Origin of the sequence: Cognatilysobacter xinjiangensis, from assembly GCF_014651995.1 — a bacterium.
GTDB lineage: Bacteria > Pseudomonadota > Gammaproteobacteria > Xanthomonadales > Xanthomonadaceae > Cognatilysobacter > Cognatilysobacter xinjiangensis.
Genome location: NZ_BMXY01000001.1, coordinates 508,964 through 564,186, shown reverse-complemented (window position 1 = coordinate 564,186; position 55,223 = coordinate 508,964). Strand labels below are relative to the sequence as shown.

Genomic DNA, 55,223 nt, shown 5'->3' with positions numbered 1-55,223 from the left:
GAAATCACCACGATGCCGAAGTTCCGCCGCTTCGGAGGCGAGACCGCGTTCGCGGAAGGCTGGGGCCTGTACGCCGAGTCGCTGGGCAAGGACCTCGGCGTCTACCAGGACCCGTACAGCTACTTCGGCTACCTCCAGAACGAGCTGTGGCGCGCGATCCGCCTGGTCACCGACACCGGCCTGCACAGCAAGGGCTGGAGCCGCGAGCAGGTCATCAAGTACATGCTCGACAACTCGGCCGAAAGCGAGACGCAGGCCACGGCCGAGGCCGAGCGCTACATCGCGTGGCCCGCGCAGGCGCTGGCCTACAAGTCGGGCGAGCTGAAGATCAAGGAGCTGCGTCGCCGCGCCGAGCAGGCCCTGGGTGCAAAGTTCGACGTGCGCGAGTTCCACGCCGAAGTGCTGAAGGACGGCGCGGTACCGCTGGATGTGCTCGACGCGAAAATCGACCGCTGGATCGCGGCGCGCAAGGCCGGCTGAGCCTTTCGCACGCACGAAAAAAACGGGCCGCTTTCGCGGCCCGTTTTCTTTACGTCGGTATCGGACGGCCGCACAGGCCGTCATTCACGCATCAGCGCGAAGACGAGCGCCGCTGCGCCGGACGCGCACCCTGACGCTGCTTCGGCGCCTGCGCATGACCGGTGCGTGCAGCCGGCTTGCCGTGCGGACGCGCGGCCGGTCGACCGGAACGCTTGCTCACCGCCGGCTTGGCGTCCATGCGCAGCGCCTGCGACGGCTCGAAGCCCTCGACGATCACCTGGCGCACGTTCTTGCCCAGCAGCTTCTGCACCTGCGACAGCAGGCCGCCCTCGTCGATCGCGACCAGCGAGATGGCCTCGCCGGTGGCGCCGTTGCGGCCGGTGCGGCCGATGCGGTGCACGTAGTCCTCGGCCACCATCGGCAGGTCGTAGTTGATGACCAGCGGCAGCTCCGGAATGTCGAGCCCGCGCGCGGCCACGTCGGTGGCCACCAGCACGCGGCACTTGCCGGTCTTGAACTCGTTCAGCGCCTTCTGGCGCTGGCCCTGGCTCTTGTTGCCGTGGATCGCCGACGCCTTGATGCCGGACTCCTCCAGTTGCTCGGCGAGGCGGTTGCAGCCGTGCTTGGTTTTGCCGAACACCAGCACGCGCTCCTGGAAACGCGTGGCCAGCAGGTGCGTCAGCAGCTCGCGCTTGCGCGAGTTGTCGACCGGATGCGCGATGTGCTCGATGGTCGACGCGACGGTGTTGCGCGCGGCGACTTCGACCTCGGCCGGATTGCGCAGGAACTCCATCGCGAGGCCACGGATGCGCGGCTCGAACGTCGCCGAGAACAGCAGCGTCTGGCGCTTGGCCGGCACCTTCGCGACGATGCGCTTGATCGCCGGCAGGAAGCCCATGTCGAGCATGCGGTCGGCCTCGTCGAGCACGAGGATCTCGATCGCGTCGAGCTTCACCGAGCCGCGCTCGAGGTGGTCGATCAGGCGGCCCGGCGTGGCGACCAGGATGTCGACGCCGCGACGCAGCAGGTCAACCTGCGGGCCCATGCCCACGCCGCCGAAGATCATGCCGGTGTGCATGCGCAGGTGGCGGCCGTAGCCGCGCAGGCTCTCGTTGACCTGCACCGCGAGCTCGCGCGTCGGCACCAGCACCAGCGCGCGCGGCTTGCGCGGGCCGGACGGCGGCGTGGCGCCGGCGAGACGGCCGAGCAGCGGAAGGCCGAAGGCGGCAGTCTTGCCGGTGCCCGTCTGGGCGCCGCCGAGCACGTCGCGGCCGGCCAGCACGAGCGGGATCGCCTGCTGCTGGATCGGGGTCGGGTTGGTGTAGTTCTTCTCGGCGAGCGCGCGAAGAATGGCGGGCGGCAGGCCGAGGGCCTGGAAGGCCTGGGATTCGTTCGTCATGAAAACTCCAAGTGCATGCATGCCGCGGACACGGGGTCCGCGGGTCGACTCGAAGCTTTCCTGACCGCGCTGCGAGCAATGGTTGACGCGCCGGAGGAATCCGGTGCGTTGTCGGCGCCGAGAAATGCGTGCGGATGACGTCGCGATGCCGCCTGGGCGGCGCGGCCCTTCGGGCCTGCGAGAAACCTGGAAAACGAAGCCCGAGGGCGATGCCAGGCGCTGAACAGGGCACATGCTACGTGAAAACCCTGTCGCGCGCCTGTCCGGCTCGGCGCACGGTTCAGCCGGCATGACCTTCGACACCCTCGGCTGCGCCGGCCAGTCGCTAATGTCGCGCCAGCATGGCCCTCCGCCTGCCCCTGCCGCCCGCGTGGCGTGCCTGTCCGACTGTCCCGGCCCCGGAGCCCGACGTGACCCTGAAGAAGACCCAACTCCTCCTGCCCCTCGCCATCGCCGCCGTGCTCACCGGCTGCCCGAAGGACGAGACGGCCAAGACCGACGAGAACCCGACCGCCGCCGCGTCCACCGACGCCGCACTCAAGCTCGACGAGAGCAAGCTGCCGCCGGTCAACCGCTTCTCCGTCTCCGACCTCGACACCAGCAAGGACGCGTGCACCGATTTCGGGGGCTACGTCAACGGCAAGTGGCTCGCCGCCAACGAGATCCCGGGCGATCGCACCTCCTGGGGCGCGTTCGAGATGCTCGACGAGCGCAGCAACGCCGTGCAGCGCCAGATCGCCGAGAAGATCGCCGAGAACACCTCGGCCGTCGGCGTCGAAAAGATCGTCGGCGACTTCTGGGCCACCGGCATGGACGAGGCCAAGGTGAATGCCCAAGGCATCAAGCCGCTCGAGGGCCGCCTGAAGGAGATCGCTACGCTCGGCGACAAGGCGGCGATCGCCGACTACATCCGCACGAGCGCCGCCAAGGGCGAGAACGTGCTGTTCGGCTTCGGCTCGACGCCGGACTTCAAGGACTCGTCGGTGAACATCGGTGTCGCGTTCCAGGGCGGCCTGGGCCTTCCCGACACCACGTACTACACCGACGCGAAGAAGAAGGACATGCTCGGCAAGTACCAGGCGCACGTCGCCAAGGTGCTGGAGCTGTCCGGAGTTGCCGCCGCCGACGCCGCGAAGCAGGCCGCCGACATCGTCGCCTTCGAAACGCGCCTGGCGAAGGCCTCGAAGTCGCGCGAGGAGCTGTCGCGCGACGCCGAGCTGTTCTACAACCCGGTGAAGATGGCCGACGCCGACAAGCTGACGCCGAACTTCCCGTGGTCGACGTTCTTCAAGTCGCAGGGCATCGAAGCGCCGGAGATGTTCTCGCTGGCCATTCCCGCCTTCCACCAGGAAGTGAACAAGATGCTGGCCGACGTGCCGGCGGCGACGTGGCAGGCCTACCTGCGCTTCCACACCGTCGACTCGGCCGCGCCGTACCTGTCCGAGGAATTCGTCAACGAGAACTTCGCGTTCTACAACCAGACGATGCGCGGCCAGAAGCAGATCAAGGAGCGCGCCAAGCGCGTGCTGGAGACGCTCAACGGCGCTGCCGGCGAGGCGATGGGCCAGCTGTATGTCAAGACGGCATTCTCGGCCGACTCGAAGGCGCGGATGGAAACGCTCGTGCAGAACCTGCGCGAGTCGCTGAAGGGCCGCATCGAGAACCTCGACTGGATGAGCGCCGACACCAAGAAGAAGGCGCTGGAGAAGTGGGCCGCGTTCACGCCGAAGATCGGCTATCCGGACAAGTGGCGTGACTGGACGGGCCTGAACACCTCGCGCGACAGTTTCATCGGTAACGTGCTCGCCGCGAACGAGTTCAACTACAAGTGGGACATCGGCAAGATCGGCAAGCCGGTGGACAAGACCGAATGGGGCATGAGCCCGCAGACGGTCAACGCCTACTACAACCCGTCGATGAACGAGATCGTGTTCCCGGCCGCCATCCTGCAGCCGCCGTTCTTCGATCCGAACGCGCCGGACGAGGCCAACTACGGCGGCATCGGCGCCGTGATCGGCCACGAGATGATCCACGGCTACGACGACCAGGGCAGCCGCTTCGGGCCGACCGGCAACTTCGAGAACTGGTGGACGGAGGCCGACGCGAAGGGCTTCTCGGGCCGCACCGACAAGCTCATCGCGCAGTTCAACGGCTACGAAGCCGCGCCGGGGCTCATGGTCAACGGTCGCCACACCCTCGGCGAGAACATCGCCGACCTCGGCGGCCTCAACACGGCCTACGACGCGATGAAGAAGGCCACCGCGGGCAAGCCGGATCCGAAGACCGACGGCATCACCCGCGACCAGCGCTTCTTCATGAACTTCGCCACCGTGTGGCGTCGCAACTTCACGCCGGACGAGCTGAAGCTGCGCATCACCACCGACGAGCACGCCCCGGCCACGTTCCGCGCGATCGGCGCGCCCTCGAACATGCCGGCCTTCGCGGCGGCGTTCCAGTGCAAGCCGGGCCAGCCGATGGTGCGCACCGGCGACCAGCAGGTCGTGATCTGGTAACGCGTCGCATCGCTGCGTGACACCCGCAGGCCCGGAGCGATCCGGGCCTTCGTTTTTTCCGTTTCCGCGGCATGGATCGTGATGGAAGCGTTCGAAGCGCGTGCGCCTGCGTTGCTAGACTCCCGCCGGTTTCCCCCAAGGACGCTCCAGATGACTGCACGCCCGCTCGCCGCCGCCCTCGCCGTCGCCCTGCTCGCCACGCTGGCCTCGCCCGCCGATGCCGCGACGAAGAAGAAGGCCGCGACGCCGAAGGCGCCGGCCGCGCCCACCGCGTGCACCGACTTCTACGGCTACGCGAACGCCGACTGGCTGAAGGCGAATCCGCCGACGCCCGGCGTCGCCTCGATCTCCGCGCTCGACCAGCTGCGCCAGCGCGCGCACCAGCAGCAGATCGACCTGCTCAACGCCGCGATGGCGTCGCCGTCGAACGACGTGCAGAAGCTGCTCGGCGACTTCTGGGCGAGCGGCCTCGACGAGGCTGCGGTGGAACGCGACGGCGCCAATCCGATCGCGCCGCTGCTGGGTCGCATCAACGCGATCAAGCGCGCCAAGGACATTCCGCCGGCGATCGCCGCACTGCATCAGGTCGGCATCCCGGTCGCGTTCAATTTCAGCGCCGACGTCGACCTCGCCGATACCTCGCGCCACGTCGGCTACTTCACCGAAGGCGGCATCGGCCTGCCCGACCCGGCCTTCTACACCCGTACCGACGCCGAGACGCGCGAGGTCATGGACCGCTACCGCGCCTACGTGCGCCGCATCCTGCTGCTGACCGGCACGCCGGAAGCGCAGCTCGACGCGCAGGTGCGGCAGGTCATCGACCTCGAGACGCGCATCGCGCAGGCCGGGCGTCCGCTCGCCGCGCTGCGCGATCCGCGCGCCAACTACGCCGCCACGCCCACGGCCAACCTCGCCAAGCAGTACAAGCGCCTGCAGCTGGGCGATTTCCTGAAGGCGCAGGGCGTCACCGACGACCAGGTGTCGATGGCGAACGCGGGCCTGTTCACCGCGCTGGACGGCTACGTGGCCTCGCTGCCGGCCGAGCAGTGGAAGGCCTTCCTGCGCTGGCGCGTCGGCGACGCGATGGCGCCGTACCTCGCCAAGTCCTGGCGCGATGCCAGCTTCGACTTCCGCGATCGCGTCCTGGGCGCGCAGGTCTCGCCGAAGCCGCGCAAGGAGGCGGTGCTGGATGCGATCAACCTCGCGGCCGGCCCGATGCTCGGCCGCGAGTACGTGGCGCGCTACCTGCCCGCCGCGTCGCGCACGCAGGCCGAAACCATGGCCGCGCAGGTGCGCGACGCGCTGTCGGCGATGGTCGAGCGCGATGCCCGCCTCGGCGCAGCAGCGAAGTCGGAAGCGCGCGCGAAGCTCGCCGCGCTCAAGATCGAAGTCGGCGCGCCCAGGCGCGACCTCGACTACACCGTGCAGCCGATGGGCCGCGGCAGCTTCGGCAGCAACATGCTGATCGCGTCAACCTGGCGCCATCGCGAGGAGATGCGCCGCATCGGCCGCGGCAATGCCGACCGCCGCTGGGACGTGCTGCCACAGCAGCCGGCGCTCACCTACGACGTGCCGCAGAACCGCCTCATCGTCACCGCCGCGATGCTTCAGCCGCCGGTGTTCGACCCGACGCAGCCGGCCGCCGCGCTGTATGGCTCGTACGGCGCGCTCGTCGGGCACGAACTGAGCCACGCGTTCGACACGCGCGGCCGCCTGATCGACTCGAAAGGCGAAGCGCGCGACTGGTGGACGCCGGCCGAGCAGGCCGCCTGGGCCGCCACGACCGGCCGCATCGCCACGCAGGCGGGCGCCAAGGCGTATCCGCAGCTCACCGGCGTCAAGGTCAACGGCATGCTGGTCGCTGATGCGCTGGTGGCCGACCAGTCCGGCCTCGAAGCCGCGCAGGCGGCGTTGCAGGCCGCCCAGCCAGGCGCCTCGAAGGAAACCACGCAGGCCTTCTACAGCGCTTGGGCGCGGCTGTGGCCGGAGCAGGCGTCGGTGGACGCGGCAACCGCACGCGCCGCCGGCAGCGCCTACCCGCCGGGCATGTGGCGCGCCAACCTGCCGTTGATGAACCAGCCGGCGTTCGGCACCGCCTTCGCCTGCAAGGCCGGCACCGCGATGCAGCCCAAGGCCGACCAGCAGGTCCGGCTCTGGCCATAAGCGGTCGGACGACAGCGCTCCACGGCCGGGCCGTGGAGCGACGCATCAGCTGACGATGCGCATGCGCGGTCGTGGCCCGCGGCCGCCGCGCGTGGGCGGGCGACGGCGCCAGTGGCGGATGAGCAGCCAGCCGAACAGCATGCCGCCGAGGTGTGCGAAGTGCGCCACGCCGGGCATGGTGCCGGTGATCCCCATGAACAGCTCGACCACGCCGTAGACGATCACCAGCGTGCGCGCCTTCATCGGCACCGGTGGGATCAGCAGCATCACGCGCTGGTGCGGGAACAGCATGCCGTAGGCCAGCAGCAGGCCGAAGATGCCACCGGATGCGCCGACGGTGGGATAGGCCTCGCCGCCCATGGCCATGGTCACGTAGCCGACGGCCAACTGGCAGATCGCCGCGCCGATCACGCAGGTGAAATAGTACGTGGCGTAGCGGCGCTGCCCCCACTGGTGCTCGACCTGCGAGCCGAACATCACCAGCGCCAGCATGTTGAAGAACAGATGGCCGAACGTGCCGTGCATGAAGCCGTAGGTCACCAGCTGCCACGGCCAGAACGACGGCGCGCCGTACTCGTCGCCCGACGACAGCGGCCACAGTTGCATCGATTCGAGCGCAACGCCCAGCGCCGATTCGCCCGCCACCCACTGCAGCAGGAACACGACGGCATTGGCGATCAGCAGGGCCCGCGTGACGGGCGGCAGTTTGGCGAACATCGCGGCTCCTCGGGAGGCGCAATGGTAGCTGCTGCACTGCAGTAACGCGTGTTCGACCGCCGCTTGGCGTGGATCGCGGCGTTCCGCCGGGCCTCAGGCAGGTGGGCCCCAGAGCGCCTCGTCGAGCGTTGCCGCACGCGCGCGTCGGCCGACCACGCGCCCGCCCACGACCGTCGCGCCCTCTCTGCGCAGGCGCGCGCACTGCTCGTCGAATCCGTGCGAGCCCTGCGGAAACGCGATGCGCCCGTCCGAGCGGCAGACGCGATGCCAGGGCAGCCCCGGCTCCAACGACGTGCTCAGCAGGCGTGCAACCAGGCGTGCGCGCCCCGGAAGGCCGGCGCGGCGCGCCACTTCGCCATAACCGGCCACCTCGCCCACCGGGATCGCACGGATCGCGGCGAAGATGCGTTGAGCGGCGTCGGTCGAACCGGAGGCGTCCATGCGGCTAGCATAGCGATCGACAAGGAGCTTCCCATGCGCGATTTCAACGACCTCCGCGATTACCTCGACGGCGCCGGCCACGAGGTCACCCTGCACGACGACGACATGCTCGCCGTCGAACTGTCGCTCGACCAGGGCAGCCGGCATCAGGCGATCTTCCTCACCCGCATCGCCGACGAGGACTCGCGCGACTACCTGCGCGTGAGCACGGTCGTCGCGCCGATGACGGGCGTCGACGCGCGCCGCGCGCTCGCCTTCAACTGGGAAAGCCAGGTCGGCCATCTGGCGATCGGCGAGCTCGACGGCGTGCCGCACCTGCAGCTATGCGAGAACCGTCCGCTCGACGGACTCGACCTCGCCGAAGTGCATCGGCTGGTGCTGGAGATCGGGGGCCTGGGCGACCGCATGGAACGCACGCTGTCCGCGGGCGGCGACCTGTTCTGACACCCTCCGTGGTCACGAAGCATTGACGCCTGCCTAACCGCGCCCCGCGGATGCTTGGTGTCGCGGCGCTGACCCCGCCGCGCACTCTCCGAAGCGAGTGCGTCTCCCGCTCGGGAGGAGGAACCCCGGTGGTAGGAGCCCCACCGGGGTTCTTTTTGCGTCAGGCCCAGCCGGCGTAGAGCATGACCTCGTAGGCGAGCCATGCGATCCCGCCGGCGGCCGGGATCGTCAGGATCCACGCCCAGACCATGCGCTCGACCACCGTCCAGCGGATCGCGTTGGACCGCTTGGCCGTTCCGACGCCCATGATCGTCGCGGAGATGTTGTGCGTGGTCGACACCGGGATGCCCAGCGCGGACGCGGTGAGAATCACCGCCGACGCACTCGACTCCGCCGCGAAGCCGTTGATCGGCTGCAGCTTCACCAGCTTGTGGCCGAGCGTCTTGATGATGCGCCAGCCGCCGGCTGCCGTGCCGGCTGCCATCACCAGCGCGCAGGCGACCTTGATCCACGTGTCGATGTCCTTCGTCGCCAGCGCGTGCTCGGTAGGGTGCAGGAACGCGAGCCAGCCCGGCAGGTTGTCGAGAGTACCGGCGGCCTGCGCGCCCAGCAGCGTGATCGCGATGATGCCCATGGTCTTTTGTGCATCGTTCGAGCCGTGCGCGAAGCCCATCGCGCCGGCGCTGACCATCTGCGCGACCTTGAAGAAACGGTTGACGTGGCGCGGCTTGGCGGCGCGGCGGAACAGCCCGCCGCTCGCGGTCATGCCGGAGATGATCGCGTAGAGCAAGCCCATGATCAGGAAGCCGACGATGAAGCCGAGCAGCGGCGACGTGACCATCGGCACGATCACCTTCCACAGCACGCCGCCGCTCTTGAACCAGGGGTCGGCGGGGGCGGACCACATGATCGCCTCCCAATTGCCGCGCGCGGCCGCCAGCGCGGCGCCGCAAAGGCCGCCGATCAGCGCATGCGAGGACGAGGAAGGCAGGCCGGCGGCCCAGGTGATCAGGTTCCACGCGATGCCGCCAATCAGTGCGCACAGCACGAGCTGCGACGTCACTTCGATCACGTGCGTGTCGACGATGCCCGAGGTGATCGTCTTGGCGACCGCGGTGCCCCAGAGGGCACCGACCAGATTCGTGGCAGCCGCCAGCATCACAGCCTGCATGGGCGAGAGGGTCTTCGTCGCAACCACGGTCGCGATCGAGTTGGCGGTGTCGTGGAAGCCGTTGATGTACTCGAAGACGAGCGCGGCGATCACCACCACAATCACGAGGGTGAGCATCAGGGGTCGCCTCAGGAGTTCTTCAGAACGATTTCATAGGCGACGACACCGGCTTCCTGGCAGCGGTCGATGGCCTTCTCGAGGATCTCGAAGAACTCCTTGAGCAGGAACATCTGCAGCGGGTCGAGGCGGCCCGAGTAGATGTCGCGGTACAACTCCAGCATCAGGCGGTCGGCCTCGTTCTCGATCGAGCGCAGACGGTCGCTGAGCGCCTTCATCGGCTCGAGCTTCAGCGCCGGCAGCGCGCGGACCATCTCGACGACGACGCCTGCGGCCTTCTCCAGCATTGCCGCGCGCGGCGCGAAGTCGATGTCCTGCAGGTGGGTCAGCGCCAGCGAGTAGCGGTCAGCGAACTTCTCGACCTGCTTGGGGATCTTGTACAGCGCCGAGCCCAGAGCCTCGATGTCCTCGCGCTCGATTGGCGTGATGAAGCTGTTGACCAGCTCCTGGCGGATCTTCTCGGAGGCCGCGCGCTCGCGCTGGCGGGCCAACTTGAAGGCGTCTAGCGCCGGCTGGTCTGCCGATTCCCGCAGCATCGCGTGCAGCGCCTGGGTGCTGTCGTGGGCGGCGACTGCGGCCTCCTCGAGCAGCGCGTAGAACTGCTTGCCTTGGCCGAAGATCGTCTGCAGGGAAAACATGCGGGAAGCCCCGAATAAGTGGATGACGGAATTATGACGGCGGATTGTTACGGTTTTCTTGCATTTTCATCAGGCCTTCACGAAAACGGCGTCTCATCGCCAGCTGCTACCATCCCTTTCCCCCGCCTACCCTGCCCCGATGGACGACGACCCTGAACCCCGAGCCGACCGTGCCCGCCTGCGATGCATGACGGGAGGCGCGGATGCTTGAGTTGCTGATCGTCGCGCTGCTGGTGCTGCTCAACGGCTTCTTCGCGATGTCGGAGATGTCGGTGGTCACCTCGCGCAAGATGCGCCTGAAGCAGATGGCGGAAACCAGCCGCGGTGCGCAGCGCGCGCTGCAGCTGGCCGAGCATCCCGACAGCCTGCTGTCGACGGTGCAGATCTGCATCACCCTGATCGGCGTGCTCGCCGGTCTGTTCGGTGGCCAGTCGCTCGGCCTGATGGTCGGGGACGCGCTGTCGCACGCGGGCGTCGAGCCCGACCTCGCGCGCCGCATCGGCATCGCGATCGCGGTCAGCCTGATCACCGCGGCATCGGTGATCTTCGGCGAGCTCGTGCCCAAGCGCATGGCGCTCACCAATCCCGAGCGCATCGCGTCGGCGGTCGCCATCCCGCTGGCGGCGCTGTCGCGCGTGATGTATCCGGTTGTGCGCGCGCTCGGCGCGATCAATCGCGGGGTGCTGCGCATGCTGGGCGTCCGCGACGACACGCGTTCGGGCGTCAGCGAAGAAGAGATCCGGATGCTGGTGAGCGAAAGCCACGAGCAGGGCGTGATCGATGCCGACGAGCGCAAGATGATGAACCGCGTGCTCAGCCTCGGCGACCGCTCGACCGAAAGCCTGATGACACCGCGCATGCGCATCGTCTGGCTCGATGCCGCCGCGGAAGCGGTCGAGAACCTGGAGACGCTGCACGCCGCGCCGTTTTCGCGCTTCCCGGTCTACCGCGGCAGCGACCAGGACGTGCTGGGCGTGCTGGAGGCGAAGACGCTGCTGCGTCGCATGGGCCGCGGCGATCCGGTCGATCTTTTCGCCGAGCTACGCGAGCCGCTGTTCGTGTCCGAGTCGACGCCCGCGCTGAAGCTGCTGGAGATCTTCCGCGAGGAGCAGCAGTCGCTCGCGCTGGTGGTCGACGAGTACGGCGACGTGTCCGGCCTGGTCACCGTCAACGACCTGATGGGCGCGGTGATCGGTCGCATCCAGACCGATGGCGACGAGAGCCCGGCCAACGTGGTGACACGCGAGGACGGCTCGCTGCTGGTGGACGGGTCGCTGGCCGCCGAGGAGCTCCGCGAACTGCTGGGCACCAGTGCGCTGCCGGGCGAGGACGAGCACGACTTCCACACCGCCGCGGGCATGGTGATCGCTCAGTTCGGTCGGATCCCGCACGCTGGCGAGTACTTCGAATGGAGTGGCTGGCGGATCGAAGTTCTCGATCTCGATGGCCCGCGCGTGGACAAGCTGATGCTGCAGCGCGTGGAACCCACGGACAGCGACGATGTCCGGGCCGGCTGAGCCGGGCCGTCCGCCCGATACGCGCTCGCTGCTGGACGGGTTCGCGGACGGCGATCCCGACGCGATCCTGCCACTGCGCGGCCTGTTCGAGCACCTTGGCGATCGTGCGTTCGGCATGCTGCTGGTCGCCGCCGCGGCACCCGCCTTCATCCCCATTCCGGGCCTCGCCGGCGGCCTGAGCGGGCCGCTGGTGATGCTGGTCGGCCTGCAACTGCTGCTGCGGCTGCGACGGCCGTGGCTGCCCGGCTTCATCGGCCGGCGCGGCCCGCGCAGGCGGACGCTTGCGCGCCTGCGCGATCGGCTCTCGCCCTGGCTCGCGCGCCTTGAGCGCGTGGTGCGCCCACGTGCGACGGTCATGCTGGATCACTGGTTGCCGGGCATGATCACCGGCCTGCTGGTGCTGGTCGTCGGCCTTCTGCTGTCGCTGCCGATCCCGTTCACCAACTACCTGCTCGGCCTGCTGGTGCTGCTGTTCGCCCTCGCCTTCCTCGAGCGCGACGGCCTGCTGATGGCGGCGGCATGGGTGGGCGGGATCGCGTCGGTGACGGTGTTCGGGCTGCTCTCGGGCAGCCTGGCGCGCTGGGCCGCGCAGTACGTCTGACTCAGGCCGGCGCGACCGCCGGCTCCGACGCCAGGGCGGCGAACTCGTCGAATTCCATCGGATGGCCCAGCCAGAAACCCTGTGCGAGATCGCAGCGGCGCTCGCGCAGCAGCGCGTACTGGCCTTCCTTCTCGACGCCTTCGGCCACCACGGTGATACCCAGCGAATGCGCCATCGCGATGATCGCAGTGGTGAGCGCGAGGTCGTCAGGGTCGCGCAGCACGTCGGCGACGAAACTGCGGTCGATCTTCACTCCGTCGACCGGCACGCGGCGCAGGTGGCTGAGCCCCGAAAAGCCGGTGCCGAAGTCGTCCAGCCACACCTTGACGCCCAGCGAGCGCAGGCGGGTAAGCAGACTGCTCGCGTGCGCCTCGTCGCTGATCACGGCGGTCTCCGTCAGCTCGATATGCAACTGCTCGGGCGCGAGGCCGGCGTCGCGCAGGCTGGCCTCGACCATGCGTGCGAGGTCGCCACTGCGCAGCTGCCGCGGGGACACGTTGACCGACACGAACAGCGGCTCGTCGTCCGGTCCCCGCACGTGCCTCCAGCGCGCGGCGTCGCCGCAGGCCGCCCGCATGACCTGAGGGCCGATGACGTCGATCAGGCCGCTCTGCTCGGCCACGTCGATGAAGACGGCGGGCGCGATCACACCCTGTTCGTGGTGCCTCCAGCGCAGCAGCGCCTCGGCACCGACAAGGCGCTGGTCGCTCAGCCGGTACACGGGCTGGTAAACCAGGCGCAGCTCGCCGCGCTCCCAGGCGCCGCGCAGCTCGTTCTCCAGGTGCACCCGGCGCTCGACCGCCTCGTTCATCGCACGGCTGTAGAAACGGTAAGTGTTCTTGCCGGCGACCTTCGCCTGGTACATCGCGATGTCGCCGTTCTTCAGTAGGGCGGTGGCGCCGTCCGCATCGCCGGGGAACAGCGTCACGCCGACCGATGTGCCGAGGAATACGCGGCGGCCCTGCACCACCAGCGGCTCGGCCAGCACCTCCACCAGACGCTCCGCCAGGCGGCTGGCCAGCGCGCGCGCGTCCTCGGCTTCGACCAGGATGACGAACTCGTCGCCACCGAAGCGCGCGACGCGCGCCTCCGGCCCGCCGACCTCCTCCACGGTGTCCGAGATGCGGTGGGCGAACTGCAGCAGCACCTCGTCGCCGGCGTCGTGACCGAGGGTGTCGTTGATGCGCTTGAAGTCGTCGGCGTCAGCAAACAGCAGCGCCAGCTCGCGGCCGGCGCCAGTGAGCTGCATGAGCCGGGCGTCCAGCATCTCGCGGAACGCGAGGCGGTTGGCGAGGCCCGTCAGCGCGTCGGTGTACGCCATGCGGCGGATCTCGCGATCATGCCGCGCCACGCTCTGGCTCATGCGGCCGAAGGCACGCACCAGGTCGCCGAGCTCGTCGCGGCGGGTGCTCACGGGCATCGTGATGTCGAAATGCCCGGCTTCGATCGCGCGCGCCGAATCAGCCAGCTGGCCGATGGGCCGCACCATCGTGCGCTGGATCACCGCCAGCACCACGCCGCCGAGCGCCAGCAGCGCCGCGCTCAGCAGCAGGATCGCCAGCAACTGCCGCTGGCCGAGGTCGCGCACCTGCTGGCGCAGCGCGACCAGCGCCTTGTGCTGCAGGTCGCGTCCGTCGCCGCGGTTGAAGCCGACGCGCACGCCGCCGAGGCGTGAGCCGCCGATCATGATCGGCGCGGCGACGTCGAGCACACCGCCCTGGAACTGGGTCAGCACGCCGCGCGTGGCGATCGCCTCGAAGGCCAGGTCGTCGTTCATGCGCAGGCCATAACTCGGTATGTCCGCGGTGCCGTCGTGGAGAATGTTGCCCTCGGCATCGAACACCAGGACGTACTTCACGCCCGGCTGCCCCTGCATGCTCTTGGCCAGCCCCCCTACGGCGTCGAGGTCGAAGAAATACAGCGGGTTGACGAGCTCCTTGGCGAGCTGTTCGGTCGCGCCCTCGGCGCGCCGGCTGAGGTTGGCATCCAGCACCTGGTCGGTGGCCTGCCGCGAGAGCTGCTCGACGGTGCCCTGCACCTCCTGCTGCCGCATCCAGAACAGCACCATCAGCGCGCTTGCAGCGAGCACTGCGAAGCCCACCATCGCGAAGAACTGCGCCTGCAGGCCGATGCGGAGCTTCATTCGACGTCGGCCTTGATCCGCGCGACGCCACGGGCGATGCCGGCCAGCGACTGTTCCGCCGAGGCGTCCAGGGGCAGGAAGCGCGTGGTGCCGAAGAAGGCGAGCAGCGCTTCGCGGCCGGCCGGATCGTTCGAGGCCTCGAGCAGCACCTCGCGCAGCCGCGCCGCGATGCGGGGATCGAGGTCGCCGCGCACTACCTCGACCGCGCGCGGATAGTCTTCGGTTCGGCCGACAATCGCGAGATCGCGGCGGAATGCGGGCGGCACCCGCTCCGGGTTGTTCCAGTCGACGTTGCTCATGACGCCCGCGTCGACCAGCCCCTTGTGCACCCAGGTCGCGATGTTGAGCTCGGAGCGCGCGAACAGGTAGCCGACGGCGCCCGCGCCGGGCTGGTCGTCGGGCGACAGCAGGATTTCCAGGCGCATGCCGCGGTCGAGCAGCGTGGCGGCAGGCACGAAGTAGGCGCTGGTAGACGAGGCGCGCTGGAACGCGATGCGGTGGCCGCGGAGGTCGTCGAGCCGGGCGATGCCGCGGTCGCGACGGGCGAAGAACACGCTGTGGTAGCGGCTCACGCCGTCGCGCTCGGTCAGCAGGATCGGGCGGGCGGCCGCACGCTGGCCGAGCAGCATCGCGGTCCCGGCCGTCTCGGTCACCCAGTCCACGCGCCCGCGACGCATGTAGCTGGACATCTGCTGCGCGTCCCGCGCCATCAGGATGCGGCCCTCGCGGATGCCGACGCCGGCCATGCGCGGCACCACGTAGTCGAGCAGCGGCTTGAGCTGGTCGTAATGCGCGCCCGGGTCGTCGCTCAGGCGGCCGAGCACGAGCACGCCGGACGGCGCGTCGCCGGCCGCGGTCGACGGGGAGGCGACGGCCAAGGCCAGAAGCAGGCAGGCGAAACGAAAGACGCGCTGGATCAAGGCGAACGACCGGAAGGCTCCCCGTGCGGAGCCTAATCGAAAAAGGCCCGGGTTGGGACAGCCGTCGCGTTCCGCCACGCCGCCTTCACGGCCGGCCAGCGTTGGTTCAGGTCGAGGCGTCCTCGCCTCCGCTGCCCGCCGCCAGACGCGCCATGCGCTGCGCGTCGGCCAGCACGCCACGCAGCAGGCGGACGTCCCGCTCGTCCAGCGCCGAGCGGTTGAAGATGCGGCGCAGCTTGCGCATGGCGCTGTCGGGCGCGCGGCCCTTGTGGAAGTCGATCGCCTCCAGCGTCTCGGCCAGCTGGCCGTAGAAGCCCTCCAGCTGCTCGTGCGAGGCCGGCGGATCGCGCGGCTCGGCCATGCCCTGCTCGACCTGCTCGAGCAGCGCCATCCGCGTCTCGTAGGCCAGCACCTGCACCGCCGCGGCGAGGTTCAGCGAGCTGTAGCCGGGATTGGCCGGGATGTGCACCGCCTGATGGCAGAGGTGCAGCTCCTCGTTGGTCAGCCCGGTGCGCTCACGCCCGAATACCAGCGCGACCTCCCCTGCGGCCGCGCCGGCGGCCAGCTCAACGGCGGCCACGCGCGGCGGCAGCTCGGGCAGCGCCACGCGGCGGCTGCGGGCCGTGCAGCCCATCACGCGGTGGCAGCCGGCGAGCGCCGAGGCGAGATCGGGATGGGTCTCGGCGGCCTCCAGCACGTCATCCGCGCCCGCGGCCAGCGCGAAGGACTCGGCGTTCGGCGCCTTCTCGGGGGCGACCAGCAGCAGGCGGTGAAGGCCCATGGTCTTCATCGCACGTGCGGCGGAGCCGATGTTGCCGGGGTGCTGCGTGCCCACCAGCACGATGCGGATGCGGCTCGCGGCCAGCGTCATGAAATCGGGATCCATGCCTGCAATGGTAAGCTTCGCGCCCCGCCGCCGATGGCGGAATCGCTCTTTTCCACGGCCAGCGCGCCCGGACACCCCATGCAGAAACCCGCCATCACCTTGATGATCAAGGCCGCGCGCGCCGCCGGCAATGTTCTCCTCCGCCACATGCACAAGCTCGACGCGCTCAACGTCGTCGAGAAGGGCCGTATGGACTTCGCGAGCGAAGTCGACAGCCTGGCCGAGAAGGAGATCATCAAGGAGTTCCGCCGCGCCACGCCCGACTACGCCATCCTCGGCGAGGAAAGCGGCCCTCTGAACTCCGGCCCGCGCGCCCGCTACACCTGGGTCATCGATCCGCTCGACGGCACCAGCAACTATCTCCGCGGCATCCCGCACTTCTGCGTGTCGATCGCACTGGTGGAGAACGGCGAGCCGATCCACGGCCTGGTCTTCGACCCTCTGCGCAACGAGATCTTCCACGCCAGCCGCGGCGCCGGCGCGGTGCTCAACGACAAGCGCATCCGCGTGGCCGATCGCAAGGACCTGGAAGGCGCGATGCTGATCACCGGCTTCCCGCCGCGCGAGCGCGAGACCGCCAGCGCGCAGCTCAAGTGCGTCGACGGCCTGCTCCGCCACGCCGAGGACATCCGCCGCACCGGCTCGGCCGCGCTCGACCTCGCGTACGTGGCCTGCGGTCGCGTCGACGGCTACTTCGAGGCCGGCCTGAAGCCCTGGGACATCGCAGCCGGCGCGTTGCTGGTGCGCGAGGCCGGCGGCAAGGTCGTCGACTTCCGCGGTCGCCCGACCGGGCCGATGGACAACCGCGGCCTCGCCGGCCGTCCGCTGGTCGCCGGCAACCTCAAGGTCTGCGACGAGTTGCAGAAGCGCATTGTCGACACCGGGTACGCGGCGGCGTTCGACGCCGCCTGACCCCTAGCTTCAGGAAAAAAGAAGGTCGCAGCGATGCGGCCTTCTTCGTATCTGTTGCTTGCGATCGGAAGAGCCGGCGCCCCTTCGTCCTCGACTTCGGCGTCCACCATTCCCAGCAGATGAAAAAGGCCGCATCGCTGCGGCCATTTTCGTATCCGTCGCCGGGAATCAGGGGCGCCGCGCGAGCGCCGCCTCGTCCCTGGCCTTCGGCATCAGGTCCTGCTTGGTCACGCCCAGCCACATCAGCAGCGGGCAGGCGACGAAGATCGACGAGATGGTGCCGAGGATGATGCCGATGATCTGCGCCTCGGCCATGCCGCGCAGCGATCCGCCGCCGTAGATGTACAGCGCGACCACGGTCAGCAACGCCACGAACGACGTGATCACCGTTCGCGACAGCGTCTGGTTGACCGAGGCATTGAGAATGGCCGCGGGGTCGGCGCGCATCGAGCGGAAGTTCTCGCGCACGCGGTCGAAAACCACGATGGTGTCGTTGATCGAGAAGCCCATTACCGCCAGCACGCCGGCGAGCACGGTGAGGTCGAACTCGTGCCCGGTCAGCGAGAACCAGCCCAGTACCACGATCACGTCGTGCAGCGTGGTCAGGATCGCCGCCACCGCGAACTTCCATTCGAAGCGCATCGCGATGTAAATCAGGAAGCCGAGGATCACGAAGGTCAGCGCGAGCGCGGCGTTCGATGCCAGTTCGTTACCGACCTGCTTGCCCATGGCGTCGCTGCGCACCACGCGGGCCGCGTTACCCGGCATCTGCACCGCCTGCACGATGCGTTCGGCCAGTTGCCCGACGGCCTCGTCGCCGGTGCCCTCGGTTTCGGCCTTCTGGCGCACCAGCAGCTCGGTCTCCGAGCCCAGCGACTGCACCTGCGCGTTCGGGAAGCCGGCATCGGCGAGCTTCTCGCGGACCAGTTCGGTGTCGACCGGCTTTTCGAAGCGCAGTTCGACCAGTGCGCCGCCGAAGAAGTCGAGCGCGTAGTTGAAGGTGCGCGAGCCGTCGAAACGGCCGTTCGGGAAGCTGTTGAAGACCATCGAGCCGATGGCCAGGAGCATCAGGGCCAGCGCCAGGATCGTCGAGACCCAGCGCAGACGCATGAAGTTGATCTTGCTGTCGTACGGAAAGACGTTGAACGGCTTCATGGCGCGGCCTTAGATGGAGATCGACTTGGGCTTGCGGCGGCCGCCGTACATCAGCGTCGCCATCGCGCGCGAAACCGTGACCGCCGTGAATACCGAGGTCAGGATGCCGACGATGAGGGTGAGCGCGAAGCCCTTGAGCGGGCCGGTGCCGAACGCGAGCAGCGCGATGCCGGCGAGCATCGCGGTCATGTTCGCGTCGAAGATCGTGCCCGAGGCGCGGTCGTAGCCGATCGCGATCGCCGACTGCGGTGGCACGCCCAGTCGCAACTCTTCGCGTATGCGCTCGTTGATGAGCACGTTCGCATCGACCGACATGCCCACGGTGAGCGCGAGGCCGGCGAAGCCGGGCAGCGACATCGTGGCACCGATGAAGGGCAGCGACAGGATCGCGATCACCATCAGAAGGTTCAGCAGCAGCGCGAGGCAGGTGATCACGCCGAACATGCGGTAGTAGACGAGGAAGAAGGCGAGCGCGAACACGAACGAGTACAGCACCGCGCGCGTGCCGCGCTCGACGTTGTCGGCGCCAAGGCTCGGACCGATCACGCGCTCCTCGACAAACTGCATCGGCGCGGCCAGCGCGCCCGATTTGAGCTGCTTGGCGAGGCTGTCGGCCTCTTCCTGCGACAGGCCCGTGGTCTGGAAGTTCTTGCCGAATACGCCCTGGATCGTGGGCGCGCTGATCACGCGCTCCTCGGTGCGGAAGCTCTTGACCTCCTTGCCGTCGACCATCTGCGTGATCGGCACCTGCTCCACGTAGACCGTGGCCATGCGCTTGCCGACGTTCTCCGCGGTGTGGTCGAACATGCGCTTGCCGCCGGCGCTGTTGAGCACGATGCTCACGCTCGGCTGGCCGGTGGTCTGGTCGATTTCCGGACGCGCGTCGACCAGCTGGTCGCCCGAGACGAGCACGCGGCGCGACAGCAGCAGGGGCTGCTTGTTCTGCGTGTAGTAGATCTTCGCGCCTGCCGGCACGGAGCGGTCGCGCACCGCAGCCGCGGCCTCGTTCTCGTCGCCGACCACCGCGCGGAACTCGAGCGTCGCGGCCGCGCCGATGCGGCGCTTGGCCTCGGCCGTGTCCTGCAGGCCGGGCAGTTCGATGACGATGCGGTCGGTGCCCTGGCGCTGCACCACGGGCTCGGCCACGCCGAGCGAGTTGACGCGGTTGCGCAGCGTGGTCAGGTTCTGCTCGACCGCTTCCTGCGCGAAGCGGTTCAGCTCCGCCTGCGGGATCGCCAGGGTCAGCTGCTGTCCCTCGCGCTGCTGCACGAAAGAAGGATAGGCCTGCTGCAGCAACTTGCCGGCGCGGCCGGCGTCGTTGGCCGACTGCAGCGTCACACGCAGATTGTTGGACGCGTCGCGCTCGACACTGCCGAACGGCACGCCGCCGTCGCGCAGCTGGGCGCGGATGTCCTCGACGTAGGCATCGAGGCGCTTGTTGAGCGCCGCGCGCTGGTCAATCTGCATGGCGAAGTGAACGCCGCCCTGCAGGTCAAGGCCGAGCGGCATCGGCTTGGCGCCGATCGCGTCGAGCCAGTCCGGCACGGTGGAGGCGAGGCTCAACGCCACCTGGTAACCGTCGGCCTCGAGCGGGCGCAGCAGGTCGGCGGCGCGGGTCTGCACCTGCGGGTCGTTCAACCGCACCAGCAGGCTCTTGTCTTCGCGCTCGATCGCACGAGGCGTGATGCGCGCCGACTGCAGCGTCTGCTGCACGCGGCCACGCAGGGCATCGTCGACGACGGCATCGCCGGTGCCGGTGATCTGCACCGACGGGTCCTTCTGGTACAGGTTGGGCAACGCGTAGAGCGCGCTCAGCACCAGTACGGCGAGGATGACGAAGTACTTCCAGCGTGGAAAGGTCAGCATCGAGGTCCAGGCGGCTCCCCGCCGCATGCAAGGCGTGTAGGGGCGGCCTGAGCCGCCTTCAAGTGCTCGCGGCTCAGGCCGCCTTCAAGGTGCCCTTCGGCAGCACGTTGCCGATCGCGGCCTTCTGCACGCGAACGCGCACGCTGTCGGCGATCTCGATGGTCACGAAGTTCTCGCCGATGTCGGTCACGACACCCGCGAGGCCGCCCGCGGCCAGCACTTCGTCGCCGCGCGCCAGCTTCTCGAGCATCCCGCGATGCTCCTTCGCGCGCTTCATCTGCGGACGGATCATCAGGAAGTACATCACGCCGATGACCACGAGGATCGGCAGGAAGCCGAGCGCACCGCCGGCACCCGGAGCGGGGGCGGCAGCCTGGGCATGGGCGGCGGGAATGAGGAAATCGAGCAGGGACATGGTCGGGTCCGACGAAAACGACCCGGGATTATGCCACGTGCTTCACGACCCACCCGCTAGGGCCGCGTGGCGGCCCGCGCCGTTCAGCCGCCGGCCCCGTCGCGGCGCGCCGCATAGAAGGCGTCGCGGAAGGCCTGGAAGCGCCCCTCTGCGATCGCCTCGCGCATGCCGGCCATCAGGCGCTGGTAGTAACGGAGGTTGTGCAGCGTGCCGAGCATCGGCCCCAGCATCTCGTTGCAGCGGTCGAGGTGGCGCAGGTAGCTGCGGGTGTAACCGTTGCGGCAGGCGTAACAGTCGCAGCCCTCCTCGATCGGACGCATGTCGCGCTCGTACTTCGAATTGCGCACGCGCACGGTACCGCCCGCGGTGAAGTAATGACCGTTGCGGGCGTTTCGGGTCGGCATCACACAGTCGAACATGTCGACGCCGCGCGCCACCGCCTCGACCAGGTCTTCCGGGCGGCCGACGCCCATCAGGTAGCGGGGCCGATCCGTCGGCAGCTGCGGCGCGGTGTGCTCGAGCATCGCGTTGCGCTCGGCCTCCGTTTCGCCCACCGCGAGGCCGCCGATGGCGTAGCCGTCGAAGCCGATCGCCTTGAGGCCGTCGGCCGAGCGCGTGCGCAGGTCGTGGTGCACGCCACCCTGCACGATGCCGAACAACGCCGCGTCATTGCCCTCGTGCGCACGCTTGCTGCGCTCGGCCCAGCGCAGGGACAGCTCCATCGAACGGCGCACGACGTCCGGCGACACCGGCACGCCGTCCTTATGCACCGGCGGGCACTCGTCGAAGATCATCACAATGTCCGAATCGAGCACCTTCTGGATGCGCATGCTTTCCTCGGGGCCGAGGAAGACCTTGGCGCCGTCGGTCGGCGAGGCGAAGGTGACGCCTTCCTCGGTGATCTTGCGGCGATGGGCGAGCGAGAACACCTGGAAGCCGCCGGAGTCGGTGAGGATCGGCCCGTTCCAGCGGGTGAAGCCGTGCAGGCCGCCGTGGTCGCCGATGACGTCCAGGCCCGGTCGCAGGTACAGGTGGAAGGTGTTGCCGAGGATGATCTCGGCGCCCAGCTCCCGCACCTGGTCCGGCGTGACGCCCTTGACCGAGCCGTAGGTGCCGACCGGCATGAAGGCAGGCGTCTCCACCGTGCCGCGCGGAAACGTCAGCCGCCCGCGGCGCGCTGCGCCGTCGGTGCCGAGGAGCTGGAAGGACATGCGGCTCATGGATCTCTCGATACGCGGTAATGGTTGAGGGGCTGTGGAGCCCGCGCCGTACGGATGACGCCATCGCACGTCGCGCGCCGACGAGGGCCCGGAGCGCGTGAATGGCGCGGGCCGAGGCCGGCACGCGGGTTCAGCCGGCGCGTGGCGACGTGTTCGTCATTCCGGTGCGCGGGGCTCGGCCTTGCGCGGGAACAGCAGCATCGCGTCGCCATAGGAGAAGAAGCGGTAGCGCGCGCGGATGGCGTGGGCGTAGGCCTCGAACACGCGCTCGCGGCCGGCGAAGGCCGACACCATCATCAGCAACGTGCTCTGCGGCAGGTGGAAGTTGGTGACCAGCGCATCGATGCTGCTGATGCGATAACCCGGCAGGATGAAGAGCTGCGTCTCGCCGGCGAAAGGCGCGAGCACGGGCTCCCCGTCCGCGCCGCGACGCGTCGCGCTTTCCAGCGCGCGCACCACCGTCGTGCCGACCGCGATCACCCGCCCGCCCGCCTCGCGCGTGCGGCGGATCTGCTCGACCAGCGCCGCCCCGACATTGATCCACTCGCTGTGCATCACGTGCTGGCTGAGGTCGTCGACGCGCACCGGCTGGAACGTGCCTGCGCCGACGTGCAGCGTGACGTGGCCGAACTGCACGCCCATCACGCGCAGGCTGTCGAGCAGCGCTTCGTCGAAGTGCAGGCCCGCGGTGGGCGCGGCGACGGCGCCGACCTCCTTCGCGAAGACGGTCTGGTAGCGCTCGGCGTCGTCCGCACCCGGCTCGCGCTGGATGTAGGGCGGCAACGGCAGCCGGCCGGCATGCAGCAGCCAGGCTTCCAACGGCTCGCCGACCTCGAACTGCAGGTCGTAGAAGCCGCCCTCGCGTCCGAGCACACGCGCGATGCCGCCGGCGTCGAGCTCGATCACCGCGCCGTCCTTCGGCGTCTTGCTGACGCCGAGTTGCGCGCGTGCGCGATCGCCGCTGAGCAGGCGCTCGATCATGATCTCGACGCGGCCGCCCGTCGCCTTGCGGCCGAACAGGCGCGCGGGGATCACGCGGGTGTCGTTGAACACCAGCAGGTCGCCGGCGCGCAGCAGCGACGGCAGGTCGCGGAACACGCGGTCCTGCAGCGAATCGCTATCGCCGGGCACCACCAGCAGGCGGCTCGCCGAGCGCTCGGGCAGCGGCGCCTGCGCGATCAGCTCGGGCGGAAGCGCATAGTCGAAATCGGATTTCTTCAAGGCGGAAGGAACCATCGCGGTGCAGCGGGCGCGGCGCGCACGGCCGCACAGTGTAGCGGCGCGGCGGGGGTTATCGGCGCAAAACCCGCGTGATAGCATGCCTGCAACCTTTTGAATGGAAACGGAAAACGCCTTCGCGCGCGCTTCCGCGCCCGCTGTTTCGCCGCGTTTTCCCGCCCGTTCCCTCCCTGCACCTCAGGAGCCCGCCATGTCGAATACCACCGCGAACGCCGTCGCCCTCCTCGCGCCCCTACGCGCCCGCGGCGGCCAGCGTCGAACGAGCGGGCTGGACGATGCGACGATCGAGCGCTTCGCCGCCTCGCACCCCGAGCTGCGCGAGGCCATCGAGGCCGCCGCCCGCGAGTTCGCGGCGATCGAAGGCGAGGTCGCCGAGTTGCTCGACCTCGACGAGAACGCGCAGATCGCTGCCGTGCAGGCGGGCTTCGTCAATTTCTATGCCGACGACGCGGTGAACCCGTACGTCGCCCTGGTCGCGCGCGGCCCGTGGGTGGTCACGCTCAAGGGCGCGGTGCTGCACGACTCGGGCGGCTACGGGATGCTCGGCTTCGGCCATGCGCCGGCCAAGGTCATCGAGGCGATGGCCAAGCCGCAGGTGATGGCGAACATCATGACGCCCTCGCTCTCGCAGCTGCGTTTCGACCGCGCGCTGCGCGCCGCCATCGGCACGACCCGCGGCGGCTGTCCGTACGAGCGCTTCTTGTGCCTGAACTCGGGCTCCGAATCGGTCTCACTGGCCTCGCGCATCGCCGATGCCAACGCGAAGCTGATGACGGACCCGGGCGCGCGCCACGCCGGCCGCACGATCAAGCGCCTCGTGGTCAAGGGCAGCTTCCACGGCCGCACCGAGCGCCCGGCGCTGTATTCGGATTCCTCGCGGAAGACCTACATGCAGCACCTCGCGAGCTTCCGCGGCGAGGACTCGGTCATCACCGTCGAGCCCTACGACGTCGAGGCGCTGCGCCGCGCGTTCGCCGATGCCGACGCGAACGGCTGGTTCATCGAGGCGATGTTCCTCGAGCCGGTGATGGGCGAAGGCGACCCCGGCCGCGGCGTGCCGCGCGCGTTCTACGACACCGCCCGCGAGCTCACGCACGCGCATGGCGGCCTGCTGCTGGTGGATTCGATCCAGGCCGGCCTGCGCGCGACCGGCGCGCTGTCGATCGTCGACTACCCCGGTTTCGAGAACGCCGACGCGCCGGACATGGAGACCTATTCGAAGGCGCTCAACGCCGGCCAGTACCCGCTGTCGGTGCTGGCGGTGAACGCGCGCGCCGCGGCGCTGTACCGCAAGGGCCTGTACGGCAACACGATGACCACGAATCCGCGCGCGCTCGACGTCGCGCTGGCGGTACTTCAACAGGTCACGCCCGACGTGCGCGAAAACATCCGCGCGCGCGGCGTCGAAGCGCTGGAGCGGCTCGAAGCGCTGCGCGCCGAGCTGGGCGGGCTCATCACCAAGGTGCAGGGCACCGGCCTGCTGTTCTCCTGCGAGCTGGCCCCGCAGTTCAAGTGCTACGGCGCCGGCTCGACCGAGGAGTGGCTGCGAGAGCGCGGCATCGGCGTGATCCACGGCGGCGTCAATTCGCTGCGCTTCACGCCCACGTTCACCATCACCAGCGAGGAGCTGGACATGGTGGTGGCGATGGTCGGCCGCGCGCTGCGCGAAGGCCCTCGTGCCACGCAGGCCGCCGCCGCCTGAGGCCAGCGGTCACGGAGTCGAAAGGCCGGCGCATGCGCCGGCCTTTTCGTTTGCGGTCAGCGTGCGAGCAGCGCCTTGCGCTCGGCGGTGTAGTCCCACCACGGTAGCGACGGTCCGCCGTCGACGAAGCACGTGATCGACATGAAGACGTCGAGTACGCACGGATCGTGGCGTATGCCGGTGACCTCGCAGAGCCGCTCGTACAGCGCGAGCGGCGACTGTCCGGCAAGCTGCGCCGGTGTCTCGACGCCGATGCGTCGGAGATCGCCGGCGATGGACGGCCCGACGTTCGGCAGGTCGGTCAGCACGCGCAGCCGTGCGCGGTCTACGCGCGCGGGATGCATGGCTCAGCCCAGCGAAAGGCCGGCGACGCCGCGCGTGATCGCGAGCGCGGCCGACGCGAGGATCACGAGGAACGTCAGCACCGTGCCCGTGAAGCGCCCGAACGAGTAACCGGGCGAACGCCACAGCCCGACCGCGTGCAGCACGCGCGCCATCAGCAGGACGCCGCCCAGCAGCGCCACGGCCTCGCGCCGCAACCCGGTGATTTCCAGCAGCGCGATCAGGATCAGCGCAAGCGGCACGTATTCGACGAAGTTGCCGTGCGCGCGGATGCGCTGCAGCAACTGGATGTCGCCGCCATGGCCGAGGCCGACCTTGCGGCCGCGACGCAGCAGCACGATCGGCACCAGCAGCATCAGCAGGAGCAGGCCGTGCAGGCCGGCGACGAGAAGCGTGACCACGGGCGACGCAACGGGCATCAGAACTTGCCTCCGGTGATGGCACGGATGAGGAACCACAGCGCTGCGAGCGCGGCGATGGCGATCGCGATGAGCCAGGGCCGCAGTCGCAGCGCCGGGCTGCGCGCGGCGGCCGCGATGTCGACGGCCGGGCGCGCCACCGCGGGCGCCGCGGCGGCCTTCGCGCTCAGGCGCCACTCGCCCTCGTGCAGCTCGACCTTTCCGGCGAGCGGCGGCAGCACGAATTCGTGCCAGGTGATGCGCACGTCGCCGATCTCGGGCGCGAGGGGGTTGTAGCTGCTCGCCAGCCCGTCGCCCTCGGGCTGGTAGCGCTCGGCGAACTTGCCCGGCAATCGCGAGAAATTCGGCTTGGCCGCCTGCCACTGGCCGAGCAGCCGGATTACCGCGAGCGGAAGCGGCTTACCGTCCAGCGTCGCCGACTCGACCCACCACTGGCGATTGCGCACCGGCAGGCGCGACGGGTTGCGGTGAGGCGCATCGAACGACGAGGAATCGATCGGCGCGGCATTCCAGACCGTCGAATACCCGCCTTCGTCGTCGCGACGCCACTGGTACATCTCGACACGCCGCTCCAGCCCGAACTGGCTGGACACAACGCCGAAGTCGGCGTCCTCCAGCGTATTGGACGCGACGGGGTCGCCCTCCACGGTCGCGTCGGCGCGCACCGCGCCGGCCACCATCATCAGCGCCAGCAATGTGCCGGCGGCAAGACCCCGTCTCATGCGGCGAGCGGCCGCGCCTGCAGCAGCGGAACCTCGTTGACCGTGCCGAAGCGCCCCTCGGCCGAACGCGTCACCCGCGCGAGCGCGCAGTCGGGGTCGTGGGTGAAATACAGATGGACGTCTCGGGCCAGCATGTCGTCGAGGAAGCTGCGCTTCTCGTCGATGAGCAGTTCGGCGTTGCGGTCGTAGCCCATCGTGATCGGCACGTGCACCCACGGACGGCCGGGGATGAGGTCGGCGCAGAACACGACGCCCCCGTGCGGGCGGCCCTGCGCGTCCGGCGGGCCGACGATCTCGGCCAGCATCAACCCCGGCGTGTGGCCGTCGCTGAAATGGAAGCGCACCGCGTCGCCCAGCGCCTGCGAATGTCCGCCGTCGACCAGTTCCAGCCGGCCGGTGGCCTTCAGCAGCCCGGGCAGCGCAGGAATGAAGCTCGCGCGGTCGCGATCATGCGGATCGATCGCACGCTCGAAATGCCGGCGGCCCACGATGTAGGTGGCATTCGGAAAGACGAGGGACGGCTCCGCGCCTTCCTGCCAGGCCGTGAGCAGGCCGCCCGCGTGGTCGAAATGCAGGTGCGAGAGCACGACGACGTCGATGTCCTCCGGCGCGAAGCCCGCCTGCGCCAGCGACTCGAGCAGCACGTGGCGATCCTCCGCAACGCCGAAACGCTCGCGCAGCTTCGGCTCGAAGAACGCGCCGATGCCGGCCTCGAACAGCACCGTCCTGCCGGCCAGCGGCGTCGCCAGCAGTGCGCGGCAGGCCAGGTCGATGCGGCCCTGCTCGTCGGGCGCGGCCCAGCGCGACCACAGCGCGCGCGGCGCGTTGCCGAACATCGCGCCGCCGTCGAGCTTCTGGCGATTGCCGTCAATGGACCAGAGCTTCATGGCGACCTCCGTTTTGCGAAGGACATTCGACCGCCTGCGGCGCATGCGGTCAAGGCGACGGCGCAAAAGAAAAAGCCCGCAACGGGTGCGGGCTTCTCCATCGAATCGTGGTGGCCGGGGAGGGAATCGAACCCCCGACACGGGGATTTTCAATCCCCTGCTCTACCAACTGAGCTACCCGGCCACGACCACGGCCGGGCCGTGGGAGGCGGCATGTTACGGAGAGGTGGAGACATTGGCAAGCCGCCCGCGTGCTGAACAGGCACGACGCCCATGCATCGGCCTTCCCCGCACGGGTGCATCATCCATTCCATCCGCCCAGGAGACGGTCATGCGCATCGCCTTTCCCGCCCTTCTTGCCGTGGCCGCGCTCGCCGGCTGCGCGACCCATTCGGCCGAACGTGCCGCGGACCAGCTCGCGCTCTATCGGGCGCACGCGGGCGAGCCGGTTTCCAGCTTTCCCTACATGCGCTCGTTCACCCAGTGGACGCCGCTCGGCGAACAGGCGCTGGCGGTATGGATCTCGCCGACCCGCGCCTACCTGCTCGACGTGGCCAACTGCCCCGACCTCGAGTGGGCGCAGGGCATCCAGCTCACCGAGAACACCGGCCAGGTGTCCGCGCGCTTCGATCGCGTGTATCCGCTCGGCCCGGGCATCCGGCCGGTGCCGTGTCGCATCGAGCAGATCCGGCCGCTGGACGTGCGCGCCGTGCGCGAGGCGGAGCGACTGGCCCGCAGCGAGCGTCGCCCCTGAAGCGGCACGGGCGCTGACGGAGAATCCGCACCACGGACGCGACGGGTCGATGCCACGTCGCGAGCCGAGGCGGTGCCTGCGCATGCCACCGCCGGCGCCGCCTTCGTCGGCCGGCCGCATCTTTTCTCCGCAGGCCCGTTCCAGCCGCTAGGATGGGCCGATGCAGGCACGTCTCATCGCATACGTCCCCGAGGGCGCGGCCATCGCGCGCATCGTCGCTCCCGGTGAGCGCCTTCGCATCGGGCGCGCGGTCGGCTCCGACCTTCAGCTGCCGCAGGCGTCGGTGTCGCGGCGGCATGCGGAACTCGAGCAACAGGCCGACGGTAGCTGGCGGCTGGTCGATCTCGACAGCAAGAACGGCACCTTCGTCGACGGCGCGCGCATCACCGATACCGTGCTCGCCCGCAGCGCCTGGCTGCGCTTCGGCGACCTGCACTGCGAATTCGGCGTGCTCGACGCGCAGGCCGCCGCGGAGCAGCTGCGCCGCTGGCAGGAACGGCGCGACGAAGCCGCGCGCATGATCGAACGCATCGAGGGCTCGGCCGCGGCGCAGGTCGGTGCGCGCGCCACCAGGCGATTCCTCGAGCAGGGCCTGCGCGCGGTACTCGAGCTCGCGCAGTGCACGCGCGGCTTCGTGCTGACGGTCGAGGACGGCCGCTACCGCGTCGCGACGTCGATGGCGCTCGATGCCTCGCTCGCCACCGGCCCCGAATTCACCGGCAGCCTGGGCGCGATCGCGCAGGCGCTGCGTTCGCGCACGCCGGTGGTGTTCAACGACATCGGCCAGCCCGCATGGATGACCGGCCGCGAGCCCGCGCGTGCGGGCCTGCGCACGCTGGTCGCGCTTCCGCTGTTCGATGGCGAGCGCAGCCTCGGCGCGATCTACGTCGACCGCCGCGACGCCGGCCCGCCGCTGACCACGCTCGACCTCGAACTCCTGCAGGCGTTCGCGCAGCGCTGCGCGCTGTGGCTCGCCGTGCGTAGCGAGGCCCACGACGGCCCCGCGCCACCGACTTCCGGCGACTGGTCGCAATTGCTGGCCGACCACGCGACGACGCGATAGCGCGCCCGCGGCCGACGCATGCCTCGGCGATTGCGAGGTCCGCAAAGCGCGGTTCCATCGGATCGCCCCGCGTCCACCGTGCGGGACGGTATGCTCGTCGGCTGACCGACCGGAGATGCTCGATGCCGACGCCACCCCCCGTGCGCACCAGCCTGCTTCTCGTCGCGACGACCGCGCTGCTGGCGGCGTGCGCGAGTGGCCCGGTGCGACGCGTGTCCAAGCCTTCCGCCCAGATCCAGCAACTCACCGTGCGCGCCGACGGCAGCTGGGACGTGGAGTTGCGCCTGCAGAACTACAGCTCGATCCCGATGCGTTTCGATCGCGTGCGCCTCGCGCTGGCCGCGTCCGACCAGGCCGCCGGCGACATCGTCGCCACGCCCGCACTCGACATCGGGCCGGCATCGGCCGACGTCGTCGCCGTGAGCGTGCAGCCGTCAACGGCCGCGAAGCTTGCCGTGGCCGAAGCTCTCGCCTCGCAGCGCGGCGTCGCCTACACGCTCAAGGGTGAGATCGCCGCCACCCCCGAAGAGAAGTCGCAGCAGACGTTCGACGTCGAGTACCGGAGTTCTTTGAGCCCTGCCCCGGGCCTGCCGGGCGTCCTGCGTTGAGGAGAACGAGATGAGCCGTTATGACGCCCCGCTGACCGACATGCGCTTCGTCCTGTTCGACCTGCTCAAGGCCGAACCGGAATTCGCCCGACTGGGCTTCGCCGACGCCACCCGCGACGTGCTCGACGCCGTGCTGGAGGAAGGCGCGCGCTTCGCGCGCGAGGTGCTCGCCCCGCTCAACCGCGTCGGCGACGAGATCGGCTGCACGCTCGACAGCGCGACCGGCGAGGTGCGCACACCCCCGGGCTTCAAGGAGGCCTACGCGCAGTACGTCGAGGGCGGCTGGACCGGCCTCGTGACCGCGACCGAGCACGGCGGCCAGGGCCTGCCGCACCTCGTGGGTTTTCCGATCAAGGAGATGGTCGATGCCGCGAACCTCGCTTGGGGCAACTTCCCGCTGTTGAGCAATGGCGCGGTGGAAGCGTTGTCCGTCTACGGCACGGAGTGGCAGCGCGAGGTGTTCCTGAAACCGCTGGTCGAAGGCCGCTGGACCGGCACGATGTGCCTGACCGAGCCGCACTGCGGCAGCGATCTCGGTCTTCTTCGCACCCGCGCCGAGCCGCGCGGCGACGGCACGTATTCGATCTCCGGTACCAAGATCTTCATCACCGCCGGCGAGCACGACATGACGGACAACATCGTCCATCTCGTGCTGGCCAAGCTGCCCGACGCGCCCGCCGGCAGCCGCGGCATCTCGCTGTTCGTCGTGCCCAAGTTCCGCGTCGCGCAGGACGGCTCGACCGGCGAGCGCAACACCGTCCGCTGCGGCAGCCTCGAGCACAAGATGGGCATCCACGGCTCGGCCACGTGCGTGATGAATTTCGACGGCGCGGAGGGCTATCTCGTCGGCGAGCCGCACAAGGGCCTGATGGCGATGTTCGTCATGATGAACACCGCGCGCCTCGCGGTCGGCCTGCAGGGCCTGGGCCTGTCGGACCGCGCCTTCCAGAACGCGCTGGTCTACGCGAACGAGCGCCTGCAGATGCGGTCGGCGACGGGCGCCAAGTTTCCCGACAAGCCGGCGGATCCGATCATCGTCCACCCCGACGTGCGCCGCATGCTGCTGACGTGCAAGTCGCTGGTCGAAGGCGGCCGCGCGCTGGCCTACGACGCCGCGCTGCAGTACGACCGCTTCACGCACGGCGCCGACGACGCGGAACGCGCCGAAGGCGAGGCCCTCGTGAGTTTCCTCACGCCCATCGTCAAGGCCTGCCTGACCGAATGGAGCATCGAGGTCACCTACGACGCGATGCAGTGCTTCGGCGGCCACGGCTACATCCACGAGCACGGCCTCGAACAGCTCGCACGCGATGCGCGCATCACCACGCTTTACGAGGGCACGACGGGCATCCAGGCGCTGGACTTGCTCGGCCGCAAGGTGTTCCAGCTCAAGGGTGCGGGCCTTAAGCTGATGCTGGGCCGCATCCGAGACTTCTGCGAAGCGAACGGCGGCAAGGCCGAGCTTGCCGGTTACTGCAGCGCCCTGTCGGAACTCGCGACGCAATGGCAGCAGCTCAGCGTCGAGCTCGCGCAGCGCAGCGGCGAGAACGCGGACGAGCTCGGCGCCGCGGCCTACGACTACCTCCTGTTTTCGGGTTATGTCAGCCTCGCCTACTGGTGGGCGCGCAGCGTGGCGGCGCTCGACGAGGCGCAGGTCCAGCCGGCCTTCGCCGAGGGCAAGCGCGCAACCGCCCGCTTCTACTTCGAACGCATCCTGCCGCGCACGCTCGCCCACGTCGCGGCGATCCGCAGTGGCTCGGCCTCGCTGATGACGCTCGACGCCGCCGCGTTCGACGCGGGGCGCTGAACCGCGGCACCCGCCCCGAGGCCCGATGGGACCGGCGACGCATCCTCGTCACCGGTCCGTTATAAGCTCCGGGCATGGCGCCTTCCCATGCCCGCCTGCGACTCGTCGACCATGACCCCGTCTGGTCGGTGGAACCGCTTACGCCGCCGCCCGGCGGCTTCCCGCTCGACGGCGTCCGCCTGCTTTCGCTCGACGCGCACGGCCACGTGCTCGACTGGCTGCACTGGCAGGAGGCGACCTGCCTGTACGCACGCGGTGCGGTGGCCTGGACGCTCGGCGGACCCTGTCTGCGCGTGCACGGCGGCCTGGCACGCGACAGCGGCGAACGCAGCATCGTCGAACTGCATCCGATCGTCGCCACGCGCGGCCGTGCCCGCGCGCATGCGCTCAATCCGACGCCGTCGCTGACCAATCCCGCGCTGTTCGCGCGCGATGCGCACCTCTGCCTGTACTGCGGCGACCTCTTCCCGCGCAGCCAGCTCACGCGCGACCACGTGATGCCGCTCTCGAAGGGCGGGCGCGACATCTGGGAGAACGTCGTCGCCGCCTGCTTCCCCTGCAATTCGCGCAAGCGAAACCGCACGCCGCAGCAGGCGGGCATGCCGCTGCTGGCGGTGCCCTACCGCCCGAGCTGGATCGAGCACCTGATCCTTTCCAACCGCCACATCCTCGCGGACCAGATGGAATTCCTGAAGGCGCAGCTGCCGCGCCGCGCGCGCCGGCTGGCCGGCTGATCCGTCGAAGCGGGTACCTGTTCACGAATCCACGAAGCCGGCGACACGGCGCGGACTGCCGCGTCGCAGCACGCGTTGACGCGCGCGGACCCATTCGCAACACTCGATGCAAATACAAGGCAGAGATCTGATGGCCGCATTGACCCTCGGCTTCACCGGCATGGACGCGTCCACCGAGAGCGAGCTGCGCCGCGCGTTCGAGCAGGCCCTGCCCGTCGCCGGCGGCGGCTGGCAGCTGGTGCCGGACACTCATGCGGACTACGTCGTCGTCGACATGGACAGCATGTACGGGCCGATGAGCTGGCTGCGCCTGCATGCCGCGGGCAAGCACGTGGTCGGCCTCACGGCCGCGCCTCGCACGCAGACGCCCTATCGCATCGGCCGTCCGGTGGAGCCGGACGAACTTGCCCGCCTGCTGCGCGACATCCGCGAAGCCAATGGCGTTGCGGCCGAGCCGGTGGCCGCGCCTGGGCCGAGCGCGCCGACGCCGGCACCAACGCCGGTCGCGGTGACGCCGTCGCAGCCTTCAGGCATGACACCGTCGCCGCAGCCCGAGGACCAGTTGCCCGAGGAGCGCCCCGCGCACGCCGCGGCCGCCGAACTGCCGGCGAATCCCGAGGCGATCACCGAGCCCGCCGCCGTCGCGGAGGAGCCACCCAGCGTGGCGGTCGGCCAGGTACTTCCCGCCGCACCCAGCATCGAACCGACCGCTGCCCCGTCTGCGCCCGCCGACACGCCGCGCCCTGTCGCGCCGGCCGCGCCACTGCGCGACGCCGAGCCGCGCACGCTGGCCGAATGGCTTGCCTCCGGCCGCCTGCGTGGCCGCCTGCGCTTCGCGCAGGGCGATGCGTCGGTGCTGATCGACGCCGACCAGCGCCAGTACTACGGGGCCTCCTCGCTCAAGCCGGTGACGCCGCTGTTCGAGCGCGACGCCACGCTCGCCGACTTCGAAGCGGTTTCGCCCGACGTCTGGAGCGCGCAGACCGCGGCGCTCGGCACCGCGCAGCCGCTCTCGCGTCTGGTGTGGTACGGCGCGCTGCTCGCCGGCGAAGGCCGCGTCGCGCCGGGTTACGAGGCCGACGAACGCTTCCGCCTGCTCAAGTGGCCGCAGACGGAGCGCGAATTCCCCAAGCACTTCCGCATCGCCACCGCGATGATGAAGGGCCCGGCGACGGTGAAGGAAATCGCCGAAGCGAGCTCGGTGCCGGAATCCGAGGTCGCCGATTTCGTGAACGCGTCGCTGGCGACCGGGTTCGCGGAGCCGTTCCGCGAACCCGAACCCGAGCCGGAAACCTCGAAATCCGGCGGCCTTTTCGGCCGTTTGCGCGGCCGCTGAGCCTGTACGGACGCCGGATGCGGGACGCGATGCCTTGCCGCTCGCGGCCCCGCCGCGGGACAATGCGGGGTTCGCTTTTCCGGCTGCTTCCATGATTGACCCGCAGCGCTATCCGCGCCTTTCCCGCATCAGCACCCCGGCCGACCTGCGCCAGTTCGACGAAAGCGAGCTGCCGGCGATCGCCGAGGAACTGCGCGGCTACCTGATCGAGCAGGTCGCGCTGGTCGGCGGCCACTTCGGCGCGGGGCTCGGCGTGATCGAGCTGACCGTCGCGCTGCACTGGCTGTTCGACACGCCTACCGACCGCATCGTGTGGGACGTCGGGCACCAGACGTATCCGCACAAGATCCTGACCGGTCGTCGCGACACGATCCACACCGTCAAGCAGAAGGACGGCGTCGCGCCCTTCCCGAAGCGCGAGGAATCCGAGTACGACACCTTCGGCGTCGGCCACAGCTCGACGTCGATCTCGGCCGCGCTGGGCATGGCGATCGCGCTGCAGGCGCGCGGCGACGACCGCAAGGTGGTCGCGGTGATCGGCGACGGCGCTATGACGGCGGGCATGGCGTTCGAGGCTTTGAACCACGGCGGCGGCATGGAGCCCGAGCCGAACCTGCTGGTGATCCTCAACGACAACCAGATGTCGATCTCCGAGAACGTCGGCGCGCTCACCAAGATGCTCGGTCGGCTCAGCGGCAGCCGCGCGCTCAACGCGATCCGCGAGGGCGGCAAGAAGCTGCTGGGCGACAAGAACGGCGCGCCAGCGAAGTTCGTCAAGCGCTGGGAAGAGCACTGGAAGGGCATGTTCGTGCCGTCCACGCTGTTCGAGGAGATGGGCTTCCACTACACCGGCCCGATCGACGGCCACGACATGGACGCGCTCGTGTCGACGATGAAGACGCTGAAGGGCCTGAAGGGCCCGCAGCTGCTGCACATCATCACGACCAAGGGCAAGGGCTACGAGCTCGCCGAGGGCGACCAGATCGGCTACCACGCCGTGTCGCCGTTCGACCCCGCCAAGGGCATGGTCGCGAAGGCCGGCGCGAAGAAGCCCACGTACACCGACATCTTCGGCGACTGGCTGTGCGACATGGCCGCCGCCGATCCGCGCCTCATGGGCATCACCCCGGCGATGCGCGAAGGCTCCGGCCTGGTGCGCTTCAGCCGCGAATACCCGCAGCGCTATTTCGACGTCGCCATCGCCGAGCAGCACGCGGTGACGCTGGCCGCCGGCATGGCCTGCGAGGGCGCCAAGCCCGTGTGCGCGATCTACTCGACGTTCCTGCAGCGCGGCTACGACCAGCTCGTGCACGATGTCGCGATCCAGAACCTCGACGTGCTGTTCGCGATCGACCGCGGCGGCGTGGTGGGCCCCGACGGCGCAACGCATGCGGGCAACCTCGACCTCTCGTTCCTGCGCTGCGTGCCGAACATGGTGGTGATGGCGCCCGCCGACGAGGACGAGTGCCGCAAGATGCTGTCAACCGGCCACCGCTACGAAGGCCCGGCCGCGGTGCGATACCCGCGCGGCACCGGTCCCGGCGCCGCGATCGAACCCACGCTCGACACGCTGCCGATCGGCCGCGGCGAGGTCCGTCGCCGTGGCTCGCGCATCGCCCTGCTCGCCTTCGGTGCGATCGTGCCGGCCGCGCAGGCGGTGGGTGACGAGCTCGGCCTCACCGTCGCCAACATGCGCTTCGTGAAGCCGCTGGATCGCGAGCTGATCATCGAACTCGCACGCACGCACGAAGGCTTCGTGACACTCGAGGACAACGTCGTCGCGGGCGGCGCCGGCTCGGGCGTGGCGGAGCTTCTGGCGGCCGAAGGCATCACGCTGCCGGTGCTCCACCTCGGCCTGCCCGACGAGTTCCAGCACCACGCCAGCCGCGAACAACTGCTGGCCGAGGCAGGCCTGGACGTCGCCGGCATCCGCGCGGTGGTCCTGCAGCGCTGGCCCGGCCTGTTCGGACCGGCGCGGGCGGCGGTCTGATCGACGTTGTCGCGGGCTGAGCCGCGCTCACGACGGCGCGGCAGCCGCGCTTGCATCGGCAGATCCCGCGAGGGGATGGCGGGAGGGGAGCGTCCGGCCGTTCCCTTCGATGATCAGTCGCGCGCGGCCGCGCCTACCGGAAGCGGCGGCGGCACGGTCGCTGGCGCTCCGCCGTCGTCCCGGAGCAGGAACGCCGACCCGGCCGGCTTGCGCTTCGCACTGGCCCAGCGCCTCCCCTCGGCATCCGTGCCCAACGTGTACGTGTAGCCCGCTCCCTCGACGCGGTAACGCTCCCACGTCGCTCCGATCGGCGCATTCGACGTCTCGACCCGCCCGGCCCGCTGCGTGCGGGTGACGCCGGGCTCGGCCGTACAGGTCGTCGTCGAACCCGTGCGGCGACAGGCCGCGGCCGCCTCCAGGCATGCAAGCATCGCGACGACGGCGCACAGCGCACGGAGCGACATGACGCTATCTCCGGTCCCGGATGCCCGATGCTAATGCGGGTGCCGAAGGCTGCAACCTGCTGTCACTGGGCGGCTTCGCTGGCCGGTGCCTCGACCACATAGCCCTTCGCGGCCAGCGCGGCCACCAGGCCGTCGGGGGACAGCACCTCGCGCATCGGCAGCGTCGCGAACGCCACGCGATGCTTCGACAGGCTGGACTCCACCTGCGCGATCCATTTCGCACGTGCCTCGGCCTCGAGGCGATCCATGCCGTACTTGCTCGCGAACTGGCCGCCGAGCATCGCCCGCTCGCAGACGTCCGCGAGGTCCTGGTGGCGCAGCGAGCGCAGCGCGTCGATGTCGCCCCGAGCCCATGCATCGGCGCGCGCGGCCAGTGCCGGCAGGTCTGATTCGACGCGGTCGAGCGTCTTGCGGAAGCACTCGGCGTCGGCGAATTCCGCGGCCTTGAACTCCTTGATCGCCTTCTTCGGATTGGCCACGGTGATCTTGGCCACCGGGCGCACGGGCTTCAGGCCGCGCCCCTTCATCGCGGCCTCGAGCTCGCTGCCGACGATGTTGCGGCCGCTGAGGCCGACGGTCTTGATCGCCTTCTCGTACAGCTCGAAGCCCGCGAACATGGGTCGCCAGCGCTCGACCGAGCCGTCGCGCCCGATGTAGCGCTGCTTGAGCGCCGTCCAGCGGGCGTAGTCGGCGGCGGGCACGACATCCGACAGGCGTCTGTCGTCGGGCAGCGAGCGCACGCCGACCAGCGAGGGCAGCAGCGCGAGCTTGCCGAAGAACCCGATGTCGGCGTCGACAGTGATGCTCGGTGGCGCGATGACCTCACCGGCCTGGGCGATCACCCCGCGCACGCGCGCCGAGTTCCACGCCATGCCTGCCGGCAACGGCGAGACGGTGCCGAGAATCCACAGCGTGTGGTCGCCGCGTCGCACCTGCCACATGCCGGGGCCGGGCACCCGCACGACGGCGGTTTCGAGCAGTTGCGGCGCGGGCGCGACCTGTCCAGCGGGCGCCTGCGCGTGGGCGGCGGGCAAGGCAAGGCTGGCCGCGAGGCTCAGGACGACGATGGGGCGCATGGTTTCCGATCCGTTGGAGAGGCCGCGCTATGAGCATGCGCAGGCGCGGGAAGTTCCACGGCCGCTTCGACGTCGGGTCTGAGGGCCCCACAAACGACGACGCCCGGCCGGGGCCGGGCGTCGCGTTCCATCGTTTTGGTCGGGGTAGCCGGATTCGAACCGACGACCACTTGTCCCCCAGACAAGTGCGCTACCAGGCTGCGCTATACCCCGGAAAACCGGTCCGCCTAAGCGGGCGCGCAGTATAGCGCGCGTGGGCCGATCCTTCGACCGGCATCATCGATCGCTGGTCCGATCAGCGCCGCAGCAGCTGCAGCACTTCCTCGAGCTCCATCCGGACTTGCCGGATGATCTGCGAGCTCAGCGCCGACTCTTCCTTCTGCGAGTCGCCTTCCAGGCGCAGCCGCGCGCCGCCGATGGTGTAGCCCTGCTCGTACAGCAGGCCGCGGATCTGCCGCACCATCAGCACCTCGTGGCGCTGGTAGTAGCGGCGGTTGCCGCGGCGCTTGACCGGGTTGAGCATCGGGAACTCGGTCTCCCAGTAGCGCAGCACGTGCGGCTTCACGTCGCAGAGCTCGCTTACCTCACCGATGGTGAAGTAGCGCTTCGCCGGGATCGGCGGGAGTTCCTTGTTGCTGCCCGGATCAAGCATGGTCCGTCGCCCCCGAGTAGGCCTCGACGCGCTCCTTGAGCTTCTGGCCCGGGCGGAAGGTCACCACCGTGCGTGCGGAAATCGGGATCTCCTCGCCGGTCTTCGGGTTGCGCCCCGGGCGCTGGTTCTTGCGACGCAGGTCGAAATTGCCGAAGCCCGACAGCTTGACCTGGCGGCCGCCCTCCAGCGCCTCGCGCAGCGCATCGAAGAAGGAATCGACGAACTCCTTGGCCTCGCGCTTGTTGAGGCCGACCTCGTCGAACAGTCGCTCGGCCATCTCGGCCTTGGTCAGCGTCATCGTGCGGTTCCTCGGGCTCAGCTGCGGATCGTCGCGCCGTGCTCACGCTGCAGCGCGGCGACCACGTCGCCGACGACAGCGTCCACGTCGCGGTCGGTCAGAGTGCGGTTTTTTTCCTGCAGGATCAAGCCCATGGCGACACTCTTGAAGCCGGTTTCGACCCCCTTGCCACGGTAGACATCGAACAGCACGAGGTCGCGCAACGAGGGGCCCGCGGCGGCGCGCACGGAGGCCTCGAGCGCGCCCCATTCGGCGCTGTCGGCGACCACGAACGCGAGGTCGCGGCGCACCGAGGGATAGCGCGACAGCGGCTGCGCCTTCGGCAGTGCGCGCGCCTGCACGGCGTCGAGATCGACCTCGAAGGCGACCACGTCGACGTCCAGGCCCAGCGCCTGCTGCAGGCGCGGATGCAGCTGGCCGATCCAGCCGACGACGCGTCCGTCGAGCAGCACGTCGGCCGAGCGACCCGGGTGGCCCCAAGGCTTGCTCGAGCGCTGGTACGAGAACTCGGCACCCGACAGCGCGGCAAGACTCTCGAGGTCGCCCTTGACGTCGTGGAAGCCGACCGTGCGCGCCGTCATTGCCCACTGTTCGCGGCCGACGTCGCCGCAGGCCACGGCGGCGATGCGCTGCGTGTGCAGGGGTGCAGCGCCCTCGCCCGCCGCATGGAACACGTTCCCGAGTTCGAACAGGCGCACGCGCGGCTGCTGGCGCGCGGCATTGCGGCCCAGCGCGGCCACCAGGCCGGGCAGCAGCGAGGTGCGCATCACCGCGAGCTCCGCGCTCAGCGGATTGGCGAGCGCCACCGCATCGGTCTGCAGCGACCAGGCATCGAGCCATACGGCATCGACGAAGGCATAATTGATGGCTTCGAGATAGTCGCGAGCGGCCATCGCACGACGCAGATGGGCAGGCTCGATGCGCGACTCGGTCGCGGGCGCCAGCGGCACCACGCCCGCCGGCAACGTGGCCGGCAGCGCGTCGTAGCCGTGGATGCGCGCGACCTCCTCGACAAGGTCTTCCTCGATCGCGATGTCGTAGCGGCGGCTCGGCGGCGTCACGCGCCAGCCGCCGTCGACGGCTTCGACGTCCAGCCCGAGCGCACGCAGGATTCGTTCGACCTCGCCGTCGGCCACGCGCGCTCCCAGCACGTGCGCCAACCGCTCGCGGCGCAGGCGGATCGCGGACGGACGCGGCAGGTGCTGGTCGAGCGCCGCCTCCACCACGGGCCCCGCGCGGCCGCCGGCGACGTCGAGGATGAGCTGCGTCGCGTACTCGATCGCCTCGCGCGGCAGTTCGGGGTCGACGCCGCGCTCGAATCGATGCGAGGCATCGGTATGCAGGCCGAGCTTGCGGCCGCGGCCGATGATCGCACTGGGTGCGAAATGCGCGGACTCCAGAAACACGTCGCGCGTCGCGTCGGTCACGCGGGTCTCGTGCCCGCCCATGATGCCGGCGAGCGCGACGGCGCGGTCGCCGTCGGTGACCACGAGGAACTGCGGATCGAGCGTGACGTCGCGGCCGTCGAGCAGCCTCAGCGACTCGCCGTCGCGCGCATGGCGCACGCCGACCGGGCCGGTGAGCGTGCCGCGGTCGAAGGCATGCATGGGCTGGCCCAGCTCGATCATCACGTACTGGGTGACGTCGACCAGGAACGACACCGGGCGGATGCCGCTGCGGCGCAGCCGCTCGGCCATCCACGTGGGCGTGGGACGCGTCGCGTCGACGCGCTCGATCACGCGGCCGCAGTAGCGCGGCGCATCGGCGCCCGCCTGGAGCTCGACCGGCAGCGTCGACGCGATTTCCGCGTCGACCGGCGCGATGTCCATCGGCGCCACCTGCGCGCCCGTCGCGGCGGCCACGTCGTAGGCGATGCCGCGCACGCCGAAGCAGTCGGCGCGATTGGGCGTCAGCTTGATCTCGATCGACGCGTCCGGAAGTGCGAGGAACTCACTCAGCCGCGCGCCCACCGGGGCGTTCTCCGGGAGCTCGAGCAGGCCCGACGCATCGGCGTCGATCCCCAGCTCTTTCGCCGAGCACAGCATTCCGAACGACTCGACGCCACGCAGCTTCGCGGCCTTGATCTCGATACCGCCCGACAGCGTCGCGCCCACGGTCGCCAATGGCGCGACGAGGCCTGCACGCGCGTTCGGTGCGCCGCAGACGATCTGCACCGGCTCGCCGCGCCCGATGTCGACGCGGCAGACCTGCAGGCGGTCGGCTTCCGGATGACGCTCGGCGCTGACGATGCGTCCGACGACGACGCCGTCCAGCGACTCGCCCAGCGGCGTCACCTCCTCCACCTCGAGGCCGATCGCGGTCAGCGTCGCGGCGAGTTCGTCGCGCGATGCCTGCGTCGGCACGTGCTGTCGGAGCCAGTTTTCGGAGAACTTCATCGGTGTCTCGCTCGTCGCGCCGGCAGCGCCGGCGGGATCAGGAATCGGGATTCGGCTTAGGCGAACTGGCGCAGGAAACGCACGTCGTTCTCGAAGAAGCTGCGCAGGTCGTCGACGCCGTAGCGCAGCATCGCGAAGCGCTCGACGCCGAGGCCGAACGCGAAGCCGGTGTATTTCCTCGAGCCAGCGCGTGCTGCCGTCCGGCTGCGCCCAGGCGATGTCGACTTCCGCCGACGGCTCGGTGAACGGGAAGTAGCTCGGGCGGAAGCGCATGTCGAAATCGCGCTCGAAGAACGCGCGCACGAACTCGACCAGCGTGCCCTTGAGATCGGCGAAGCTCGCGCGCTCGTCGACCAGCAGGCCTTCGACCTGGTGGAACATCGGTGTATGCGTCTGGTCGCTGTCGGAGCGGTAGACCTTGCCGGCCGCGATCATGCGCAGCGGAGGACCGCTCTTGGACTTCACCGCGTCCTGCATGAAACGCACCTGCACGCCGGAGGTATGCGTGCGCAGCAGGCGGCCGTCGCCGAAGTAGAACGTGTCGTGCATCGCGCGCGCCGGATGGTGCGGCGGGAAGTTCAGCGCCTCGAAGTTGTGCCAGTCGTCCTCGATCTCCGGGCCGTCGGCGAGCTGGTAGCCCAGCCGACCGAAGATCTCGGCGATGCGCTCGAGCGTGCGGCTGACGGGGTGCAGGCCGCCATGCGCGATATCCGTGCCCGGCAGCGTCACATCGATCGATTCCGACGCAAGGCGTGCGTCCAGCGCAGCGGCTTCGAGCACCACGCGGCGCTCGGTGAGCGCCGTCGTCACCGTGTCGCGCGCGGCATTGATCGCCTCGCCCGCGGCCTTGCGCTGCTCCGCCGGCAGTGCGCCGAGCTGCTTGAGCTGGCCGGTGATGCTGCCCGACTTGCCGAGCAGCGCGACGCGCAGCGCCTCGATCGCCTCGGCGGATTCGGCCGCCGCGATGTCGGCGAGCGCCTGCTGGGTCAGCGACTGGATCTCACTCATGGACCACCACTCTCCGCTGTCGGCCGGACGCCGGGCGCCGGCCGGATGATGGGCGGGCGCGGTGCCATCGCACCGCCGCCGCTGCCGACGCGGGCTCCGCGTCGCGATTTCCACATGCCGGAAACGAACATGGGGAAGGACTTGCGCCCTTCCCCATGCGTGAGGCTTTCGGCGAAAGCCCGCGCATGGAGCGCGGGCTTCGCTTGGTGCTTCTTACGCCGCGAGCGCGCTCTTCGCCTTCTCGGTCAGCGCGGTAAAGCCCGCCGCGTCGTTGACGGCGATGTCCGCGAGGACCTTGCGATCGAGCGTGATCCCGGCCTTCAGCAGGCCGTTGATGAAGCGGCTGTAGCTCATGCCGTTCTGGCGGGCCGCGGCGTTGATACGCGCGATCCACAGGGTGCGGAACTGGCGCTTCTTCTGCTTGCGGCCGATGTACGCGTACTGCAGCGCCTTCGTGACCGCCTGCTTGGCGACGCGGAAGACCTTGCGGCGCGCGTTGTAGTAACCCTTGGCCTGGGCCAGAACCTTCTTGTGACGGCGACGCGCCATCACGCCACGCTTAACTCGTGCCATTGTTCAGCCCTCCTCAGAGATACGGCAGCATGCGGTCCAGACGGCCCGCGTCCTCGGCACGAACGTGGTTCGTCTGCCGCAGGTTGCGCTTCCGCTTGGTCGCCTTCTTGGTGAGGATGTGGCTCTTGTTGGCGTGGCCGCACTTGTACTTGCCGGAAGCGGTCTTCCGGAAGCGCTTGGCCGCCGCCCGATTGGTCTTGATCTTGGGCATTGCGATGTCCTAATCGGATGTCTGACTGGCTGGGCGGTGGCCTGCGCCACGCTTTCCTTCCTGCCCATACCGGCGTTTGGTCGACGAGCCGGCCGAGCCGGTCGTGACGGGTCCTGATGCGCCTTGCGGCGCGCCCGGCCGAAACCGGGCCGCCTATTGTGCACGACCCGTTAAGGCCGTGCAATCAGCAGCTTGCGTGCCGGCGCGGCGCCCGCCAGCGGCCGAATCCGCTACATGCTCCATGCGGAAGCAGAAGCGGATACAGCGACCGCTTGCCTGCACCCAGCCGGCCGCGGCGCCGCCGGAAACGCGAACGGCCCGCCGAAGCGGGCCGTCCTGACGTCGAAACCGCCTTACGGCTGCTTCTTCTTCGGCGCGATCATCATCACCATCTGGCGGCCTTCCAGGCGCGGGCGGGACTCGATGACGATGTCCTCGCCCAGGTCCTGCTCGATGCGCTGCGCCATCTGGCGACCCAGTTCCTGGTGGCTCATCTCGCGGCCACGGAAGCGGATGTTGACCTTGATCTTGTCGCCTTCCTCCAGGAAGCGGCGCATGTTGCGCAGCTTGATCTGGTAGTCGCCCTCGTCGGTCACGGGGCGGAACTTCATTTCCTTGATCTCGACCTGCTTCGACTTCTTCTTGGCCTCGTTGGCCTTCTTCTGCTGCTCGAAGCGGAACTTGCCGAAATCCATGATCTTGCAGACCGGCGGATCCGCATTCGGCTGGATTTCAACGAGATCGAGGCCTTCGTCCTGGGCCATCGTGAGGGCTTCGTCGCGCGTGAGCACGCCGACCATCTCGCCATCGCTCCCGATCACTCGGACGCGCGGGACTCGGATCTCGCTGTTCTTCCTATTCGGCTTTTCGGCGGTACTGATGTTTCGATCTCCAGGTATGGAACCGGCCGTCGGGACGGCCGGTCGTGGCCACAGCCGCCCTCAGAGGGCCTCGCCCTGCAGTCTCGCGGCGAACTGGTCGACGGTCATCGAGCCCAGATCCTCCCCTCCGCGGGTCCGCACGGCGATCATGCCGTTTTCCTTCTCCCGGTCTCCGACCACCAGCAGGTACGGCACGCGCTGCAGCGTGTGCTCGCGGATCTTATAGCCGATCTTTTCGTTCCGCAAATCCGAATGAACCCGGAACCCTTGATTCACAAGGCTTTTCCGGACCTCCTCCACCCAGTCGCCCTGGGCGTCCGTGATGTTCATGACCACGGCCTGCACCGGGGCCAGCCAGCTCGGGAAGACGCCGGCGTGGTGCTCGATCAGGATGCCGATGAAGCGCTCCATCGAGCCGACGATGGCCCGGTGCAGCATCACCGGATGGCGGCGCTGGCTCGCCTCATCGACGTATTCGGCCCCGAGGCGCCCCGGCATCATGAAGTCGACCTGCATCGTGCCGAGCTGCCACGTGCGGCCGATGGCGTCGCGCAGGTGGTACTCGATCTTCGGGCCGTAGAAGGCGCCCTCGCCCGGCAGCTCCTCCCATTCGACGCCTGCTGCGCGCAGTGCCTCCCGCAGCGCGTTCTCGGCCTTGTCCCAGGTCGCATCGTCGCCGAGGCGGTTGTCCGGGCGCAGGGCGATCTTGATCTGGATGTCGGTGAAACCGAAATCGGAATAGACCTTCAGCGCCTGCGCGTGGAACGCGCGGACTTCGGCCTCGATCTGGTCCTCCGTGCAGAACACGTGGCCGTCGTCCTGCGTGAAGCCGCGCACGCGCAGGATGCCGTGCAGCGCGCCCGAGGGCTCGTTGCGATGGCAGGCGCCGAACTCGCCGTAGCGGATCGGCAGGTCGCGGTAGCTGTGCAGGCCCTGGTTGAACACCTGCACGTGGCCCGGGCAGTTCATGGGTTTCAGCGCGTAGGTCCGCTTCTCGGACTCGGTGAAGAACATGTTGTCCTTGTAGTTGTCCCAGTGGCCCGACTTCTGCCAGAGGGAAACGTCGAGGATCTGCGGGCACCGCACTTCCTGGTAGCCCGATTCGCGGTATACGCGGCGCATGTACTGCTCGACGACCTGCCAGATCGACCAGCCCTTCGGATGCCAGAAGATCAGGCCCGGGCCTTCTTCCTGCAGGTGGAAGAGATCCTGCTGCTTGCCGATCTTGCGGTGGTCGCGCTTCTCGGCTTCCTCGATGCGCTGGATGTAGGCCTTGAGCTGCTTGGCGTCGGCCCAGGCGGTGCCGTAGATGCGCTGCAGCTGCTCGTTCTTCGAATCGCCGCGCCAGTACGCACCGGAAATGCGCGTGAGCTTGAACGCCTTGAGGAAACGCGTGTTCGGCACGTGCGGGCCGCGGCACATGTCGACGTATTCCTCGTGGTGGTACAGGCCCATCTGCGTCTGGTCGGGCATGTCCTCGATCAGGCGCAGCTTGTAGTCCTCGCCGCGCGCCTTGAACGTGGCGATGACCTCCTCGCGCGGCGTCATCTTCTTGATGACGTCGTAGTCCTTGTCGATCAGCTCGGCCATGCGCTTTTCGATCGCGGCGAGGTCGTCGGGCGTGAACGGGCGCTCGCTCCAGATGTCGTAGTAGAAGCCCTCCTCGATCACCGGGCCGATGACCATCTTGGCCTCGGGATAGAGCTGCTTGACCGCGTGGCCGACGAGGTGCGCGCAGGAGTGGCGGATGATCTCGACGCCTTCGGGATCCTTCGGCGTGATGATGCGCAGCTTCGCGTCGTGGTCGATGACGTCGCAGGCGTCGACGAGCTTGCCGTCGACTTCACCGGCGACGGTGGACTTGGCAAGGCCGGGGCCGATCGAGGCGGCGACCTCGGCGACGGAAACGGGGTGGTCGAACTCGCGGCGCGAGCCGTCGGGCAGCGTGATGGCGATCATGGAAATCCGGGATGTCGATGCCGGCGGCGCGGCACGGGAATGCGGCACCGGCGTGGCCGGTGCGAGGGTTTCAGCGCGGGGCGATGGTAGTGCTCATGTCGCACGCTCGGCCGGCGTTCCCGCGGGCCACCTCGTTTCGGGCGCGACGGCGGCGTCGCGCAGGCCACCAATGGTTCGCCGTTTCGGCCCGCACGTCAACGCGGACGGACGCGCCCGTCGTGCAGGTCGACCTCGAAACGCAGCTCCAACGGGCCGGACGGCAGCTCGAGGGCGTAGCGCAGGCCGTCGCGCGCGGGCAGCCGTGCGGCAAGCGCGTCGAGGTCGGCGCGCGGCAAGGCGAGCGTCACGTCCCGAGCCGTGATTTCGAAGCCCAGACTGTCGCCTGCGTCCAGGGCAAGGCGCCACGGCCGCCCCGGCCAGTCGAGCGCAACGGCGAGCGTGTCGCCCGCCCGCAGCGCGGCGAGTTCCGCGTTACCGACGCGCAGCCGCAGGCGGCCGCTCTCGAACTGGACCTTCATGCGAATGCGGCCCAGTCGGCGGGCGCATTGACGTTGCGCAGGCGCGCCGCGTCGGCCATAGGCAGCTCGATCCCGCCCGCTGCCGCGTGCAAGGCCCGCATCGAAGGGCCGCGGCCGTCGGTTACCAACGCCAGGATCCGGGCCCGCAGCGCCGCGTCGATCCGCGCCGCCCATGGCAACGGATGCCCGGCGAAATGAGCGGCCGGCGCGTCGCCGGTCGCGGCGAGCAGGATGCGCAGCGTGGCGACATCGAGCGCCGGCATATCGACCGGTAGAACCACCATCGCGCCATCGTCGACACCCGGCAGGACGCTCGCGATGCCGCCGACGGGGCCGAGGCCCGGCGTCGCATCGGCAGTGGCGCCGGGTCGGTCGCCGCTCACGATCACCGTCGCCGCGCCCGCGTCGTGCAGCAGCGCGACGGCACGGTCGAGCAGCGTGCGGCCGTCGATTTCAAGCAGCGCCTTGTCGCGGCCCATGCGCGAGGAGCGCCCGCCGGCGAGCACCACGCCGGTGAAACTCAATCCGCGCGGCACAGCGAGCAGCCCTCGCTCCATTCGCTGCTGCCGTCCTCGTAATGTTCCTGCTTCCAGATCGGCACCGTGTGCTTGACCGCCTCGATCACCTGCCGGCAGGCGCGGAAGGCCTCGTCACGATGCGGCGTGCCGACGGCGATCACCACGGCCACGCCGCCGACGTCCAGCCGCCCTTTCGCGTGCTCGATCCAGACGCGCACGCCGGGGCCGAACGTGGCGACGGCCTCTCGCGCGATTTCGTCGAAGCGCTGCAGCGCGAGCGCGTCGAACATGTCGTAGCTGACGCCCAGCACGCCGCGGCCATGGTTGAGGTCGCGGATGCGTCCGACGAAGGCGTTGTAGCCGCCGAAACCGGGATCCGCGACAAAATCGAAGGCCGCGGCGATATGCAGCGCTCGCTGGCCCGCGTCGACGATCGCCGTATGCACCTGCGCCATCTCAGCCCCCGCTCACCGGCGGCAGCAGCGCGAGACGGCCATCCTCGGGCAACCGGTCGGCATCGCGCAGCACGGTGGTGGCACTGGCGAAGGCGGAGCGCGGCAGTAACGCACGCGCCTGCGGCGGCCACGCGGCCATGGCGACCGCCAGCTCCTTACGCAATTGGCCGACATGCGTCGCGGCGCTTTCGACCGCCAACCGCGCGGACGGCTCCGCTTCGCGCAGTGCGCCGAACAGCTGAATCTCGATCGTTCTCATGCGTACAAACCGAGGGGCTCCAGATGGCCGCGACTGACGACGCGCACCCGTGCGCCGGCAGGCAGCGTATCGACGTCGGCCGGCACCACCGCCCAGGCGTTCGCCTCGAGCAGCGGCCGGATGCGGAAGGATTCCTGTCCCGCGAGGATCTCGACGCAGGCGCGTGCGCCCGCGTCCAGCACCACGCGCGCCTTCAGGTGCATGCGAAGCGGCGCGCGCTTGGCGTAAGGCGCGAGCAGCGGCAGCTCGAGGACGCGCTCGTCAGGCATGCCGAGCATGCGACGCAGCACGGGCTCGACGAAGAAACGCAGGCCCACGGCCGTCGAAGAAGGATTGCCCGGCAGACCGAAAAACAGCGCCCCGCCCGGCAGCGTGGCGGCGAGGATCGGCTTGCCCGGGCGTATGCGCGTCTTGTGGAACAGCGTCGTGGCGCCAAGGCGGGCAAGCGCTTCCGGCACGAAATCGAAGCGGCCCATCGACACCGCGCCGGTGCTCACGACGACGTCAACGTCGCCCGCGACCGCGAGCGCTTCGAGAAATGCGTCGACATCGTCGCCGACGGTGCGGCAGGCGACGACGTCGGCACCTGCAGCGGCGAGTCGCGCGGCGAGGAAGGGGCCGTTGGAATTGCGGATCTCGCCGGCCCCGAGCGCACGGCGCGGATCGTCGACGAGTTCGCGGCCGGTATTGACCAGCGCGACACGCGGACAGCGGCGCAACGGCAACTCCGCGATGCCGACGGCCGCGCAGAGCATGCGCAGCGCCGGGTCGACGAGCGTTCCGGCCTCCGCCAGTACCGCTCCGGCCTGCAAATCCTCACCTGCGCGGCGCAGGTGCTGGCCCGGCGTGACGTCGGCCGTGACACGGATACGCGGCACGCCGCCGTCGTCGTCGAGCGTCTCCACCTGCTCGACCGGAACGATCGAATCGAGGCCGTCGGGCACGCGCGCGCCCGTCATGATTTCCCAGGCGCCGTCGTCGGCACGCGCCTCGCCGTCGCCAGCCGCGCGCAATCCATGCACGTCGATTACGGTTCCCGCGTGGATGACCTCGCCCGCGCATCGAAGTGCGAAACCGTCCATCGCCGAGTTGTCGAACGGCGGCAGCGCCTCGGCGCTGGCCAACGGTGCGGCGAGCACGCGGCCGATCGCATTCGCGGCGTCGACGCGCTCGACCGGCAACGTCGACGCGGTACCGAGCAGGCGCGCCAGCGCGTCCTCGTAATCGATCACGCGTGCCCTGCTCCGTCGATCATCGCCAGCGAATGCGCGAGCACCGGCGCGAGGATCTCGAAGCCCTGTCGCGCCGCGCGCGTGCTGCCGGGCAGCGCGATCACCAGCATGCGATCCAGGCGCACGGCACGCGCGCGGCTCAGCCAGGCCAGTGGCGTGTAGTGGCGGCTTTCGCTGCGGAACATCTCGGCGAGGCCTTCCACCTCGACGCCGCCCGCAGCGCTCAATGCTTCAGGCGTGGAATCACGCGGGCCCAGTCCGGTTCCGCCCGTGCACAGGCAAAGGCGTACGCCCGCGTCGCGCAGCGACAGCAGATGGCTTCGCAGCGGCTCGACGCCATCGGGCAGGATTTCGCTGCGTACGTCGGCACCCAGGCCGGCGAGCCCGCGCGAGAGCTCGGGGCCCGACGCGTCCTCGGCGTCACCCGCGCTCGCGCGGTCGCTCAACGTGACCACCGCGCACGCGACGCCGTCCAGGCGCGAGATATCGCGAGGACGGTAGTGCGCCGTCTCCTCGGCCGACATGCCCAGTGGATGCCGCCACAGGCCCTTCTTGCCGCCCTCCTTGAACAGCAGGCGCACCGCCTCGATCGACAGCGCGGGGTCCACGGGCTTGGTCAGGTCGTACAGCGTGAGCAGTGCCGAGCTCGCGCCCGCGAGCGCTTCCATCTCGACGCCGGTGCGCGCCTCGGTCGCCACCTCGCAGTACACGCGGATGGCATGGCGCTCCGGCACCGGCACGCAACGTACGCGCACGAGTTCCAGCAGCAACGGATGGCAGAGCGGCATCAGGTTGGACGCCTGCTTCGCGCCCTGCAGCCCTGCAATCTCCGCCATCACCAGCGCGTCGCCCTTGGGCAGGCGGCGCTCGACGATGGCGGCGAATGCCTCCACGCCCGCATGCAGTTCGCCGACCGCCACGGCACGGCGGCGCGTGGGCCGCTTGCCGCGTATGTCGGCCATGTGGAAAGCCTCGACGCTCACTCAACCTCCGATGGATGCGAGATGCGGCGTCACGCCGCTGTCGCCGTCGTGCAGGCCATGGCCGGCCGCCTTGAGCCGCAGCTGGTGTGCGATCAGGTCGACCAGCGCGTCGCGGTCCTCGTCGCGCTGCAGCAGCGGCCGCAGCGAAACGCCCGCGTCGCCGAAGAGGCACAGCCGCAGGTCGCCGCGCGCGGTGACGCGCAGGCGGTTGCAGCCGGCGCAGAAGTCGCGCGAGTACGGCGCGATGACCCCGATGCGCCCGGCGTAATCCGGGTGCACGTATTCGATGGCAGGTCCCGCGTCGGCCGCGCGCATCATGCGCACCCAGCCGCCCGCGGCGAGCTCGCGCTCGAGTGCCTCGGCGCGCACGTGGTGCTTCTCGAAATAGTCGACGCGCTCGTTCGTGCGCATCAGCTCGATGAAGCGCACGGCGACCGGCCGCTCGCGCAGGTAATCGAGCCACTGCGGCAGCGAGGTGTCGTTGATGCCTCGCAGCAGCACCGCATTGACCTTGACCGCGTCGAAGCCGAGACCGAGCGCACGGTCGATGCCGTCGAGGATCTCCGGCAGGCGGTCGTGGCCGGTGACCGCATGGAACACGTCGCGATCCAGGCTGTCGACGCTGACGTTGAGCGCGGTCAGCCCGGCCTCGCGCCACGGCGCGACGTGCGCGGGCAGGCGCGTGCCATTCGTGGTCAGCGCGACCTTCGAGATGCCGGGCACGCCGGCCACCTCGCGGATGATCTCGACGAGGTCCTTGCGCAGCGTCGGCTCGCCGCCGGTCAGGCGAAGCTTGCGCATGCCCACGGCAGCGAACGCCGCGACCAGGCGGCGCACTTCGTCGCGCGCGAGGAAGACCGGGCGCCCGTCCGCGACGTATCCATCCGGCAGGCAGTAGCCGCACCGGAAATTGCAGGCCTCGGTCAGCGAGAGCCGCAGGTAGGGAAACGTTCGACCGAACGGGTCGGACAGGACGGACATCGGGCCTCTTCCGGCCCCCGGCGCCCCGGGGACTGCATGGGACACGCAGCTTACCGCCTCGCGCCGCCGGGCACGCGCCTGCGCGGCGCGCTGTCATGCGCGCTTCAACGTCGTCTCACTCTGCTGTCATGCGGCTTGGGAAGAATGCGCGGAACCTCAGGAAGGTCGCCATGAGCCCGCGCCCCGCCATGTCCCACCCGCTGCACCGCCTTCGCCGCCTGCTCGCACTCGTCGCCGTGCTCACGGCCATCCTGATCGCCGCCGTCTGCCGCCTGGAGGCCGCGGGACGCGCGATCGCTGCGATCGGCGTCGCTGCCTGCCTTGTCGCTTGGCTGACGCTGCTCGAAGCCGAGGCCCGCGCGGCCGAGCGGCTGGAGGCGCGCTCGCACCGGCGCGCCGCGGCGCGGGTACTACCCCGATCGTCTTCGCGCTCGTCGTCCGCCGCCCGCAAGCGGCGGCGGGCGGCCTGATCGGCCAGTCGCGCTACGGACGGCCGTTCAGGCCACGGGTGCGCCCTCAGTCGCTACCGCTCGCGCTGTCGCGCCTGCGCCCGACTTCGACCATCGAATCGCGCGACATCTCGCTTTCCATCCGGATCTGTTCGCGCGTACGGCAGACGCGCTTGGCACGATTGCTGCCGATCGGACGCTCGTTGCGGCAGACCTTGCCCTTGTCCGCATCGTCGGTTGCCGCGGCAGGATCCTGCGAGGTCAGCTGGGTTTCGGCCACGACGGGCTTCGGAAGCGCCGATGTATCGGTCTGGGCGAACGCCGGCAGGGCCAGCGCCAACAGTGAAGCGAGCAGGAAGGCGGACTTCATCGGATCACCCCGTGTGCGGAGACCCACGATGCCGCCGCCACGCGGCACCGGGCAAGTACCTGCCGTCGGCGCAAAAGCAAACGGCGCGACCCTTTCGAGTCACGCCGTCTGTCCACGTATGTGGTGGGCGGTACAGGGTTCGAACCTGTGACCCCTACCATGTCAAGGTAGTGCTCTACCGCTGAGCTAACCGCCCGTTGCCGGTGAACCACCCCGGCGAGGGGCGCACAGTGTAGCCAGCCCAACAGCCGTCGGCAAGCCATCAGCTGGCGAATCCCGCCTCCTTCAGTTTTCGTAGCTGATCGCGCACGTTCGCGGCCGCCTCGAACTCCAGATCGCGGGCGTGCTGGTACATCTGCTGCTCCAGCGCCTTGATGCGCGAGGCGATCTGCGCGGGGCTGAGCGCGGCGTAGTCGGTCTCCGGCTCGGCGACGCGGCGTGCCTTCTTCTTGCCCTTGCCCTCCTCGGGCTCGGCGCGTGCGCCTTCGAGGATGTCCTTGATCGGCCGCACTACCGACTGCGGGGTGATGCCGTGTTCGGTGTTGTATTCCACCTGCTTCTGCCGGCGGCGATCGGTCTCGTCCATGGCGATCTTCATCGACCGCGTGATCGTGTCCGCATACAGGATCGCCTTGCCGCGCAGGTTGCGCGCCGCACGGCCGATGGTCTGGATCAGCGAGCCCGCGGACCGCAGAAAGCCTTCCTTGTCGGCATCGAGGATCGCCACCAGCGACACCTCGGGCATGTCCAGTCCTTCGCGCAGCAGGTTGATGCCCACCAGCACGTCGAACTTGCCCAGGCGCAGGTCGCGGATGATCTCCACGCGCTCGACCGTGTCGATGTCCGAGTGCAGGTAGCGCACCTTGATGCCGTGCTCGGTCAGGTACTCGGTGAGGTTCTCCGCCATGCGCTTGGTTAGCGTGGTGACCAGCACGCGGTCGCCCATCGCGACGCGCTTGTTGATCTCGCCGAGCAGGTCGTCGACCTGCGTGGCGACCGGCCGCACTTCGACCTCCGGGTCGATCAGGCCGGTCGGCCGCACGACCAGCTCGACCACCTCGCCCTCGGACTTCTGCAACTCGTAGTTGCTCGGCGTCGCCGACACATAGATCGCTCGGGGCGCACGACCTTCCCATTCCTCGAACTTCAGCGGCCGGTTGTCCAGCGCGGACGGCAGGCGGAAGCCGAACTCGACCAGCGTCTCCTTGCGCGAGCGGTCGCCCTTGTACATGGCGCCCACCTGCGGAACCGTCACGTGCGACTCGTCGACGACCATCAGCGCGTCGGCCGGCACGTAGTCGAACAGGCACGGCGGCGGCTCGCCCGGCTTCTGCCCGGTCATGTGCCGCGAGTAGTTCTCGATGCCGTTGCAGAAACCGACTTCCGCCAGCATCTCGAGGTCGAACTGCGTGCGCTGCTGCAGGCGCTGCGCCTCGACGAGCTTGTTCTGCGCGTACAGCTGTTCCAGCCGCTCGCGCAGCTCGTCCTTGATCGTGTCGACCGCCTCGAGCACGGTCTTGCGCGTCGTCACGTAGTGCGACTTCGGGTAGATAGTGAAGCGCGGCATCTTCCGGAAGACCTCGCCGGTCAGCGGGTCGAACGCGGAAATCTGCTCGATCTCACCGTCGAACAGCTCGATGCGGATCGCCTCGTTCTCGCTCTCCGCCGGGTGCACATCGATCACCTCGCCACGCACGCGGTACGTGCCGCGGCGCAGTTCGGAATCGTTGCGCGAGTACTGCATCTCCGTGAGCTTGCGGATCAGCTCGCGCTGGTCGATGCGCTCGCCGCGCACCATGTGCAGCACCATCCGGTGGTATTCGCCTGGGTCACCCAAGCCGTAGATGGCCGATACGGTGCAGACGATCAGCGTGTCGCGCCGCTCCAGCAGCGCCTTCGTAGCCGACAGCCGCATCTGCTCGATGTGCTCGTTCACCGAGCTGTCCTTCTCGATGAAGGTATCGCTCGACGGGACGTAGGCCTCGGGCTGGTAGTAGTCGTAGTAGCTGACGAAGTACTCGACCGCGTTGTTCGGGAAGAAGGACTTGAACTCGCCGTAGAGCTGCGCGGCCAGCGTCTTGTTCGGCGCCATCACGATGGTCGGCTTCTGCACCTTCTGCACGACGTTCGCGATCGTGTAGGTCTTACCCGAGCCGGTCACGCCGAGCAGCGTCTGGTGCGCGAGGCCGGCTTCGAAGCCGGCGGCGAGGCGCTCGATCGCCGCCGGCTGGTCGCCCGCCGGCGAATAGGGTGAGACGAGCTCGAAGCGGCCGTTCTGCGGTGTGCTCATCAGGCTCATAGGTCTGCGGTCGGCTTCCTAAGGTTTGGGCGCATCGGCGTTTTCCTACACACGGATCCGCTCTCGTCCGACGCCCGTTCAGCGCCGGGCAGACCATCGTATCGGCACCTTCATGGACGGAGTATCGAGATGCGCCGGATGCGCGGCCTCACCCTGCCGGAGCTGGTGATCACCCTCGCGGTACTGTCGATCGCGCTGGGACTCGGCGTGCCCGCCGCCCGTCACGTGATGGACAGCGTGCGCGCGACGACCAGCCTGCACCAGCTCACGGCGTCGCTCGCGATCGCCCACAATGCGGCCGTTACCTACCGCCAGCCGGTGACGCTTTGCCCCTCGCGGGACGGAGCGAGTTGCCTCGACGGCACCGACTGGTCGGAGGGCTGGATCGCCTACCGCGACCCGCTCCGCCAGGATGCACCTGCGACCGCGGCCGACGTCCTGCGTCGATTCGATCGGCAGCACCCTACGCTTCGCCTTACGACCAGCACCGGCCGTCCGCGGGTACGCTACCTGCCCAATGGATCCGCCGCGGGCACCAACGCGAGCTTCCGCCTCTGCCGTCGCAGCGGCGCCCTACTGGGAATCGTCGTAGTGGCCAATTCCGGTCGCGCCCGACGGGAACGCCCCTCGGCGAATGCGGCCTGTTCCTGACGCCGACCTCTTGACCTCGCCCGCCGCCGGTTTACAATGCGCGTCCCCGCCCGAATAGCTCAGCCGGTTAGAGCACTTGACTGTTAATCAGGGGGTCGTTGGTTCGAGTCCAACTTCGGGCGCCAGATAAAAAAAGCCGCCAGCAATGGCGGCTTTTTTGTTACCAGCACTCGCTGAGCGGTGCTGAACCGGATTTGGTCTTCTGCCCGGTCTGATTGATCGTAAGCGTGCCGCAACGATCGGCCGACTGGCTCGACTCGGGCGTCGCCGTAATGGTGAAAGCGCTCGCGGTCGCGGTGTAACCGAGGCGATAGCGCGCGGTCGCCCCTGCCTCGCGTGGCGATTGGATCGGCAACGACGTGTTGAAACCGGCGTACGTTCCATTCGACGTGAAATGGCGCTCCGCCAGCTGTGCGTATTCAACCATGTCGGCCTTCGCCTGCGCGCGACGCGACTTGCGTACAGAGTCGTTGTACGACGGGAGCGCAATCGACGCCAGGATCGCAACCACCGCGACCACGATCATCAGTTCGATCAACGTAAAGCCACGGGCACGCGAGCGCGAGGGAATCACGGCGTTCTTCTCCATATACGGTAATCAGCGGACCTGTCGCCAAGACTGGCGCCCGCAAGGGCGACGGAGGTACAGCGGCTGCGAGCCCGGTGTCTGCACGACCATCATGCAGCGTGCGTCGAGCGCCTCGTCGACCTCGGTACTGGTTGCCGTGTCCGGCAGCAGGCCCTGGCGCGAGCTCGTCAGCACCGCGATATCGCGCACCGGCGCCGAACCCGTCGTCGAGAGGTTGATCGCACCCGTGCCCGCGCCCGGCGATGTGCCATCCGGTGTACCGACCTTCACATAGGACAACGCGGCAGCGCCGTTGAGGGCGCCGAGGCCGTAAAGCCGGTTGGTGCCACCGGTCGCGCATGCGTCCGTGCTGTTCGGGTCGAACGTCGCGAAGAACACGATGCCGCTCTCGACCCGCGGCGTGCCGACGAAGCGCTCGCCAGTGCCGACCGAGCCCACCAGCAGGTCGATGTACCAGCCCTTCTTGCCGGCCCCGAGCCCGAGCATGCTCGTCGTGCGCGAGCCCGTAGCCTGGGTCAGGACGGTCTGCTGTTGCAGATCGGCACGTGCCACGCTGGCGCCGGTGTCCAGCACACCATAGAAAGTCTGGATCTGCTTGTCGGTCGGGTCGTTGACGAACGAGAAGCTGCCGGTGCCGAAGTAGAGCATCACGCCGCTGCGCGGGCCGGCCGCCGCCTCGAAGCCGCCGGTGATCGCCTGGCGATTGCCGGTCGAGTCGGCCGCGATGAAGAAGGGCGTCGATTGCGCCGCCGGGGTTGCGCTGCGCAGGTCGAACTTCCACACGGCACCATTCTGGTCGCCTGCGTAGACGGTATCCGCGTAGCCGTCGCGTCCGGTCGTCGTCGTGCTTCCGACGAAGCGGTCGAGCACGATGACTTCGCCGAGGCCATTCGGCCCGGAATAGCCCGCCTCGGCCGCCTGCACCGTCGTCACGGCGCCGGTGGCGACGTCGACGATGAACAGAACCGCGCGATTGTTGATGCTGTTATAACCGTTGCCGAAGATCACCTTCCAAGACACGGTCGAGCCGATCTTTACCGGCACGATCACCGGCTTCGCAAGGACATGCCCGATGTTGTT

54 protein-coding genes, 4 tRNA genes and 1 pseudogene (2 of these 59 running past the window's edge) are annotated in these 55,223 nt (G+C 69.2%); 18 read left to right on the top strand and 41 right to left on the bottom strand.

All coding sequences use genetic code 11. From position 1 onward, the window contains the following. A protein-coding gene (locus IE066_RS02675) for a DUF885 domain-containing protein (RefSeq protein ID WP_189446775.1) crosses the window boundary here: on the top strand, positions 1–480 show its 3' end. The gene continues 1,332 nt to the left of window position 1, outside the view; 480 of the gene's 1,812 nt are visible here — the last part of the coding sequence; the start codon falls outside the window, past its left edge; its stop codon occupies positions 478–480. Positions 481–571: 91 nt separating this feature from the next. On the opposite strand, the gene IE066_RS02670 is transcribed toward IE066_RS02675, so the two are convergent. Continuing rightward, positions 572–1,879: a DEAD/DEAH box helicase gene (locus IE066_RS02670; RefSeq protein WP_189446774.1), complete on the bottom strand. Its 1,308-nt coding sequence runs from the start codon at positions 1,877–1,879 to the stop codon at positions 572–574. 410 nt (positions 1,880–2,289) lie between these two features. On the opposite strand from IE066_RS02670, the gene IE066_RS02665 reads away from it, so the two are divergent. Continuing rightward, the gene (locus IE066_RS02665; protein ID WP_229790634.1) at positions 2,290–4,392 is read left to right on the top strand and encodes a M13 family metallopeptidase; all 2,103 of its coding nucleotides are present in this window, start codon (positions 2,290–2,292) and stop codon (positions 4,390–4,392) included. Positions 4,393–4,542: 150 nt separating this feature from the next. After that, positions 4,543–6,555: a M13-type metalloendopeptidase gene (locus tag IE066_RS02660; RefSeq protein WP_189446770.1), complete on the top strand. Its 2,013-nt coding sequence runs from the start codon at positions 4,543–4,545 to the stop codon at positions 6,553–6,555. A 45-nt stretch (positions 6,556–6,600) separates the two neighbouring features. On the opposite strand, the gene IE066_RS02655 is transcribed toward IE066_RS02660, so the two are convergent. Both IE066_RS02655 and IE066_RS02650 read right to left on the bottom strand, forming a co-directional pair. Then, positions 6,601–7,272, bottom strand: a complete 672-nt coding sequence (locus IE066_RS02655) for a rhomboid family intramembrane serine protease (protein WP_189446769.1) — start codon at positions 7,270–7,272, stop codon at positions 6,601–6,603. 93 nt (positions 7,273–7,365) lie between these two features. Then, positions 7,366–7,713, bottom strand: coding sequence for an MGMT family protein (locus IE066_RS02650; RefSeq protein ID WP_189446768.1), 348 nt, complete (start codon positions 7,711–7,713; stop codon positions 7,366–7,368). 33 nt (positions 7,714–7,746) lie between these two features. On the opposite strand from IE066_RS02650, the gene IE066_RS02645 reads away from it, so the two are divergent. Beyond that, positions 7,747–8,157, top strand: coding sequence for a type III secretion system chaperone family protein (locus tag IE066_RS02645; RefSeq protein ID WP_189446767.1), 411 nt, complete (start codon positions 7,747–7,749; stop codon positions 8,155–8,157). A 160-nt stretch (positions 8,158–8,317) separates the two neighbouring features. Here IE066_RS02645 and IE066_RS02640 read toward each other — a convergent pair whose 3' ends face one another. Together IE066_RS02640 and IE066_RS02635 are read right to left on the bottom strand one after the other, a co-directional pair. After that, positions 8,318–9,445, bottom strand: coding sequence for an inorganic phosphate transporter (locus IE066_RS02640; protein ID WP_189446766.1), 1,128 nt, complete (start codon positions 9,443–9,445; stop codon positions 8,318–8,320). A gap of 11 nt (positions 9,446–9,456) precedes the next feature. Then, positions 9,457–10,083 carry a DUF47 domain-containing protein gene (locus IE066_RS02635; protein ID WP_189446765.1) on the bottom strand — a complete coding sequence of 209 codons (627 nt, stop codon included), beginning with the start codon at positions 10,081–10,083 and terminating at the stop codon, positions 9,457–9,459. A 203-nt stretch (positions 10,084–10,286) separates the two neighbouring features. On the opposite strand from IE066_RS02635, the gene IE066_RS02630 reads away from it, so the two are divergent. Further along, a complete protein-coding gene (locus tag IE066_RS02630) occupies positions 10,287–11,600 on the top strand; it encodes a hemolysin family protein (protein ID WP_189446764.1) in 1,314 nt (437 codons plus the stop codon). After that, positions 11,584–12,201, top strand: a complete 618-nt coding sequence (locus IE066_RS02625; protein WP_189446763.1) for an exopolysaccharide biosynthesis protein — start codon at positions 11,584–11,586, stop codon at positions 12,199–12,201. Before IE066_RS02630 ends, IE066_RS02625 begins: the two co-directional genes overlap by 17 nt. A 1-nt stretch (position 12,202) precedes the next feature. On the opposite strand, the gene IE066_RS02620 is transcribed toward IE066_RS02625, so the two are convergent. The 3 genes from IE066_RS02620 to IE066_RS02610 form a co-directional block, all read right to left on the bottom strand. Further along, positions 12,203–14,344: a putative bifunctional diguanylate cyclase/phosphodiesterase gene (locus tag IE066_RS02620; RefSeq protein ID WP_189446762.1), complete on the bottom strand. Its 2,142-nt coding sequence runs from the start codon at positions 14,342–14,344 to the stop codon at positions 12,203–12,205. Beyond that, complete coding sequence (locus IE066_RS02615) at positions 14,341–15,222, bottom strand: phosphate/phosphite/phosphonate ABC transporter substrate-binding protein (RefSeq protein WP_229790633.1); 882 nt, start codon at positions 15,220–15,222, stop codon at positions 14,341–14,343. Before IE066_RS02615 ends, IE066_RS02620 begins: the two co-directional genes overlap by 4 nt. 148 nt (positions 15,223–15,370) lie before the next feature. Beyond that, the gene (locus tag IE066_RS02610) at positions 15,371–16,150 is read right to left on the bottom strand and encodes an RNA methyltransferase (protein ID WP_425488884.1); all 780 of its coding nucleotides are present in this window, start codon (positions 16,148–16,150) and stop codon (positions 15,371–15,373) included. A gap of 78 nt (positions 16,151–16,228) precedes the next feature. Here IE066_RS02610 and IE066_RS02605 point away from each other — a divergent pair, with 78 nt between their 5' ends. After that, positions 16,229–17,062, top strand: a complete 834-nt coding sequence (locus IE066_RS02605) for an inositol monophosphatase family protein (protein ID WP_189446760.1) — start codon at positions 16,229–16,231, stop codon at positions 17,060–17,062. Positions 17,063–17,230: 168 nt separating this feature from the next. Here the strand turns inward: IE066_RS02605 and secF are convergent, their stop codons facing one another. The 5 genes from secF to queA all read right to left on the bottom strand — a co-directional run bounded on the left by secF (position 17,231) and on the right by queA (position 22,954). Next, complete coding sequence (gene secF / locus IE066_RS02600; RefSeq protein ID WP_189446759.1) at positions 17,231–18,217, bottom strand: protein translocase subunit SecF; 987 nt, start codon at positions 18,215–18,217, stop codon at positions 17,231–17,233. Positions 18,218–18,226: 9 nt separating this feature from the next. Further along, positions 18,227–20,083: a protein translocase subunit SecD gene (gene secD, locus IE066_RS02595; protein WP_189446758.1), complete on the bottom strand. Its 1,857-nt coding sequence runs from the start codon at positions 20,081–20,083 to the stop codon at positions 18,227–18,229. A 73-nt stretch (positions 20,084–20,156) separates the two neighbouring features. Further along, on the bottom strand, positions 20,157–20,498 hold the full coding sequence (gene yajC / locus IE066_RS02590) for a preprotein translocase subunit YajC (RefSeq protein WP_189446757.1): 342 nt from the start codon (positions 20,496–20,498) through the stop codon (positions 20,157–20,159). 83 nt (positions 20,499–20,581) lie between these two features. After that, complete coding sequence (gene tgt, locus IE066_RS02585; RefSeq protein ID WP_189446756.1) at positions 20,582–21,718, bottom strand: tRNA guanosine(34) transglycosylase Tgt; 1,137 nt, start codon at positions 21,716–21,718, stop codon at positions 20,582–20,584. A gap of 156 nt (positions 21,719–21,874) precedes the next feature. Further along, positions 21,875–22,954, bottom strand: coding sequence for a tRNA preQ1(34) S-adenosylmethionine ribosyltransferase-isomerase QueA (gene queA / locus IE066_RS02580; protein WP_189446755.1), 1,080 nt, complete (start codon positions 22,952–22,954; stop codon positions 21,875–21,877). A 193-nt stretch (positions 22,955–23,147) separates the two neighbouring features. Between queA and IE066_RS02575 the strand changes: the two genes are divergently transcribed. Then, a complete protein-coding gene (locus tag IE066_RS02575) occupies positions 23,148–24,659 on the top strand; it encodes an aminotransferase class III-fold pyridoxal phosphate-dependent enzyme (protein ID WP_189446754.1) in 1,512 nt (503 codons plus the stop codon). Positions 24,660–24,715: 56 nt separating this feature from the next. On the opposite strand, the gene IE066_RS02570 is transcribed toward IE066_RS02575, so the two are convergent. From IE066_RS02570 to IE066_RS02550, 5 genes are all read right to left on the bottom strand, one after another. Further along, positions 24,716–25,003 carry a helix-hairpin-helix domain-containing protein gene (locus tag IE066_RS02570; RefSeq protein WP_189446753.1) on the bottom strand — a complete coding sequence of 96 codons (288 nt, stop codon included), beginning with the start codon at positions 25,001–25,003 and terminating at the stop codon, positions 24,716–24,718. 3 nt (positions 25,004–25,006) lie between these two features. Next, positions 25,007–25,420 (bottom strand): MAPEG family protein, encoded by a 414-nt coding sequence (locus IE066_RS02565; protein WP_189446752.1) that lies wholly within the window; start codon positions 25,418–25,420, stop codon positions 25,007–25,009. Next, a complete protein-coding gene (locus tag IE066_RS02560) occupies positions 25,420–26,142 on the bottom strand; it encodes a TMEM43 family protein (RefSeq protein WP_189446751.1) in 723 nt (240 codons plus the stop codon). Before IE066_RS02560 ends, IE066_RS02565 begins: the two co-directional genes overlap by 1 nt. Next, on the bottom strand, positions 26,139–27,029 hold the full coding sequence (locus tag IE066_RS02555; protein ID WP_189446750.1) for an MBL fold metallo-hydrolase: 891 nt from the start codon (positions 27,027–27,029) through the stop codon (positions 26,139–26,141). Before IE066_RS02555 ends, IE066_RS02560 begins: the two co-directional genes overlap by 4 nt. 108 nt (positions 27,030–27,137) lie before the next feature. Further along, positions 27,138–27,213, bottom strand: a tRNA-Phe gene (locus IE066_RS02550). Positions 27,214–27,360: 147 nt separating this feature from the next. Between IE066_RS02550 and IE066_RS02545 the strand changes: the two genes are divergently transcribed. The 7 genes from IE066_RS02545 (at position 27,361) to dxs (ending at position 35,321) form a co-directional block, all read left to right on the top strand. Further along, a complete protein-coding gene (locus tag IE066_RS02545; protein ID WP_189446749.1) occupies positions 27,361–27,783 on the top strand; it encodes a DUF6491 family protein in 423 nt (140 codons plus the stop codon). A gap of 160 nt (positions 27,784–27,943) precedes the next feature. Beyond that, entirely contained in the window at positions 27,944–28,846 is a 903-nt protein-coding gene (locus IE066_RS02540; RefSeq protein ID WP_189446748.1) for an FHA domain-containing protein, read from the top strand. 122 nt (positions 28,847–28,968) lie between these two features. Further along, positions 28,969–29,454 carry an LEA/WHy family protein gene (locus IE066_RS02535; protein WP_189446747.1) on the top strand — a complete coding sequence of 162 codons (486 nt, stop codon included), beginning with the start codon at positions 28,969–28,971 and terminating at the stop codon, positions 29,452–29,454. 10 nt (positions 29,455–29,464) lie between these two features. Beyond that, a complete protein-coding gene (locus IE066_RS02530) occupies positions 29,465–31,261 on the top strand; it encodes an acyl-CoA dehydrogenase C-terminal domain-containing protein (protein ID WP_189446746.1) in 1,797 nt (598 codons plus the stop codon). A gap of 74 nt (positions 31,262–31,335) precedes the next feature. Continuing rightward, the gene (locus IE066_RS02525; protein ID WP_189446745.1) at positions 31,336–31,995 is read left to right on the top strand and encodes an HNH endonuclease; all 660 of its coding nucleotides are present in this window, start codon (positions 31,336–31,338) and stop codon (positions 31,993–31,995) included. A gap of 130 nt (positions 31,996–32,125) precedes the next feature. Continuing rightward, positions 32,126–33,331: a serine/threonine-protein kinase gene (locus tag IE066_RS02520; RefSeq protein WP_189446744.1), complete on the top strand. Its 1,206-nt coding sequence runs from the start codon at positions 32,126–32,128 to the stop codon at positions 33,329–33,331. A 91-nt stretch (positions 33,332–33,422) separates the two neighbouring features. Further along, a complete protein-coding gene (gene dxs, locus IE066_RS02515; protein WP_189446743.1) occupies positions 33,423–35,321 on the top strand; it encodes a 1-deoxy-D-xylulose-5-phosphate synthase in 1,899 nt (632 codons plus the stop codon). A gap of 113 nt (positions 35,322–35,434) precedes the next feature. On the opposite strand, the gene IE066_RS02510 is transcribed toward dxs, so the two are convergent. The 18 genes and pseudogenes from IE066_RS02510 to moaA all read right to left on the bottom strand — a co-directional run bounded on the left by IE066_RS02510 (position 35,435) and on the right by moaA (position 49,785). Then, a complete protein-coding gene (locus IE066_RS02510; protein WP_189446742.1) occupies positions 35,435–35,785 on the bottom strand; it encodes a hypothetical protein in 351 nt (116 codons plus the stop codon). A 62-nt stretch (positions 35,786–35,847) separates the two neighbouring features. Then, a complete protein-coding gene (locus IE066_RS02505; RefSeq protein ID WP_189446741.1) occupies positions 35,848–36,861 on the bottom strand; it encodes a TraB/GumN family protein in 1,014 nt (337 codons plus the stop codon). A 136-nt stretch (positions 36,862–36,997) separates the two neighbouring features. Continuing rightward, positions 36,998–37,074 (bottom strand) — tRNA-Pro (locus tag IE066_RS02500). Positions 37,075–37,156: 82 nt separating this feature from the next. Continuing rightward, positions 37,157–37,513 (bottom strand): MerR family transcriptional regulator, encoded by a 357-nt coding sequence (locus IE066_RS02495; protein ID WP_189446740.1) that lies wholly within the window; start codon positions 37,511–37,513, stop codon positions 37,157–37,159. After that, a complete protein-coding gene (locus tag IE066_RS02490; protein ID WP_189446739.1) occupies positions 37,506–37,811 on the bottom strand; it encodes an integration host factor subunit alpha in 306 nt (101 codons plus the stop codon). The genes IE066_RS02495 and IE066_RS02490 overlap by 8 nt, the downstream gene beginning before the upstream one ends. Before the next feature lie 17 nt (positions 37,812–37,828). Next, positions 37,829–40,207 (bottom strand): phenylalanine--tRNA ligase subunit beta, encoded by a 2,379-nt coding sequence (gene pheT / locus IE066_RS02485; RefSeq protein ID WP_189446738.1) that lies wholly within the window; start codon positions 40,205–40,207, stop codon positions 37,829–37,831. Positions 40,208–40,263: 56 nt separating this feature from the next. Next, positions 40,264–41,215, bottom strand: a pseudogene (locus tag IE066_RS02480) (phenylalanine--tRNA ligase subunit alpha). Positions 41,216–41,428: 213 nt separating this feature from the next. Next, positions 41,429–41,788 carry a 50S ribosomal protein L20 gene (gene rplT / locus IE066_RS02475; protein WP_189446737.1) on the bottom strand — a complete coding sequence of 120 codons (360 nt, stop codon included), beginning with the start codon at positions 41,786–41,788 and terminating at the stop codon, positions 41,429–41,431. A gap of 13 nt (positions 41,789–41,801) precedes the next feature. Continuing rightward, the gene (gene rpmI / locus IE066_RS02470) at positions 41,802–41,999 is read right to left on the bottom strand and encodes a 50S ribosomal protein L35 (RefSeq protein WP_027083463.1); all 198 of its coding nucleotides are present in this window, start codon (positions 41,997–41,999) and stop codon (positions 41,802–41,804) included. A gap of 353 nt (positions 42,000–42,352) precedes the next feature. Next, the gene (gene infC / locus IE066_RS02465) at positions 42,353–42,880 is read right to left on the bottom strand and encodes a translation initiation factor IF-3 (RefSeq protein ID WP_343221351.1); all 528 of its coding nucleotides are present in this window, start codon (positions 42,878–42,880) and stop codon (positions 42,353–42,355) included. Positions 42,881–42,940: 60 nt separating this feature from the next. Next, on the bottom strand, positions 42,941–44,839 hold the full coding sequence (gene thrS, locus IE066_RS02460) for a threonine--tRNA ligase (protein WP_189446736.1): 1,899 nt from the start codon (positions 44,837–44,839) through the stop codon (positions 42,941–42,943). Between the two features lie 194 nt (positions 44,840–45,033). Further along, a complete protein-coding gene (locus IE066_RS02455; protein ID WP_189446735.1) occupies positions 45,034–45,357 on the bottom strand; it encodes a hypothetical protein in 324 nt (107 codons plus the stop codon). After that, positions 45,354–45,914: a molybdenum cofactor guanylyltransferase gene (gene mobA, locus IE066_RS02450; protein ID WP_189446734.1), complete on the bottom strand. Its 561-nt coding sequence runs from the start codon at positions 45,912–45,914 to the stop codon at positions 45,354–45,356. The genes IE066_RS02455 and mobA overlap by 4 nt, the downstream gene beginning before the upstream one ends. Then, positions 45,878–46,330, bottom strand: coding sequence for a molybdopterin synthase catalytic subunit (locus IE066_RS02445; protein WP_189446733.1), 453 nt, complete (start codon positions 46,328–46,330; stop codon positions 45,878–45,880). Before IE066_RS02445 ends, mobA begins: the two co-directional genes overlap by 37 nt. Before the next feature lies 1 nt (position 46,331). Continuing rightward, the gene (locus IE066_RS02440) at positions 46,332–46,589 is read right to left on the bottom strand and encodes a MoaD/ThiS family protein (protein WP_189446732.1); all 258 of its coding nucleotides are present in this window, start codon (positions 46,587–46,589) and stop codon (positions 46,332–46,334) included. Further along, a complete protein-coding gene (locus tag IE066_RS02435) occupies positions 46,586–47,821 on the bottom strand; it encodes a molybdopterin molybdotransferase MoeA (RefSeq protein ID WP_189446731.1) in 1,236 nt (411 codons plus the stop codon). The genes IE066_RS02440 and IE066_RS02435 overlap by 4 nt, the downstream gene beginning before the upstream one ends. Next, positions 47,818–48,783, bottom strand: coding sequence for a bifunctional molybdenum cofactor biosynthesis protein MoaC/MoaB (gene moaCB / locus IE066_RS02430; RefSeq protein WP_189446730.1), 966 nt, complete (start codon positions 48,781–48,783; stop codon positions 47,818–47,820). Before moaCB ends, IE066_RS02435 begins: the two co-directional genes overlap by 4 nt. 21 nt (positions 48,784–48,804) lie before the next feature. Next, the gene (moaA, locus tag IE066_RS02425; protein WP_189446729.1) at positions 48,805–49,785 is read right to left on the bottom strand and encodes a GTP 3',8-cyclase MoaA; all 981 of its coding nucleotides are present in this window, start codon (positions 49,783–49,785) and stop codon (positions 48,805–48,807) included. Between the two features lie 170 nt (positions 49,786–49,955). On the opposite strand from moaA, the gene IE066_RS02420 reads away from it, so the two are divergent. Further along, positions 49,956–50,255, top strand: a complete 300-nt coding sequence (locus IE066_RS02420) for a hypothetical protein (RefSeq protein WP_189446728.1) — start codon at positions 49,956–49,958, stop codon at positions 50,253–50,255. 46 nt (positions 50,256–50,301) lie between these two features. Here IE066_RS02420 and IE066_RS02415 read toward each other — a convergent pair whose 3' ends face one another. From IE066_RS02415 to uvrB, 3 genes are all read right to left on the bottom strand, one after another. Beyond that, on the bottom strand, positions 50,302–50,604 hold the full coding sequence (locus IE066_RS02415; protein WP_189446727.1) for a hypothetical protein: 303 nt from the start codon (positions 50,602–50,604) through the stop codon (positions 50,302–50,304). Between the two features lie 121 nt (positions 50,605–50,725). After that, positions 50,726–50,800 (bottom strand) — tRNA-Val (locus tag IE066_RS02410). A 66-nt stretch (positions 50,801–50,866) separates the two neighbouring features. Continuing rightward, entirely contained in the window at positions 50,867–52,894 is a 2,028-nt protein-coding gene (gene uvrB / locus IE066_RS02405) for an excinuclease ABC subunit UvrB (RefSeq protein ID WP_189446726.1), read from the bottom strand. A gap of 138 nt (positions 52,895–53,032) precedes the next feature. Between uvrB and IE066_RS02400 the strand changes: the two genes are divergently transcribed. Next, entirely contained in the window at positions 53,033–53,554 is a 522-nt protein-coding gene (locus IE066_RS02400; protein ID WP_189446725.1) for a GspH/FimT family pseudopilin, read from the top strand. Between the two features lie 48 nt (positions 53,555–53,602). Next, positions 53,603–53,679: transfer RNA gene (locus IE066_RS02395), tRNA-Asn, on the top strand. Between the two features lie 35 nt (positions 53,680–53,714). On the opposite strand, the gene IE066_RS02390 is transcribed toward IE066_RS02395, so the two are convergent. Both IE066_RS02390 and IE066_RS02385 read right to left on the bottom strand, forming a co-directional pair. Further along, complete coding sequence (locus IE066_RS02390) at positions 53,715–54,143, bottom strand: type IV pilin protein (RefSeq protein WP_189446724.1); 429 nt, start codon at positions 54,141–54,143, stop codon at positions 53,715–53,717. A gap of 9 nt (positions 54,144–54,152) precedes the next feature. Next, positions 54,153–55,223, bottom strand: the 3' end of a protein-coding gene (locus tag IE066_RS02385; RefSeq protein ID WP_229790632.1) for a pilus assembly protein. Its footprint extends 2,652 nt past the window's final position; only the last 1,071 of its 3,723 coding nucleotides appear in the window; its start codon lies off the right edge, out of view; it ends in the stop codon at positions 54,153–54,155.

Excerpts from the sequence above, each read along its gene's own strand:
- IE066_RS02555 (WP_189446750.1), bottom strand. The coding sequence starts at position 27,029 with ATGAAGCTCTGGTCCATTGACGGCAATCGCCAGAAGCTCGACGGCGGC.
- IE066_RS02645 (WP_189446767.1), top strand. The coding sequence starts at position 7,747 with ATGCGCGATTTCAACGACCTCCGCGATTACCTCGACGGCGCCGGCCAC.
- secF (WP_189446759.1), bottom strand. The coding sequence starts at position 18,217 with ATGAAGCCGTTCAACGTCTTTCCGTACGACAGCAAGATCAACTTCATG.
- IE066_RS02415 (WP_189446727.1), bottom strand. The coding sequence starts at position 50,604 with ATGAAGTCCGCCTTCCTGCTCGCTTCACTGTTGGCGCTGGCCCTGCCG.
- IE066_RS02445 (WP_189446733.1), bottom strand. The coding sequence starts at position 46,330 with ATGGCGCAGGTGCATACGGCGATCGTCGACGCGGGCCAGCGAGCGCTG.
- rplT (WP_189446737.1), bottom strand. The coding sequence starts at position 41,788 with ATGGCACGAGTTAAGCGTGGCGTGATGGCGCGTCGCCGTCACAAGAAG.
- moaA (WP_189446729.1), bottom strand. The coding sequence starts at position 49,785 with ATGTCCGTCCTGTCCGACCCGTTCGGTCGAACGTTTCCCTACCTGCGG.
- thrS (WP_189446736.1), bottom strand. The coding sequence starts at position 44,839 with ATGATCGCCATCACGCTGCCCGACGGCTCGCGCCGCGAGTTCGACCAC.
- IE066_RS02540 (WP_189446748.1), top strand. The coding sequence starts at position 27,944 with ATGCAGGCACGTCTCATCGCATACGTCCCCGAGGGCGCGGCCATCGCG.
- dxs (WP_189446743.1), top strand. The coding sequence starts at position 33,423 with ATGATTGACCCGCAGCGCTATCCGCGCCTTTCCCGCATCAGCACCCCG.
- IE066_RS02455 (WP_189446735.1), bottom strand. The coding sequence starts at position 45,357 with ATGAAGGTCCAGTTCGAGAGCGGCCGCCTGCGGCTGCGCGTCGGTAAC.
- queA (WP_189446755.1), bottom strand. The coding sequence starts at position 22,954 with ATGGTTCCTTCCGCCTTGAAGAAATCCGATTTCGACTATGCGCTTCCG.
- IE066_RS02510 (WP_189446742.1), bottom strand. The coding sequence starts at position 35,785 with ATGTCGCTCCGTGCGCTGTGCGCCGTCGTCGCGATGCTTGCATGCCTG.
- IE066_RS02620 (WP_189446762.1), bottom strand. The coding sequence starts at position 14,344 with ATGAAGCTCCGCATCGGCCTGCAGGCGCAGTTCTTCGCGATGGTGGGC.
- IE066_RS02630 (WP_189446764.1), top strand. The coding sequence starts at position 10,287 with ATGCTTGAGTTGCTGATCGTCGCGCTGCTGGTGCTGCTCAACGGCTTC.
- IE066_RS02610 (WP_425488884.1), bottom strand. The coding sequence starts at position 16,150 with ATGGATCCCGATTTCATGACGCTGGCCGCGAGCCGCATCCGCATCGTG.
- yajC (WP_189446757.1), bottom strand. The coding sequence starts at position 20,498 with ATGTCCCTGCTCGATTTCCTCATTCCCGCCGCCCATGCCCAGGCTGCC.
- IE066_RS02505 (WP_189446741.1), bottom strand. The coding sequence starts at position 36,861 with ATGCGCCCCATCGTCGTCCTGAGCCTCGCGGCCAGCCTTGCCTTGCCC.
- IE066_RS02670 (WP_189446774.1), bottom strand. The coding sequence starts at position 1,879 with ATGACGAACGAATCCCAGGCCTTCCAGGCCCTCGGCCTGCCGCCCGCC.
- uvrB (WP_189446726.1), bottom strand. The coding sequence starts at position 52,894 with ATGAGCACACCGCAGAACGGCCGCTTCGAGCTCGTCTCACCCTATTCG.
- IE066_RS02420 (WP_189446728.1), top strand. The coding sequence starts at position 49,956 with ATGAGCCCGCGCCCCGCCATGTCCCACCCGCTGCACCGCCTTCGCCGC.
- IE066_RS02535 (WP_189446747.1), top strand. The coding sequence starts at position 28,969 with ATGCCGACGCCACCCCCCGTGCGCACCAGCCTGCTTCTCGTCGCGACG.
- IE066_RS02625 (WP_189446763.1), top strand. The coding sequence starts at position 11,584 with ATGTCCGGGCCGGCTGAGCCGGGCCGTCCGCCCGATACGCGCTCGCTG.
- IE066_RS02605 (WP_189446760.1), top strand. The coding sequence starts at position 16,229 with ATGCAGAAACCCGCCATCACCTTGATGATCAAGGCCGCGCGCGCCGCC.
- moaCB (WP_189446730.1), bottom strand. The coding sequence starts at position 48,783 with ATGGCCGACATACGCGGCAAGCGGCCCACGCGCCGCCGTGCCGTGGCG.
- IE066_RS02390 (WP_189446724.1), bottom strand. The coding sequence starts at position 54,143 with ATGGAGAAGAACGCCGTGATTCCCTCGCGCTCGCGTGCCCGTGGCTTT.
- IE066_RS02575 (WP_189446754.1), top strand. The coding sequence starts at position 23,148 with ATGTCGAATACCACCGCGAACGCCGTCGCCCTCCTCGCGCCCCTACGC.
- IE066_RS02570 (WP_189446753.1), bottom strand. The coding sequence starts at position 25,003 with ATGCATCCCGCGCGCGTAGACCGCGCACGGCTGCGCGTGCTGACCGAC.
- IE066_RS02400 (WP_189446725.1), top strand. The coding sequence starts at position 53,033 with ATGCGCCGGATGCGCGGCCTCACCCTGCCGGAGCTGGTGATCACCCTC.
- pheT (WP_189446738.1), bottom strand. The coding sequence starts at position 40,207 with ATGAAGTTCTCCGAAAACTGGCTCCGACAGCACGTGCCGACGCAGGCA.
- IE066_RS02490 (WP_189446739.1), bottom strand. The coding sequence starts at position 37,811 with ATGACGCTGACCAAGGCCGAGATGGCCGAGCGACTGTTCGACGAGGTC.
- IE066_RS02565 (WP_189446752.1), bottom strand. The coding sequence starts at position 25,420 with ATGCCCGTTGCGTCGCCCGTGGTCACGCTTCTCGTCGCCGGCCTGCAC.
- IE066_RS02660 (WP_189446770.1), top strand. The coding sequence starts at position 4,543 with ATGACTGCACGCCCGCTCGCCGCCGCCCTCGCCGTCGCCCTGCTCGCC.
- IE066_RS02650 (WP_189446768.1), bottom strand. The coding sequence starts at position 7,713 with ATGGACGCCTCCGGTTCGACCGACGCCGCTCAACGCATCTTCGCCGCG.
- tgt (WP_189446756.1), bottom strand. The coding sequence starts at position 21,718 with ATGAGCCGCATGTCCTTCCAGCTCCTCGGCACCGACGGCGCAGCGCGC.
- IE066_RS02520 (WP_189446744.1), top strand. The coding sequence starts at position 32,126 with ATGGCCGCATTGACCCTCGGCTTCACCGGCATGGACGCGTCCACCGAG.
- IE066_RS02635 (WP_189446765.1), bottom strand. The coding sequence starts at position 10,083 with ATGTTTTCCCTGCAGACGATCTTCGGCCAAGGCAAGCAGTTCTACGCG.
- secD (WP_189446758.1), bottom strand. The coding sequence starts at position 20,083 with ATGCTGACCTTTCCACGCTGGAAGTACTTCGTCATCCTCGCCGTACTG.
- mobA (WP_189446734.1), bottom strand. The coding sequence starts at position 45,914 with ATGGAGCGAGGGCTGCTCGCTGTGCCGCGCGGATTGAGTTTCACCGGC.
- rpmI (WP_027083463.1), bottom strand. The coding sequence starts at position 41,999 with ATGCCCAAGATCAAGACCAATCGGGCGGCGGCCAAGCGCTTCCGGAAG.
- IE066_RS02560 (WP_189446751.1), bottom strand. The coding sequence starts at position 26,142 with ATGAGACGGGGTCTTGCCGCCGGCACATTGCTGGCGCTGATGATGGTG.
- IE066_RS02655 (WP_189446769.1), bottom strand. The coding sequence starts at position 7,272 with ATGTTCGCCAAACTGCCGCCCGTCACGCGGGCCCTGCTGATCGCCAAT.
- IE066_RS02640 (WP_189446766.1), bottom strand. The coding sequence starts at position 9,445 with ATGCTCACCCTCGTGATTGTGGTGGTGATCGCCGCGCTCGTCTTCGAG.
- IE066_RS02545 (WP_189446749.1), top strand. The coding sequence starts at position 27,361 with ATGCGCATCGCCTTTCCCGCCCTTCTTGCCGTGGCCGCGCTCGCCGGC.
- IE066_RS02440 (WP_189446732.1), bottom strand. The coding sequence starts at position 46,589 with ATGAGAACGATCGAGATTCAGCTGTTCGGCGCACTGCGCGAAGCGGAG.
- IE066_RS02525 (WP_189446745.1), top strand. The coding sequence starts at position 31,336 with ATGGCGCCTTCCCATGCCCGCCTGCGACTCGTCGACCATGACCCCGTC.
- IE066_RS02530 (WP_189446746.1), top strand. The coding sequence starts at position 29,465 with ATGAGCCGTTATGACGCCCCGCTGACCGACATGCGCTTCGTCCTGTTC.
- IE066_RS02495 (WP_189446740.1), bottom strand. The coding sequence starts at position 37,513 with ATGCTTGATCCGGGCAGCAACAAGGAACTCCCGCCGATCCCGGCGAAG.